The organism is Mesorhizobium sp. M0244 (genome assembly GCF_040321795.1).
Classification (GTDB): Bacteria; Pseudomonadota; Alphaproteobacteria; order Rhizobiales; family Rhizobiaceae; genus Mesorhizobium.
In genome coordinates, this window is record NZ_JAMYSE010000038.1 from 1 (window position 1) to 55,397 (window position 55,397).

Annotated in this window: 59 protein-coding genes and 1 tRNA gene (1 of these 60 running past the window's edge); 45 read left to right on the forward strand and 15 right to left on the reverse strand. The window is 61.9% G+C overall.

Features of this window, described 5'->3' with window-relative positions; all coding sequences use genetic code 11:
• Positions 1 to 359, forward strand: a 359-nt coding sequence (locus tag NKJ08_RS21270; protein ID WP_352783190.1) for a helix-turn-helix transcriptional regulator, incomplete at its 5' end; no start/stop codon positions are given.
• A 148-nt stretch (positions 360 to 507) separates the two neighbouring features.
• Entirely contained in the window at positions 508 to 3,321 is a 2,814-nt protein-coding gene (gene gyrA, locus NKJ08_RS21275; protein ID WP_352523477.1) for a DNA gyrase subunit A, read from the forward strand.
• A 62-nt stretch (positions 3,322 to 3,383) separates the two neighbouring features.
• Here the strand turns inward: gyrA and NKJ08_RS21280 are convergent, their stop codons facing one another.
• On the reverse strand, positions 3,384 to 3,536 hold the full coding sequence (locus NKJ08_RS21280; protein ID WP_352523479.1) for a hypothetical protein: 153 nt from the start codon (positions 3,534 to 3,536) through the stop codon (positions 3,384 to 3,386).
• A gap of 196 nt (positions 3,537 to 3,732) precedes the next feature.
• Here NKJ08_RS21280 and coaD point away from each other — a divergent pair, with 196 nt between their 5' ends.
• From coaD to NKJ08_RS21320, 8 genes are all read left to right on the forward strand, one after another.
• The gene (gene coaD, locus NKJ08_RS21285; RefSeq protein WP_352448768.1) at positions 3,733 to 4,233 is read left to right on the forward strand and encodes a pantetheine-phosphate adenylyltransferase; all 501 of its coding nucleotides are present in this window, start codon (positions 3,733 to 3,735) and stop codon (positions 4,231 to 4,233) included.
• Positions 4,234 to 4,341: 108 nt separating this feature from the next.
• Positions 4,342 to 4,899, forward strand: coding sequence for a peptidylprolyl isomerase (locus NKJ08_RS21290; RefSeq protein ID WP_502896089.1), 558 nt, complete (start codon positions 4,342 to 4,344; stop codon positions 4,897 to 4,899).
• 27 nt (positions 4,900 to 4,926) lie between these two features.
• The gene (locus tag NKJ08_RS21295; RefSeq protein ID WP_352523482.1) at positions 4,927 to 5,439 is read left to right on the forward strand and encodes a peptidylprolyl isomerase; all 513 of its coding nucleotides are present in this window, start codon (positions 4,927 to 4,929) and stop codon (positions 5,437 to 5,439) included.
• The gene (locus tag NKJ08_RS21300) at positions 5,436 to 5,834 is read left to right on the forward strand and encodes a hypothetical protein (RefSeq protein WP_352523483.1); all 399 of its coding nucleotides are present in this window, start codon (positions 5,436 to 5,438) and stop codon (positions 5,832 to 5,834) included. The genes NKJ08_RS21295 and NKJ08_RS21300 overlap by 4 nt, the downstream gene beginning before the upstream one ends.
• Positions 5,835 to 5,846: 12 nt before the next feature.
• Positions 5,847 to 6,932, forward strand: a complete 1,086-nt coding sequence (queA, locus tag NKJ08_RS21305; RefSeq protein WP_352523485.1) for a tRNA preQ1(34) S-adenosylmethionine ribosyltransferase-isomerase QueA — start codon at positions 5,847 to 5,849, stop codon at positions 6,930 to 6,932.
• Positions 6,922 to 7,191 (forward strand): hypothetical protein, encoded by a 270-nt coding sequence (locus NKJ08_RS21310; RefSeq protein ID WP_352523486.1) that lies wholly within the window; start codon positions 6,922 to 6,924, stop codon positions 7,189 to 7,191. Before queA ends, NKJ08_RS21310 begins: the two co-directional genes overlap by 11 nt.
• A gap of 24 nt (positions 7,192 to 7,215) precedes the next feature.
• Entirely contained in the window at positions 7,216 to 8,346 is a 1,131-nt protein-coding gene (gene tgt, locus NKJ08_RS21315) for a tRNA guanosine(34) transglycosylase Tgt (RefSeq protein ID WP_352523488.1), read from the forward strand.
• Positions 8,347 to 8,567: 221 nt separating this feature from the next.
• The gene (locus NKJ08_RS21320; RefSeq protein ID WP_352777699.1) at positions 8,568 to 9,947 is read left to right on the forward strand and encodes a glycosyltransferase family protein; all 1,380 of its coding nucleotides are present in this window, start codon (positions 8,568 to 8,570) and stop codon (positions 9,945 to 9,947) included.
• Between the two features lie 28 nt (positions 9,948 to 9,975).
• Here the strand turns inward: NKJ08_RS21320 and NKJ08_RS21325 are convergent, their stop codons facing one another.
• Positions 9,976 to 10,395 (reverse strand): DUF4864 domain-containing protein, encoded by a 420-nt coding sequence (locus tag NKJ08_RS21325; RefSeq protein WP_352523491.1) that lies wholly within the window; start codon positions 10,393 to 10,395, stop codon positions 9,976 to 9,978.
• Between the two features lie 244 nt (positions 10,396 to 10,639).
• On the opposite strand from NKJ08_RS21325, the gene NKJ08_RS21330 reads away from it, so the two are divergent.
• From NKJ08_RS21330 to NKJ08_RS21405, 16 genes are all read left to right on the forward strand, one after another.
• Positions 10,640 to 10,876, forward strand: coding sequence for an Lrp/AsnC ligand binding domain-containing protein (locus NKJ08_RS21330; RefSeq protein WP_352523492.1), 237 nt, complete (start codon positions 10,640 to 10,642; stop codon positions 10,874 to 10,876).
• Positions 10,877 to 11,048: 172 nt separating this feature from the next.
• Positions 11,049 to 12,461 carry a circularly permuted type 2 ATP-grasp protein gene (locus NKJ08_RS21335; RefSeq protein ID WP_352523494.1) on the forward strand — a complete coding sequence of 471 codons (1,413 nt, stop codon included), beginning with the start codon at positions 11,049 to 11,051 and terminating at the stop codon, positions 12,459 to 12,461.
• 181 nt (positions 12,462 to 12,642) lie between these two features.
• Positions 12,643 to 13,584, forward strand: coding sequence for an alpha-E domain-containing protein (locus tag NKJ08_RS21340; protein WP_352523496.1), 942 nt, complete (start codon positions 12,643 to 12,645; stop codon positions 13,582 to 13,584).
• A 55-nt stretch (positions 13,585 to 13,639) separates the two neighbouring features.
• Entirely contained in the window at positions 13,640 to 14,434 is a 795-nt protein-coding gene (locus tag NKJ08_RS21345; RefSeq protein ID WP_352523497.1) for a transglutaminase family protein, read from the forward strand.
• Positions 14,435 to 14,465: 31 nt separating this feature from the next.
• Positions 14,466 to 15,197: a proteasome-type protease gene (locus NKJ08_RS21350; RefSeq protein ID WP_352523498.1), complete on the forward strand. Its 732-nt coding sequence runs from the start codon at positions 14,466 to 14,468 to the stop codon at positions 15,195 to 15,197.
• 59 nt (positions 15,198 to 15,256) lie between these two features.
• Positions 15,257 to 16,669 carry a pyridoxal phosphate-dependent decarboxylase family protein gene (locus NKJ08_RS21355; protein WP_352783198.1) on the forward strand — a complete coding sequence of 471 codons (1,413 nt, stop codon included), beginning with the start codon at positions 15,257 to 15,259 and terminating at the stop codon, positions 16,667 to 16,669.
• Between the two features lie 127 nt (positions 16,670 to 16,796).
• On the forward strand, positions 16,797 to 17,564 hold the full coding sequence (locus NKJ08_RS21360) for a DeoR/GlpR family DNA-binding transcription regulator (RefSeq protein WP_254817352.1): 768 nt from the start codon (positions 16,797 to 16,799) through the stop codon (positions 17,562 to 17,564).
• Positions 17,565 to 17,690: 126 nt separating this feature from the next.
• Positions 17,691 to 19,217 (forward strand): glycerol-3-phosphate dehydrogenase, encoded by a 1,527-nt coding sequence (gene glpD / locus NKJ08_RS21365; RefSeq protein WP_352523500.1) that lies wholly within the window; start codon positions 17,691 to 17,693, stop codon positions 19,215 to 19,217.
• 39 nt (positions 19,218 to 19,256) lie between these two features.
• On the forward strand, positions 19,257 to 20,336 hold the full coding sequence (locus NKJ08_RS21370; protein ID WP_352523501.1) for an ABC transporter ATP-binding protein: 1,080 nt from the start codon (positions 19,257 to 19,259) through the stop codon (positions 20,334 to 20,336).
• Between the two features lie 9 nt (positions 20,337 to 20,345).
• Positions 20,346 to 21,413 (forward strand): ABC transporter ATP-binding protein, encoded by a 1,068-nt coding sequence (locus NKJ08_RS21375; RefSeq protein WP_352523502.1) that lies wholly within the window; start codon positions 20,346 to 20,348, stop codon positions 21,411 to 21,413.
• 1 nt (position 21,414) lies between these two features.
• Positions 21,415 to 22,281 carry a carbohydrate ABC transporter permease gene (locus NKJ08_RS21380; protein WP_352523504.1) on the forward strand — a complete coding sequence of 289 codons (867 nt, stop codon included), beginning with the start codon at positions 21,415 to 21,417 and terminating at the stop codon, positions 22,279 to 22,281.
• 1 nt (position 22,282) lies between these two features.
• Positions 22,283 to 23,197: a carbohydrate ABC transporter permease gene (locus NKJ08_RS21385; RefSeq protein WP_352523506.1), complete on the forward strand. Its 915-nt coding sequence runs from the start codon at positions 22,283 to 22,285 to the stop codon at positions 23,195 to 23,197.
• 95 nt (positions 23,198 to 23,292) lie between these two features.
• Positions 23,293 to 23,637 carry a DUF2160 domain-containing protein gene (locus NKJ08_RS21390; protein ID WP_352523851.1) on the forward strand — a complete coding sequence of 115 codons (345 nt, stop codon included), beginning with the start codon at positions 23,293 to 23,295 and terminating at the stop codon, positions 23,635 to 23,637.
• 77 nt (positions 23,638 to 23,714) lie between these two features.
• Positions 23,715 to 25,442 (forward strand): ABC transporter substrate-binding protein, encoded by a 1,728-nt coding sequence (locus tag NKJ08_RS21395; RefSeq protein ID WP_352523507.1) that lies wholly within the window; start codon positions 23,715 to 23,717, stop codon positions 25,440 to 25,442.
• 146 nt (positions 25,443 to 25,588) lie between these two features.
• Positions 25,589 to 27,082: a glycerol kinase GlpK gene (glpK, locus tag NKJ08_RS21400; protein ID WP_352523508.1), complete on the forward strand. Its 1,494-nt coding sequence runs from the start codon at positions 25,589 to 25,591 to the stop codon at positions 27,080 to 27,082.
• Positions 27,083 to 27,184: 102 nt separating this feature from the next.
• Positions 27,185 to 27,628, forward strand: a complete 444-nt coding sequence (locus tag NKJ08_RS21405; RefSeq protein WP_352523510.1) for a DUF6882 domain-containing protein — start codon at positions 27,185 to 27,187, stop codon at positions 27,626 to 27,628.
• A gap of 150 nt (positions 27,629 to 27,778) precedes the next feature.
• On the opposite strand, the gene NKJ08_RS21410 is transcribed toward NKJ08_RS21405, so the two are convergent.
• Entirely contained in the window at positions 27,779 to 28,258 is a 480-nt protein-coding gene (locus NKJ08_RS21410) for a BA14K family protein (RefSeq protein ID WP_352523512.1), read from the reverse strand.
• 308 nt (positions 28,259 to 28,566) lie between these two features.
• On the opposite strand from NKJ08_RS21410, the gene NKJ08_RS21415 reads away from it, so the two are divergent.
• Positions 28,567 to 28,642 (forward strand) — tRNA-Lys (locus NKJ08_RS21415).
• A gap of 103 nt (positions 28,643 to 28,745) precedes the next feature.
• Here the strand turns inward: NKJ08_RS21415 and NKJ08_RS21420 are convergent.
• From NKJ08_RS21420 to NKJ08_RS21440, 5 genes are read right to left on the reverse strand one after another with little or no spacing between them, the layout of a single operon-like run.
• Positions 28,746 to 29,099: a hypothetical protein gene (locus tag NKJ08_RS21420; protein WP_352523514.1), complete on the reverse strand. Its 354-nt coding sequence runs from the start codon at positions 29,097 to 29,099 to the stop codon at positions 28,746 to 28,748.
• Between the two features lie 45 nt (positions 29,100 to 29,144).
• Positions 29,145 to 30,269, reverse strand: a complete 1,125-nt coding sequence (dprA, locus tag NKJ08_RS21425) for a DNA-processing protein DprA (protein ID WP_352783205.1) — start codon at positions 30,267 to 30,269, stop codon at positions 29,145 to 29,147.
• Positions 30,266 to 30,853: a glycerol-3-phosphate 1-O-acyltransferase PlsY gene (gene plsY, locus NKJ08_RS21430; RefSeq protein WP_352523516.1), complete on the reverse strand. Its 588-nt coding sequence runs from the start codon at positions 30,851 to 30,853 to the stop codon at positions 30,266 to 30,268. Before plsY ends, dprA begins: the two co-directional genes overlap by 4 nt.
• A 58-nt stretch (positions 30,854 to 30,911) precedes the next feature.
• Positions 30,912 to 32,198 carry a dihydroorotase gene (locus NKJ08_RS21435; RefSeq protein WP_352783207.1) on the reverse strand — a complete coding sequence of 429 codons (1,287 nt, stop codon included), beginning with the start codon at positions 32,196 to 32,198 and terminating at the stop codon, positions 30,912 to 30,914.
• On the reverse strand, positions 32,195 to 33,160 hold the full coding sequence (locus NKJ08_RS21440; protein WP_352523520.1) for an aspartate carbamoyltransferase catalytic subunit: 966 nt from the start codon (positions 33,158 to 33,160) through the stop codon (positions 32,195 to 32,197). Before NKJ08_RS21440 ends, NKJ08_RS21435 begins: the two co-directional genes overlap by 4 nt.
• A gap of 155 nt (positions 33,161 to 33,315) precedes the next feature.
• On the opposite strand from NKJ08_RS21440, the gene NKJ08_RS21445 reads away from it, so the two are divergent.
• The 3 genes from NKJ08_RS21445 (at position 33,316) to NKJ08_RS21455 (ending at position 35,981) form a co-directional block, all read left to right on the forward strand.
• The gene (locus NKJ08_RS21445; protein WP_352783211.1) at positions 33,316 to 34,944 is read left to right on the forward strand and encodes a DNA alkylation response protein; all 1,629 of its coding nucleotides are present in this window, start codon (positions 33,316 to 33,318) and stop codon (positions 34,942 to 34,944) included.
• A gap of 171 nt (positions 34,945 to 35,115) precedes the next feature.
• A complete protein-coding gene (locus NKJ08_RS21450) occupies positions 35,116 to 35,670 on the forward strand; it encodes a hypothetical protein (RefSeq protein WP_352523523.1) in 555 nt (184 codons plus the stop codon).
• Entirely contained in the window at positions 35,670 to 35,981 is a 312-nt protein-coding gene (locus tag NKJ08_RS21455; protein WP_352523525.1) for a DUF6105 family protein, read from the forward strand. Before NKJ08_RS21450 ends, NKJ08_RS21455 begins: the two co-directional genes overlap by 1 nt.
• Here the strand turns inward: NKJ08_RS21455 and ruvX are convergent.
• Positions 35,948 to 36,433, reverse strand: coding sequence for a Holliday junction resolvase RuvX (gene ruvX, locus NKJ08_RS21460; RefSeq protein ID WP_352523527.1), 486 nt, complete (start codon positions 36,431 to 36,433; stop codon positions 35,948 to 35,950). The two genes, NKJ08_RS21455 and ruvX, sit on opposite strands and share 34 nt — an antisense overlap.
• 117 nt (positions 36,434 to 36,550) lie before the next feature.
• Here ruvX and NKJ08_RS21465 point away from each other — a divergent pair, with 117 nt between their 5' ends.
• From NKJ08_RS21465 to NKJ08_RS21490, 6 genes are all read left to right on the forward strand, one after another.
• Complete coding sequence (locus tag NKJ08_RS21465; RefSeq protein WP_352523529.1) at positions 36,551 to 37,258, forward strand: metal-dependent hydrolase; 708 nt, start codon at positions 36,551 to 36,553, stop codon at positions 37,256 to 37,258.
• A 23-nt stretch (positions 37,259 to 37,281) separates the two neighbouring features.
• Positions 37,282 to 37,698, forward strand: coding sequence for a hypothetical protein (locus tag NKJ08_RS21470; protein ID WP_352523531.1), 417 nt, complete (start codon positions 37,282 to 37,284; stop codon positions 37,696 to 37,698).
• Between the two features lie 79 nt (positions 37,699 to 37,777).
• On the forward strand, positions 37,778 to 38,065 hold the full coding sequence (gene gatC / locus NKJ08_RS21475) for an Asp-tRNA(Asn)/Glu-tRNA(Gln) amidotransferase subunit GatC (RefSeq protein WP_352523533.1): 288 nt from the start codon (positions 37,778 to 37,780) through the stop codon (positions 38,063 to 38,065).
• A 7-nt stretch (positions 38,066 to 38,072) separates the two neighbouring features.
• On the forward strand, positions 38,073 to 38,531 hold the full coding sequence (locus tag NKJ08_RS21480; RefSeq protein WP_352523534.1) for a GNAT family N-acetyltransferase: 459 nt from the start codon (positions 38,073 to 38,075) through the stop codon (positions 38,529 to 38,531).
• Positions 38,531 to 40,096, forward strand: a complete 1,566-nt coding sequence (locus NKJ08_RS21485) for an amidase (RefSeq protein ID WP_352777690.1) — start codon at positions 38,531 to 38,533, stop codon at positions 40,094 to 40,096. Before NKJ08_RS21480 ends, NKJ08_RS21485 begins: the two co-directional genes overlap by 1 nt.
• Before the next feature lie 30 nt (positions 40,097 to 40,126).
• Positions 40,127 to 40,936 (forward strand): YdcF family protein, encoded by an 810-nt coding sequence (locus NKJ08_RS21490; protein WP_352523853.1) that lies wholly within the window; start codon positions 40,127 to 40,129, stop codon positions 40,934 to 40,936.
• Here the strand turns inward: NKJ08_RS21490 and NKJ08_RS21495 are convergent.
• Positions 40,873 to 41,628, reverse strand: a complete 756-nt coding sequence (locus NKJ08_RS21495; RefSeq protein ID WP_352523538.1) for a DUF599 domain-containing protein — start codon at positions 41,626 to 41,628, stop codon at positions 40,873 to 40,875. The genes NKJ08_RS21490 and NKJ08_RS21495 overlap by 64 nt on opposite strands.
• 171 nt (positions 41,629 to 41,799) lie before the next feature.
• Between NKJ08_RS21495 and NKJ08_RS21500 the strand changes: the two genes are divergently transcribed.
• The 4 genes from NKJ08_RS21500 (at position 41,800) to NKJ08_RS21515 (ending at position 45,281) form a co-directional block, all read left to right on the forward strand.
• The gene (locus NKJ08_RS21500) at positions 41,800 to 43,203 is read left to right on the forward strand and encodes an L-serine ammonia-lyase (protein WP_352523539.1); all 1,404 of its coding nucleotides are present in this window, start codon (positions 41,800 to 41,802) and stop codon (positions 43,201 to 43,203) included.
• Between the two features lie 85 nt (positions 43,204 to 43,288).
• Positions 43,289 to 43,726, forward strand: coding sequence for a DUF1489 family protein (locus tag NKJ08_RS21505; RefSeq protein WP_352777686.1), 438 nt, complete (start codon positions 43,289 to 43,291; stop codon positions 43,724 to 43,726).
• 125 nt (positions 43,727 to 43,851) lie between these two features.
• A complete protein-coding gene (locus NKJ08_RS21510; RefSeq protein WP_352523543.1) occupies positions 43,852 to 44,583 on the forward strand; it encodes a vWA domain-containing protein in 732 nt (243 codons plus the stop codon).
• Positions 44,583 to 45,281: a DnaJ domain-containing protein gene (locus NKJ08_RS21515; RefSeq protein WP_352777684.1), complete on the forward strand. Its 699-nt coding sequence runs from the start codon at positions 44,583 to 44,585 to the stop codon at positions 45,279 to 45,281. The genes NKJ08_RS21510 and NKJ08_RS21515 overlap by 1 nt, the downstream gene beginning before the upstream one ends.
• A 43-nt stretch (positions 45,282 to 45,324) precedes the next feature.
• Here NKJ08_RS21515 and NKJ08_RS21520 read toward each other — a convergent pair whose 3' ends face one another.
• Entirely contained in the window at positions 45,325 to 46,710 is a 1,386-nt protein-coding gene (locus NKJ08_RS21520) for an SPOR domain-containing protein (protein ID WP_352777681.1), read from the reverse strand.
• Positions 46,711 to 47,008: 298 nt separating this feature from the next.
• Here NKJ08_RS21520 and NKJ08_RS21525 point away from each other — a divergent pair, with 298 nt between their 5' ends.
• From NKJ08_RS21525 to clpA, 3 genes are all read left to right on the forward strand, one after another.
• The gene (locus NKJ08_RS21525; RefSeq protein ID WP_352783218.1) at positions 47,009 to 47,338 is read left to right on the forward strand and encodes a phasin family protein; all 330 of its coding nucleotides are present in this window, start codon (positions 47,009 to 47,011) and stop codon (positions 47,336 to 47,338) included.
• Between the two features lie 274 nt (positions 47,339 to 47,612).
• Entirely contained in the window at positions 47,613 to 47,939 is a 327-nt protein-coding gene (clpS, locus tag NKJ08_RS21530; RefSeq protein ID WP_023717744.1) for an ATP-dependent Clp protease adapter ClpS, read from the forward strand.
• 6 nt (positions 47,940 to 47,945) lie between these two features.
• A complete protein-coding gene (clpA, locus tag NKJ08_RS21535) occupies positions 47,946 to 50,414 on the forward strand; it encodes an ATP-dependent Clp protease ATP-binding subunit ClpA (protein WP_352523548.1) in 2,469 nt (822 codons plus the stop codon).
• An 89-nt stretch (positions 50,415 to 50,503) separates the two neighbouring features.
• Here the strand turns inward: clpA and NKJ08_RS21540 are convergent, their stop codons facing one another.
• From NKJ08_RS21540 to NKJ08_RS21555, 4 genes are all read right to left on the reverse strand, one after another.
• A complete protein-coding gene (locus NKJ08_RS21540) occupies positions 50,504 to 50,935 on the reverse strand; it encodes an HIT family protein (protein ID WP_352523550.1) in 432 nt (143 codons plus the stop codon).
• A 118-nt stretch (positions 50,936 to 51,053) separates the two neighbouring features.
• A complete protein-coding gene (locus NKJ08_RS21545) occupies positions 51,054 to 52,268 on the reverse strand; it encodes a GNAT family N-acetyltransferase (protein WP_352777678.1) in 1,215 nt (404 codons plus the stop codon).
• 40 nt (positions 52,269 to 52,308) lie between these two features.
• Positions 52,309 to 53,037 carry a glycerophosphodiester phosphodiesterase gene (locus NKJ08_RS21550; protein WP_352523553.1) on the reverse strand — a complete coding sequence of 243 codons (729 nt, stop codon included), beginning with the start codon at positions 53,035 to 53,037 and terminating at the stop codon, positions 52,309 to 52,311.
• 14 nt (positions 53,038 to 53,051) lie between these two features.
• Positions 53,052 to 53,516 (reverse strand): RidA family protein, encoded by a 465-nt coding sequence (locus NKJ08_RS21555; protein ID WP_352523555.1) that lies wholly within the window; start codon positions 53,514 to 53,516, stop codon positions 53,052 to 53,054.
• 138 nt (positions 53,517 to 53,654) lie between these two features.
• Here NKJ08_RS21555 and NKJ08_RS21560 point away from each other — a divergent pair, with 138 nt between their 5' ends.
• Positions 53,655 to 54,482, forward strand: a complete 828-nt coding sequence (locus tag NKJ08_RS21560; RefSeq protein ID WP_352523557.1) for a cell envelope integrity EipB family protein — start codon at positions 53,655 to 53,657, stop codon at positions 54,480 to 54,482.
• 137 nt (positions 54,483 to 54,619) lie between these two features.
• A protein-coding gene (locus NKJ08_RS21565) for a lysophospholipid acyltransferase family protein (RefSeq protein ID WP_352783223.1) crosses the window boundary here: on the forward strand, positions 54,620 to 55,397 show its 5' portion. It continues 521 nt past the right edge of the window; 778 of the gene's 1,299 nt are visible here — the first part of the coding sequence; its start codon is at positions 54,620 to 54,622; its stop codon lies beyond the right edge, outside the window.

Sequence of the window (55,397 nt, forward strand, 5' to 3'; positions counted from 1 at the left end):
CTACGGAAGGGCAACGCGCGCCGAGCCGCCGCGACCAGAAACGCATCGCCGAAGCGGTGCTGCGCATCGAAGTCGATGCCGACCGACCGATCTCGCTTGCCGAACTCGCCGATCAGACCGCCACCAGTCCTTACCATTTCCTGCGCACCTTCCGGCACGTTGCCGGCATGACGCCCTACCAGTTCCTGCTGCGGACCCGGCTGCACAAGGCCGCCGTGCGGTTGCGGACGTCAGATCAGGCGATTTCGGCGATCGCCTTTGCGGCGGGATTCAACGATCTATCGACCTTCAACCGCCGTTTCCGGCGGCTGATGGGCGAGACGCCGGGTACTTATCGCGCCCGCCGGCGACGCTCGTGAAAGGGTGCCACGGCCATATCGTCGCAATTGGTGTATCCTTTTGAATTTGCCGCTAAAAACGACACTGGAAAACTGCCGCGATTGTTGGAGTTTCGGGCCGGCTTCCTATATAAGCACCAAGTGATTCCTGATTAGATTGTGATCCGATTTGACCGACCAAAAGACACCGCGCGGCGCCGACGGCGGCCCCACCGGCATCGAGCCGATATCCATCATCGAGGAGATGCAGCGCTCCTATCTCGATTACGCCATGAGCGTGATCGTCAGCCGTGCGCTGCCGGACGTGCGCGACGGCCTTAAGCCGGTGCATCGCCGCATCCTCTACGCCGCCTATGAGAGCGGCTATCACTGGAACCGCAAATATGTGAAATCGGCACGCCCGGTCGCCGACGTGATGGGTAAATACCATCCGCATGGCGACGCCTCGATTTATGACGCTTTGGTGCGCATGGCGCAGGATTGGTCGCTGCGCGTTCCGCTGATCGACGGGCAAGGCAATTTCGGCTCGATCGACGGCGATCCGCCGGCGGCGATGCGCTACACAGAATCGCGGCTGACCAAGGTCGCGCATGAGTTGCTGGAAGACATCGACAAGGACACCGTCGATTTCCAGGACACTTATGATGCGTCCGGCAGCGAACCGAAAGTCCTGCCGGCGCGCTTCCCGAACCTGCTGGTCAACGGCTCCGGCGGTATCGCCGTCGGCATGGCCACCAACATCCCGCCGCACAATCTGGGCGAGGTCTGCAACGGCGCCATTGCCCTCATCGACAATCCGGCGATCGATCTGCCGGCGCTGATGGAGATCATTCCTGGACCGGATTTCCCGACCGGCGGCATCGTGCTCGGCCGTTCCGGCATCTACAGTGCCTATTCGACCGGCCGCGGTTCGATCGTCATGCGCGGCCGTGTCAATATTGAGCAACGCGGCAACGACCGTGAATCGATCATCATCACCGAGGTTCCCTATCAGGTGAACAAGTCGTCGATGATCGAGAAGATGGCCGAGCTGGTGCGCGACAAGCGCATCGAGGGCATTTCCGACATCCGCGACGAGAGCGACCGCCAGGGCTACCGCGTCGTCATCGAACTGAAGCGCGACGCGGTCGCCGACGTCATCCTCAACCAGCTCTATCGCTTCACCCCGCTGCAGACGTCCTTCGGCGCCAATATGGTGGCGCTGAACGGCGGCAAGCCAGAATTGCTGACGCTGACCGACATGCTGAAGGCGTTCGTCGCCTTCCGTGAGGACGTGATCAGCCGGCGCACGAAATTCCTGCTGCGCAAGGCGCGCGACCGCGCCCATGTGCTGGTCGGCCTTGCCATCGCCGTCGCCAATATCGATGAAGTCATCAAGCTGATCCGCACCGCGCCGGATCCGCAGACGGCGCGCGAGCAGTTGATGGAGCGGCGCTGGCCTTCGGGCGACGTGGAATCGCTGATCCTTTTGATCGACGATCCGCGCCACCGCATCAACGAGGACGGCACCTACAATCTATCCGAGGAGCAGGCCCGCGCCATCCTCGAACTGCGTCTGCAGCGCCTGACCGCGCTCGGCCGCGACGAGATCGCCGACGAGTTGAACACGATCGGCGACGAGATCAAGGATTACCTGGACATCCTGTCGTCCCGCGCCCGCATCCAGCAGATCGTCAAGGACGAGCTCATCGCCGTGCGCGACGAGTTCGGCACGCCGCGCCGCACCGAGCTCGCCGAGGGCGGGGCGGACATGGAAGACGAGGACCTGATCCAGCGCGAAGACATGGTCGTCACCGTCAGCCATTCCGGCTATATCAAGCGCGTGCCGCTGTCGCTCTACCGGGCGCAGCGCCGCGGCGGCAAGGGCCGCTCCGGCATGTCGACCAAGGAAGAGGATTTCGTCACCCGGCTGTTCGTCGCCAACACACACACGCCGGTGCTGTTCTTCTCCTCGCGTGGCATCGTCTACAAGGAAAAGGTCTGGCGCCTGCCGATCGGCAACCCGCAGTCACGCGGCAAGGCGCTGATCAACATGCTGCCGCTCGAACAGGGCGAGCGCATCACCACCATCATGCCGCTGCCTGAGGATGAGACGAGCTGGGGCGAGCTCGACGTGATGTTCGCCACCACGCGCGGCACCGTGCGTCGCAACAAGCTTTCCGACTTCGTCCAGGTCAACCGCAACGGCAAGATCGCCATGAAGCTGGACGAGGAAGGCGACGAGATCCTCGGCGTCGAGACCTGCACCGACAACGATGACGTGCTTTTGACAGCAAGTTCCGGCCAGTGCATTCGCTTTCCGGTCAGCGACGTACGCGTCTTCCAAAGCCGCAATTCGGTCGGTGTGCGCGGCATCGTTATGGCCGATGGCGACCGGGTGATCTCGATGGCGGTGATCGAGCACGTCGATGCGCCGCCGGCCGAGCGCGCCGCCTATCTCAAGCGGGTGGTGGCTGAACGCCGGCTCGCCGCCGACATTGCGGCCAGCGAGGAGGAAGAGATTCAGCTTACCAATGAGGAGGTCGGCGAAGAGGCGGAGCTTTCCGACGAGCGCTACGAATTCCTCAAGGCGCATGAGCAGTTCGTGTTGACGGTGACGGAATATGGCTACGGCAAGCGTTCGTCGTCGTACGATTTCCGTCTGACCGGTCGCGGCGGCAAGGGTATCCGCGCCACCGACGTTTCGAAAACAGCCGAAATCGGCCGTCTGGTGGCGACCTTCCCGGTCGGCAATGACGATCAGATCATGCTGGTTTCGGATGGCGGCACCGTCATTCGCGTCCCGGTCAACGGCATTCGTTTCGCCAGCCGCGCCACCAAAGGCGTTACCATCTTCAATACCGCAGAGGGCGAGAAGGTCGTGTCGGTGGAGCGGATTTCGGAGCCGCAAGCGGACGAAGAGATCGAAGAGAGTGTCGAGGCTGAAGGTGGCGCTGCTACCGATGCGGAAGGTGGGGAGCCTGACAACAACAACGTCGAGTGAGTTGCCACGACAATGCCAGCCCGATAGGTCGGCCCGATAGGTCGGCGTTGTCAACAAACAATCTAGAAGTGGCGATAAGGCTTGCGGCTGCCGAAGCCTTCGAACCGTTTGGTATTGGCCTTGGCGCGGACGCGCTGTGCCTCCTGATGCAACCCGAATACGGTAGCGATCAGCATGGCGACGGTCATTGCGGTGGCAAGCATGTAGATCAGCATGTGCGTGTTCTCCTGCGCCTACCAACGATTAGATGGGTGTTTGGTTTCATCTTCTGCAGCTGTAACTTGGTGAACACTGCGTGAAGCCGTTGTGACCGGCACATTCATCTGTCGTTCACGTCGGCCAAAAGGTTCATGGGGCGGGCCTGCTGATCGGATTTGCCTTTAGGGGAGAGGCTCGCTAGAAGCACCTGCCATGACCGAACGCATCGCCCTTTATGCCGGCTCTTTCGACCCGCTGACCAACGGCCATCTCGACGTGCTGAAAGCGTCGCTGGCCGTGGCGGACACCATCTATGCGGCGATCGGCATCCATCCCGGCAAGAAGCCATTGTTTTCCTTCGAGGAACGGGTTGGCCTGATCGAAACGGCAGCCAAGGCGGAATTCGGCAGCGACGGTGCGCGCATCAAAGTGGTCGCCTTCGACGGTCTGGTCATCGATGCGGCCAGGAAGCATGGCGCCTCGATCATGATCCGCGGCCTGCGCGACGGCACCGATCTCGACTACGAGATGCAGATGGCCGGCATGAATGAGACCATGGCGCCGGAGCTGCAGACGGTTTTCCTGCCAGCCAGTCCCTCGGTGCGCACCATTACCGCCACACTTGTGCGCCAGATAGCTTCGATGGGAGGCGACATCCGCCCCTTCGTGCCGGCGGCGGTGGCTGGCGCGCTCACCGCCAAATTCGCGAAATAAATGCACGTCGCCCAAAAGTGGAACCCGGTTTTGGGTAACGACATGCATGAACGAAGATATTCGGAGAAAGATCCCATGCAGCTGAAAAAGCTTGCCTCGTTGCTTGTCATGCTTGCCGGTCTTGTGACCGCATCCGTGTCGGCCTTTGCTGCCGATTCGGAAAACACCATGATCATAACGCTGAAGGACGGCGACGTGACCATCGCGCTGAGGCCCGATCTTGCGCCGAAACACGTCGCGCAGATCAAAAAGCTGGTGCGCCAGGGCGCCTACGACAACGTCGCCTTCCACCGTGTCATCGACGGCTTCATGGCGCAGACCGGCGACGTCAAGTTCGGCAACATGAAGAGCGGCTTCAATGCCGACGCCGTCGGCACCGGCGGTTCCGATCTTCCCGACCTGCCGGCCGAATTCTCCAGCACCGAGCACTACCAGCGCGGCGTGGTCGGCATGGCCCGTTCCGACGATCCGAATTCCGCCAATTCGCAATTCTTCATCATGTTTGCGCCGGCACCGCCGCTCGATGGCCAGTACACCATCGTCGGCAACGTCGTCAGCGGCATGGAACTGGTGGACCACATCAAGAAAGGCGACGAGGCGCAGAACGGGACGGTGACCGAACCCGATCGCATGATCAAGGTGCGCATCGCCGCGGACGGCAAGTAAACCCAAGTTTCAAAAGGATATTCTGACATGGCCGAGATTAAGGACCGCGAGAACGCGCTCATCATGGACACGACCAAGGGCAAGGTCGTCATCGAACTGTTCCCAGACCTGGCGCCCGGCCATGTCGGCCGTATCAAGGAACTGGCGCGCGAAGGTGCCTATGACGGTGTAGTCTTCCACCGCGTCATCGACGGGTTCATGGCGCAGACCGGCGACGTGAAATTCGGCAATTCCAACAAGCCGTCTTTCGCGCCGTCCCGCGCCGGCACGGGCGGCTCCGACAGGCCCGACTTGAAGGCCGAGTTCTCCAATGCCAACCATGGCCGCGGCACCTGCTCGATGGCGCGCTCGCAGAACCCGAACTCGGCTAATTCGCAGTTCTTCATCTGCTTCGACGATGCCGCCTTCCTTAACCGCCAGTACACTGTATGGGGCCAGGTCATCGAAGGCATGGACAATGTCGACAAGATCAAGCGCGGCGAACCGGTGCAGGATCCCGACAAGATCGTATCGCTCAAGGTCGCGGCCGACGTGAAATGACCAGCCGGGCTGTCGCGGCCATCGCACTTGTGCTCGTCGCGGCGGCCACTCCGGCGCTGGCGACGGAATCGATCGTTTGCAGCGCCGACGGCGGCGCGGCATCGATCGACGTGCTGATGGGACACACAGCCGTCATTGCGGTGGCGCGCGTGTGGCTGGATGCCGGCGGCAAGACATGGACCACGGACGGCCAGCCTGGTTCGACGAAAGTCATCGTCGGACAGGCATTCGAAGACGACGAGCGTATGCTGATCGATCTCACTGATGAGGGCCTCAGCTCGATCGTCGCCAAATTGCGGCTGGTCAAGGCCAGCGAGCAGTCCGGTTCCGCAATGGGCGGTACGCTGAGCATAGACGGTGTCGGCGCCTGGGTGGTGACCTGCCCGGAACCTTGAGGCGGGGATTTCTTGCGCGTCGACCTTTTCGACTTCGATCTGCCGGAGGAGCGCATCGCGCTTCGCCCGGCCGAGCCGCGCGACAGGGCCCGGATGCTGGTGGTCAGGCCGGGTGAGGGGCTCGCGGACCGGACGGTGCGCGACCTGCCGTCCCTGCTCGAGACCGGAGATTTGCTGGTCTTCAACGACACCAAGGTCATTCCGGCGCAGCTGAAAGGCATCAGGCGGCGCGGGGAGGCAGCGGCGCAGGTCGAAGCCACGCTGCATATGCGGACGGCGCCCGACCGCTGGCTCGCCTTCATGCGGCCGGGCAAGCGCGTCGCCGCCGGCGATCGCATCCATTTCGGTCATGATGCCAATTCCTGCTTTCTCGGCCAGCTCGATGCGACCGTGATCGAGAAGGGGGAAGGTGGCGAGGTGCTGCTCGGCTTCGACCTGTCAGGTCCGTTCCTCGATGAGGCGCTGCACGCCGTCGGCCACATTCCGCTGCCGCCCTACATCGCCTCCAAGCGTGACGACGACGAGCGGGACCGCAGCGACTATCAGACCATCTATGCCAGGGAGGAGGGCGCCGTGGCCGCGCCGACGGCGGGTCTGCATTTCACGCCGGAGCTGTTTGCCGCGCTCGACGCCAAGGGTATCGAGCGCCGTTTCGTCACGCTGCATGTCGGCGCCGGCACGTTTTTGCCGGTGAAGGCGAACGACACCGCCGATCACAAGATGCACGCCGAAACCGGTTCGGTCAGCCAGGAAACCGCCGAGGCGCTGAATGCGGCGAAAGCAAGAGGAGGGCGCATTGTCGCCGTCGGCACGACATCGCTGCGCTTGCTAGAGAGCGCGGCTGGCGAGGACGGCAGGCTGGCCGCATGGTCGGGCCCGACCGACATCTTCATCACCCCCGGCTATCGCTTCAAGACCGCCGACATGCTGATGACCAATTTCCATCTACCGCGTTCGACGCTGTTCATGCTGGTTTCGGCCTTCTGCGGTTTGCAGACGATGCGCGCGGCCTATGCGCATGCCATCGAGAACCGCTACAGGTTCTATTCCTATGGAGACGCAAGTCTTCTGTTCAGGGAGGATAACGATGGACGATGACCTGGAAACCTTCGACCGCGAAGCCTTGTTCGCCGAGGTCAGGAAACTGCGCGCCGGCATCCGCCAACACCGCGACGCCACCGGCCATGATCTGTGCTGGCATCATCCCGACCTCTGGTCGCTTTTGCCTGAAAAGACCGAGCCGGCGATTGCCGTGCCGCCCTGGCCGAAATTCATGCGCGGCTGCATCCGCTACCGGCAGTCGCTCGATAAGCAGGCTCCGGACGCGCCGGTGTTCGACAAAGAGTTCGATGGCTAGGGAGTTCGATGGCTAGGGAGTTCAATGACTAACGCATTCACCTTCAAGGTGCTGGCGACCGACGGCAGGGCGCGGCGTGGTGTAATCACCATGCCGCGCGGGGAGATCCGCACGCCCGCCTTCATGCCGGTCGGCACCGGCGGCACGGTGAAGGCCATGTATATGCATCAGGTGCGCGGCGTCGGCTCGGACATCATTCTCGGCAACACCTATCACCTGATGCTGAGACCCGGCGCCGAGCGCGTGGCACGGCTCGGCGGCCTGCATGAATTCGCCCGCTGGCCGTATCCGATCCTGACCGACAGCGGCGGCTTCCAGGTGATGTCGCTGTCGAAGCTGAGGAAACTGACCGAGAACGGCGTGACCTTCCGCTCGCATATCGACGGCGCCGCCTACGAAATGTCGCCGGAGCGTTCGATCGAAATCCAGGGGCTGCTCGATTCCGACATCCAGATGCAGCTCGACGAATGCACTGCGCTGCCGGCCAAGGAGAAGGAGATCGAGCGCGCCATGGAGTTGTCGCTGCGCTGGGCCGAGCGTTGCAAAACGGCATTCGGCGAGCAGCCCGGCAAGGCGATGTTCGGCATCGTGCAAGGCGGCGACGTGCCGGACCTGCGGCTGCGCTCGGCGCAGGCGCTGAAGGCAATGGAGCTGAAGGGCTACGCGATCGGCGGGCTGGCCGTCGGCGAGCCGCAAGCGGTGATGCTGGAGATGCTCGACATCACTTGCCTGGAGCTGCCAGTTGACCGGCCGCGCTACCTGATGGGTGTCGGTACGCCGGACGACATCTTGAAGTCGGTGGCGCGCGGCATCGACATGTTCGATTGCGTGATGCCGACGCGGGCAGGGCGCCATGGCCTTGCCTACACACGGCGCGGCAAGGTCAATCTGCGCAACGCCCGCCATGCCGACGATCCGCGCCCGCTCGATGAGGAAAGCGACTGCCCGGCCGCACGCGACTATTCGCGCGCCTATTTGCACCATCTGGTGCGCTCGCAGGAGGCGCTTGGGGCGATGCTTCTGACCTGGAACAATCTGTCCTACTACCAGCAATTGATGCGCGACATTCGTGAAGCGGTCGAGGCTGGGAGGTTTGCCGAACAAGCTGAGATCATCACCCAACAATGGGCAAACGGTGACCTGCCCGTCCGCTAGGAACGGTCTTGATGGTCAGGCTCGAGGTGGGGAGCAGCACCTGCCATGAACTGTTTTGAAACGTCTGCCCAATAAGCATTGCCGGACTGCATTGGGCGAGGATCAAGAACCTGTTCGTTTCGGGACAAGTTTCAGTTCCCAGCACGACGGTGCGGACGAACGGCATCGCCGAGCCTTCGCCTTCGTCCTCCGTGGCGGTCCAGCGATGGACGGCTGGATCGTTGCTTGCCATTCTGGCGATCGCCATGATCGGGCTGGTCTTGCGCTTGCTGGGCGCGCGTGGCGACCTTTGGCTGGACGAGATCTGGAGCTTTGCGCTGATCGAGCCGCTGACCTCGATCGACCAGATATTCTGGCGCGTCAATCACGACAACAATCATTTCCTCAACTCGGTCTATCTCTATCTCATCGGCCCCGACGCCTCGCCGGGGATCCAGCGGGGCCTGTCGACAGCACTCGGTGTCGCCACGATCGTCGCGGCGGCGGCGACCGCCGCGCCGCGCGGACGACGGGCGATGATCGCCACAAGCCTGTTGTTTGCCGTGAGCTATCCAATGGTCCACTACGGCTCGGAGGCGCGTGGCTATGCCGGACTGGTACTGTTCACGCTGCTTTCGGTGGTTTTTCTGGAGCGCCGGCTCGACAACAAACGGTGGTCTGGCATGGCCTTGGCAGCGGCGATCCTTTTCGGGTTCCTATGCCACCTCACCATGATCGGAATGGTGGCAGTCCTCGCAATCTGGACCGCGTGGCTCGCTTGGCAGCGTACGGCGAAGATTGACCGTGTCGTTGCGGATCTGGCGTCAATCTTCCTGCCGGGCTTGCTTGCCGTGCTGCCGCTGGCTGCCTGCGTGTTTATCGGTGGCAGGCTGTTCGGCTTCAGTGTCGGTGGTGCTTCGCCGTTCTCGATTGCCGCCTTCGCGCAGGGCTATGGCGGGATGATCTGCTCTCTGTCCGGGCTGCCACCCTGGTTCGGCGACTGGCCCTGCATCGTTGCCGCCTGCGGCCTTGTCTGCCTATCCGCTGGTGTCTGGCGCGATCGCCGGGCCAGCCTCTATGCCGTCGGGATTATCGGACTGCCTTTGCTCATGGCGACGGCACATCTGCCCAACCTCGAGTTTCCGCGCTATTTCATCATCAACGGAACATTGCTGCTGCTTTGGGCCGGCGAGATGATTGGCCGCGGCTTGGATGCTCGCGGGACCGCCAGGCTACTTGCGATGGGAGCGCTGGCGCTCATGGTGAGCGGCAATATTTCGTCGCTGCTCCAGTTCTATCAGTATGGACGCGGCTCCTACGCCGCTATGGTCGATGAGATGACCAGGAACAGCGCTGCCGCCTATGCCAGCAACAGTGATTTCCGCACCGCCATGGTCGTCGATTATTTTGCGGCACGGATGGATCGTCGGGCTTTGCTGGTTCCAGACGATAGGATGTGCGCCGAACGGCCGGCGTGGCTGATCCTCGAGGGGGACGTGGACAAACAAGCTGAACATGTCGAACCGACGGCCGCATGCGCTCTGGCGTATGAACGGGCCGATCGGTCGAGACATTGGGGGTTTTCAGGCCTAAGCTGGACGCTCTACCGGCGACAGGATTGAAACAGCTCTGCCTCTCGTCAAGCGCCCCTCAGGTGCTGAGCGACGTGGACGCGCGCAGGCTGCAGCCGGTGATCCGAAAGCTGCCGTCAGGCTGTAGTTCGAGCGTGTAGACCGCCTCGTAGTCCTTGCCGTCCGGGCCGACGATCAGCACCTGCTGGACGATCGAGGTCGGGCTCGTCTCCCGAACCTTGCCGAAGGAGTAGATCTGCGGCTGGCGCACCGGCGGATAGCCGTTGGTCACCATGTTCATGAAGCTATCGACGGTCGGAAAGGTGCGTTTCACATTCGGTGCGGCAAAGCTGTAGGCCGTCGCTCCGTCATTGGCGATGAAGGCCCTCAACTGACCATCGATGACCGTCTGCGCCGCCTTGACTTCGGCGTCGCCAGCAAAGGCCCGGGATGCGAAAATGAGTGGAACGACTGCGAATGCGAAAAACGTACGGCGCATGGCCTGTCTCCGTTATTCCCCGAGAAGTCGCTGTCCGAAGATACATGATACCATACGCTTTGCAGGGGTTCAGGGTTTCAGCCGAGCACAAATATTCGGCGCGGCAGCCTGTGTCCAAACCGAGCATGCATTGTCGAGGCGAGAACCGCCTGAGCGATGGCCGATGCTTGAAAGGCGGGCGGCAGTCTGCCACAAGGGCCGCTCGATTATACCTAGAGCGTGCGATCTTGGGCAGGACCAGGCAATGAAGGCATTTTTCGTGCAGATAAAGTGCGATCTGGGCAAAGCCTATGACGTTGCCAGCGCTTTGGCCGATGCCGAGATCGCTTCGGAAATCTATTCGACAGCCGGAAATTACGATCTGCTCGCCAAATTCTATGTCGACGACGAGGAAGACATCGGCCACTTCGTCAACGAGAGAGTGCAGATTCTCCCCGGCATCAAGGATACGTTCACGGTCGTCACTTTTCGCGCGTTTTGATCTGCATCCGGCATTTGCCCGGACACGAGGCAAAGCCTGACCACGGCCCTATCGGTGCTGCCTTAATTTTAGGCAACCGCGATATACTGATCGCCGGCGCCTGCCAAATCACCGATTGCGCTTGATTTTCTCCAGCGACGCCAGTGAAATGGCGTCACAGGGGAGTATGCGATTGGCAGCGTTCGATGAAATGCTTCCGGAAGTTTCCGGGCTGAGAAAACCATATTCGGCTTACGATCGCTGGCTGAAGGAACAGGACCCGGCCAGGCTTACCGAGAAGATGCAGGACGCCGAACGCGTCTTCCGCAAGACCGGCATCACCTTCGCCGTTTATGGCGAGCAGGAAGCGTCGGAGCGGCTGATCCCCTTCGACATCGTTCCACGCATCATCTCAGGCAATGAATGGCGGCGGCTGACGCAAGGCATCGAGCAGCGCGTCCAGGCGCTGAACGCCTTTCTCGACGACATCTACCATCGCCAGGAGATCTTGCGCGCCGGCCGCGTGCCGAAGGAGTTGATCGCCAAGAACGAGGCGTTCCTGCCCGAGATGATCGGGGTGCGGCCGCCGGCCGGCGTCTATACCCATATCATCGGCGTCGACATCGTGCGCATCAGCGAGAACGAGTTCTACGTGCTGGAGGACAATGCGCGCACGCCGTCCGGCGTCTCCTACATGCTGGAGAACCGCGAGACGATGATGCAGCTCTTTCCCGAGCTGTTCCAGCAGATCAAGGTTCGGCCGGTGGAGAATTATCCGCAGCTCTTGCGCCAGTCGCTGGCGGCGGTGCGGCCGCAAAGCACCAAGGGCGCGCCGACCATTGCCGTGCTGACGCCGGGCAGCTTCAACTCAGCCTATTTCGAACATGCCTTCCTTGCCGACCAGATGGGCGTGCAGCTTGTCGAGGGGCAGGATCTGCGTGTCGTCGACGGCCATGTCGCGATGCGAACGACCGAGGGCTACAAGCAGATCGACGTGCTCTACCGGCGTGTCGACGACTCGTTCCTCGATCCGCTGACCTTCCGTCCGGATTCCGCCCTTGGCGTGCCGGGCATCATGGACGTCTACCGCGCCGGCAATATCACCATCGCCAATGCGCCGGGGACCGGCATAGCTGACGACAAGGCGATTTATTCCTACATGCCCGAGATCGTCGAATTCTACACGGGCCGCAAGGCGATGCTTGGCAACATCCCGACCTGGCGCTGCTCGGAACTGGACAGCTTGAAATATGTGCTCGAGCACATCGACGAACTGGTGATCAAGGAAGTCCACGGATCCGGCGGTTACGGCATGCTGGTCGGGCCGGCGGCGACCAAGAAGGAATGCGAGGAGTTTTCCAAGAAGCTCGCGGCAAAACCATCGAACTACATCGCCCAACCGACGCTGGCGCTGTCGACCTGCCCCATCCTGACGGACAAGGGGCTGGCGCCGCGCCATGTCGATCTGCGCCCCTATGTGCTGGTTTCCGACCGTATCCAGATCGTGCCCGGCGGGCTGACCCGAGTAGCGCTCAAGGAAGGCTCGCTGGTCGTCAATTCCTCGCAAGGCGGCGGCACGAAGGACACGTGGGTGTTGGATGATTAGCGCGAATACCGAGTGGTAAATAGTGAATAGTGAATAGTGAATTAGTGAATAGATAAGGATGACATGTCGTTGATGTTGGTGAAATGCCCTGAAGTGAAGCACGCGGCGCCGTGCCCTACAAAAATCTGGCCATTCACCCTTCACTATTCACCATTCACTATTCACCACAGGACTGCCTAATATGCTTCTCGGCCGCACCGCCAACGGGCTCTACTGGATGAACCGCTATATCGAGCGGGCGGAAAACATGGCACGGTTGGTGGATGCCGGGCTGCGCATGGCGCTGACTCGTACTCAGAACGCTTCGGAGGAGTGGAATTCGGTGCTGCTCAGCGCCGGCTCGGACGCCAGCTTCACTCAGAAATATTCGGACTACACCGCCGCCAAGGTCGCCGACTACCTGCTGCGCGACACCTCGAACCCGTCGAGCACGATGTCGTCGATCGAAACGGCCCGTAACAATGCCCGCATGGTGCGCACCGCATTGACGCGCGAAACCTGGGAAAGCATCAACGAAGCCTGGATGTCGCTGAAGCGGATGCTGGCCAAGCCGATCGACGAGCGCGACCTGCCCAGCGTGCTCGACGCAATCAAACGCGAGACGGCGCTGATCCGCGGCTCGTTCTACGGCACCATGCTGCGCAACGAGATCTTCGATTTCTCGCAGCTCGGCACTTACGTCGAACGCGCCGACAACACCGCGCGCATCCTGGACGTGAAGTACTACGTGCTGTTACCATCGATCTCCTGGGTCGGCTCGACGCTCGACAACTACCAGTGGGAATCGATCCTGCGCTCGGTGTCGGCGCACCGTTCCTACCGCTGGGTCTATGACGCCGATTACAAGCCGAGCAACATCGCCGATTATCTGATCCTCAACGTTCGCATGCCGCGCTCGCTGACCTTTTGCTATCGCTTCCTGACGGAGCATCTCAAATTCCTGGGTGACGACTATGGTGAGCGCCACGCCTGTCATGCGACGGCCGCCAAGACCCATTCCATGCTGACGGCCGGCTCGATCAAGGACATTTTCGACGCTGGCCTGCACGAATTCCTGGCCAATTTCATCCGCGACAACACCAGGCTCGGCGACGAGATCGCGCAGGATTACAGGTTCTATTGAGCATGATCCCAAAAAGCGGAGACCAGTTTTCGGAAAAGCTCCAAGGACGAGAGCGATGCGGCTGAAGATCACTCACCGGACCGAATACCGCTACGATGCGCCGGTGCATTATCTGTTGCAGCGGTTGCGGCTGCTTCCGGTGAACGGGCGCACGCAGACGGTGCTGTCCTGGGCGCTGAGGATCGAAGGCGCGCGCGAGGAAGTGCGCTTCACCGATCATTTCGGCAATGATACCCGGCTGTTGAGCGTGGAGGGCGAGCGCGACTTCATTACCGTCGAAGCTGCCGGCGAAGTGGTGACGCGCGACACCGCCGGCGTCAGCGGACCGCACCAGGGTTTCGCGCCGCTCTGGCTGTTCGGCCAGGAAACGCCGCTGACGACGATCGGCAGCGGTATTCGCGAGCTCGCTGCCTCCGTAGGCAAGGGCACCGACATCGAAAGGCTGCATCGGTTGATGGCGGTGATCGGCGAGCGCGTCGCTTATACGCCGGGCACCACCAACGCGACGACGCCGGCCGAAGAGGCCCTGGCGCTCAAGACCGGCGTTTGCCAGGACCACAGCCACATCTTCGTTGCCGCCGCGCGCGCCATGGATTTTCCGGCCCGCTATATCAGCGGCTATCTGATGATGGATGCAGCGATCGAGCAGGCAGCAAGCCACGCCTGGGCCGAGGCGCATGTCTCGGGCCTCGGCTGGGTCGCCTTCGATGTCGCCAACGGCATTTCTCCCGACGAGCGCTATGTAAAGGTGGCGACCGGCCGCGATTATCGCGACGCTACGCCGGTGTCGGGAATTCGGCTGGGACAGGCGGAAGAACAGCTTGCGGTCACCGTCACCGTGGAGCAGTAATCCCCGGCAAGATTGTTGCCAAAGAGATTCGATGACCTATTGCGTCGGCCTGAAGATCGATCGCGGGCTCGTGTTCATGTCGGACACGCGCACCAATGCCGGCATGGATTCGATCTCGACCTTCAGGAAGATGCATGTCTGGGAGGAGCCGGGCGAGCGCGTCATCGTTTTGATGTCGGCCGGCAATCTGGCGACGACCCAGGCCGTGGTCAGCCTCCTCGATGAACGCACCAAGGCAGTGGCGGAGCGCCACGCCACGCTGCTCGAAACCCCCTCCATGTACCAGACAGTCCGGTTGGTCGGAGACACCGTCAAGGAGGTCATCGCCAGTTCGTCGCCGGCAGGCGAAAAGGCGGATTCCTATTTCAATGCATCCTTCATCCTTGGTGGCCAGATCAAGGGCAGCGCGCCGCGTCTGTTCATGATCTATCCGGAAGGCAATTTCATCGAATCGACCGACGATACGCCGTTCTTCCAGATCGGTGAGACCAAATACGGCAAGCCTATCATCATCCGGGCTTACGAAAAGACGATGAGTTTCGCCGAGACAGTGAAGCTGCTGCTGGTGTCGTTCGACTCGACGCTGAAGTCGAACCTGTCGGTCGGCCTGCCGCTCGACCTGCTGTTCTATGAAAAGGACACCTTCAAGGTCGGCCTCAAAAAGCGAATAACCCAGGACGATCAATATTATCGCACGATCTCGGACAGCTGGTCGAACGCGCTGAAGACCGCCTTTGCCAGCCTGCCTGATTTTCCCGAATGAAAAACCTTCGTTTTTCGTGCTCTTTGATCGCGGCTCGATGAGGCGCTACGGAGGCGAAGATGAATAGCAACGAATTCCGCGAATGGTCGCTGCGAGCGGCTGAATGGGGCGCCGACTACAGAAACAGCCTTCGCGAAAGACCAGTGCGGCCGCTTGTCGAGCCGGGCGAAATCTTCAGAAGCATCGATGTCGCGCCGCCGGAAGACGGCGAAGCGATGCAGGCAATCTTCGCCGATTTCGAGCAAAAGATCCTGCCGGGCATGACGCACTGGCAGCATCCGCGTTTCTTCGCCTATTTTCCGGCCAATGCGGCACCGGTCTCCGTCGTGGCCGAGTATCTGGTTTCCGCGATGGCTGCGCAATGCATGCTCTGGCAGACCTCGCCGGCAGCAACCGAGCTCGAGACGCGCGTCATCGACTGGGCGCGGCAGGCGCTTGGTCTGCCGGAGGGATTTTCCGGCGTCATGCAGGATTCGGCCTCATCGGCAACGCTTGCCGCCGTGCTGACCATGCGCGAGCGCGCGCTCGACTGGCAAGGCAACAAGAGCGGCCTGCAAGGCCAGCCGGTAGTGCGGGTCTATTCTTCCGACCAAGTCCATACTTCCATCGATCGGGCGATCTGGGTGTCAGGCATCGGCGAGGCGAACCTCGTGCGCATTCCGGTCGCCGGACGCCTTCGCGCCATGCAGCCGGCGGCTCTGGAAGCGGGGATCGTCGCCGACCGGGAAGCGGGCATGCTGCCGGCCGGCATTATCGCTTGTGTCGGCGGCACCAGCACCGGCGGCACCGACGACGTCGCGGCTGTTGCCGCGGTGGCGAAGCGGCACGGGCTCTATCTGCATGTCGATGCCGCGTGGGCCGGCTCCGCGATGATCTGCCCCGAGTTCCGGCATTTCTGGGCCGGCGCCGAACATGCGGATTCGATCGTCTTCAATCCGCATAAATGGCTGGGCGCACAGTTCGACTGCTCGATGCAATTCATCCGCCAGCCGGAAGACCTCGTGCGCACGCTGGCGATCAAGCCCGAATTCCTGAAAACACATGGCCGCGACGGGGTCATCAACTACTCCGAATGGTCGGTGCCGCTCGGCCGGAGGTTTCGTGCGCTGAAACTTTGGTTCCTGCTGCGTGCGCATGGCTTGGAAAATCTGCGGACCATGATCCGCAACCATGTCGCCTGGAGCGAAGGTCTCGCCACGCGGCTGGCCCGGGAACCGGATTTCGAGATTGTCACGGAACCGATGCTGGCGCTGTTTTCGTTCCGGCACGTGGTGGCCGAAGGCGGGGATGCGGACGAACACAATCTGCGGCTGGTCAACGCGATCAACGATGACGGTCGCATCTACCTGACGCAGACTCGGGTGGACGGGCAGGTGGCGATTCGCTTTCAGGTCGGGCAGTTCGAAACGACTGCGGCGGATGTCGACACTGCGTTCGAGGTCATCACTGAGATTGCGCGTGGCCTGGGTTGACCGGCCTCATCGAGATTGCGCCGGAGCTCTTCTTTGTAGTCACCTGATTTTCATTAGCCAGCTCATGCCTGTTCATAGCTTTCGTTTTCAGTTATAGACAAGAAAAACGAAAACGCGAGGTTGCTAGATGTATCTGTCGCCGCGTCATTCCGAAATTATCCAGATGGCCAAGGATCATGGCCGCGTACTGGTCGAGGAGCTGGCGACGCATTTCAACGTGACGCCGCAGACGATCCGCAAGGATCTCAACGATCTGTGCGACCAGCGGCTTTTGTCCCGTATTCATGGCGGGGCATTGTTCCCGTCCGGCATCGAGAACATGGAATATGAAGCGCGGCGCAAGATCGCCGCCGAGGAGAAGGAGGCGATCGGCCGTGCGGCCGCCAGGCTGATCCCCGACAACGCGTCCCTGTTCATCAATATCGGGACCACGACGGAGGCGGTCAGCAAGTCGCTGCTCGACCACAGCGGTCTGATGGTCATCACCAATAACATCAATGTTGCCAACAGGATGCGTGTATATCCTTCGATCGAGGTGGTGATCGCCGGTGGCGTCGTGCGCGGTTCCGACGGCGGCGTTGTCGGCGAGGCAGCGGTCGATTTCATCAGGCAGTTCAAGGTCGATTTTGCGGTGATCGGCGCCTCGGCCATCGACCATGACGGCGCACTGCTCGACTTCGATTTTCGCGAGGTGAAGGTGGCTCAGGCGATCATCGCCAACGCCCGGCATGTGATCCTGGTGTCGGACCAGACCAAATTCGAGCGCACCGCGCCCGTCCGCATCGGCCATCTGTCGCAGGTCAACACCTTCATTACCGATCGTTGCGACATCCCGTCGGTGCGCAAGATCTGCCAGGAGGCAGAGGTTCAGCTGATTGAAACGTCGCTGTCCTAGAGGTGCCGTTGCGGCATCTGTCGCCAATCATATTTCGTTTGACATTCGTTATCATTTCGAAATAATTCCGCTACGGTTTCGTAAAACCCAAAAAATGTTGCAATGCGAAATCGGAGGAGGACCCTTTTGAGCGCATCACCGATCCATGACATTTTCGTCATCGGTGGCGGTATCAATGGCTGCGGGATCGCCCGCGACGCCGTTGGGCGTGGCTTTTCGGTCTTCCTTGCCGAGATGAACGACTTGGCCAGCGGGACCTCTTCCGGTTCGACCAAACTGATCCATGGCGGCTTGCGTTATCTCGAATTCTACGAATTCCGCCTGGTGCGCGAAGCGCTGATGGAACGCGAGATCCTGTGGAGGAACGCGCCGCATATCATCTGGCCGATGCGCTTCGTGCTGCCATACGCCAAGGGGCTGCGTCCGGCTTGGCTGATCAGGCTCGGGCTTTTCCTCTACGACCATATTGGGGGGCGCAAATTGCTGCCGCCGACGAAAACGCTGGACATGGCCAAGGATCCGGCCGGCAAGCCGCTGAAGCCGCTGTTTCGAAAAGCGTTCGAATATTCGGACGGTTGGGTCAACGATGCCCGGCTGGTTGTGTTGAACGCCCGTGACGCCACTGAGCGCGGCGCAACCATTCGAACTCGTACAAGGGTCGTTAGCGCACGACGTGAAGGCAATCTCTGGACGGTCAGGCTTGAAAACGTGCGGACCGGCGATACCGAAGAGGTCAAGGCGCGGCTGCTGGTCAATGCCGCCGGCCCGTGGGTCGACCAGGTGCTGTCGGCCACCGTCGGCCTGAACGACGTGCACAATGTCCGCCTCGTGCAAGGCAGCCATATCGTCGTCGGCAAGAAGTTCGACGACCCGCGCGCCTATTTCTTCCAGAACCAGGACGGCCGCATCATTTTCGCCATCCCTTACGAGGACGAGTTCACGCTCATCGGCACCACCGACCGGGACTATCCCGGCGATCCGCACGACGTCAGGATCAGTGACGCAGAGATCGACTATCTCTGCGCTGCGGCAAGCGAATATTTCGCGCAGCCGGTCAAACCGTCAGATATCGTCTGGACCTATTCCGCGGTGCGCCCGCTCTACGACGATGGCGCCTCAAAAGCACAGGAAGCCACCCGTGACTATGTGCTGAAGGCCGACGGAGGTGAGGGCGCCGCCCCGATCGTCAACGCCTTTGGCGGCAAGATCACCACCTACCGCCGATTGTCGGAATCGATGCTCGAGAAGATCGAGGGTTTTCTCGGCAAGCGCGGCAAGCCATGGACGGCAAACGCGCCGCTGCCCGGTGGGGACTTTCCCGTCACCGGCTTCGATGCCGAGGTGGCGAAACTGAAAACGGCATACCCGTTCCTCGATGCGCGGCTGGCCCGTCGGCTGACCCGCCTCTACGGCACCCGCGCAAGGAAGCTGCTGGGCCTCACCAAGTCGAACGCGGATCTTGGCCGCAACTTCGGCGCCGATCTCTACGAGGCCGAGGTGCGCTACCTCGTCGAAAACGAATGGGCGGTGACTGCCGAGGATGTATTGTGGCGCAGGACCAAGCGCGGCCTGCGTCTCAGCCGTGAGCAGGCGGCAGTGCTCGACGAGTTCATGCGCGGAATAAGCCGGCAGCACGTCGCTGCTGCCGAATAGGGACGGCCGACTGATGCAGAAAGCCTGGGAGGAGGCATCATGCTGGAACTGAGAAACGTGACGAAGACGGTGGGTGCGGCGGAACATATCCGCGACCTCTCGCTGACGCTTCAGCACGGCTCGCTCAACGTCCTGCTCGGGCCGACGCTCTCCGGCAAGACCAGCCTGATGCGACTGATGGCGGGCCTCGACGTGCCGACCTCCGGCTCGGTCTGGTTCGATGGCAAAGATGTCACCGGCATGCCGGTGCAAAAGCGCAACGTCGCCATGGTCTACCAGCAATTCATCAACTATCCGGCGATGACCGTCTACGAAAACATCGCCTCGCCGCTGCGGGTGGCCGGCACGGAGCAGGCAAAGATTGACAAGGAGGTGCGCAATGCCGCCGCCCTTCTCAAACTGACGCCCTATCTCGACCGCACGCCGCTCAGCCTGTCCGGCGGCCAGCAGCAGCGCACCGCACTGGCGCGCGCCATCGTCAAGAATGCCAGCCTCGTACTGCTCGACGAGCCGCTCGCCAATCTCGACTACAAGCTGCGCGAGGAGATGCGTGCGGAACTGCCGAAGATCTTCGCGGCGGCCGGCACCATCTTCGTCTATGCCACGACCGAGCCGCACGAAGCCCTGCTGCTCGGCGGCAACACGGCAACGCTTTCAGAAGGCCGTATCACGCAGTTCGGGCCGACCATCGAAGTGTTCCGCAAGCCGGTCGATCTGGTGACGGCGAGAACCTTCGCCGATCCGCCGCTCAACACCATCGTACTTGCCAAGAAGGGCCTGGATTTTCTGCTCGAGGGCGGGGTAAAATTACCGGTGCCGGCCGAGCTCTTCGGCATTGCCGATGCGATCTATACGATCGGCTTCCAGCCGCATCATCTTTCCCTCGATCGGCCCAACGCCGCCGCCGTGCCGGTGCGCGCAAAGGTGACGATCACCGAGATCACGGGATCGGAAAGCTTCATCCATCTCGATTTCGCCGATGCCCGCTGGGTCATGCTGACCCATGGCATTCGCGACTTCGAGCCGGACGAGGAGGTCGAGGTGTTCATCGATCCGCGCCACATCATGGTCTTCGACGAGCACGGCCGTGCCGTGGCCGCGCCGAAGCTGGCGGCTTAGGAGGAAGCGATGGCGCGCATCGACGTCAACCATATCCGCCACTCCTATCTGCAGAACCCGCGCACGGATGCCGATTTCGCGCTGAAGGAAGTGCACCACACTTTTGAGGACGGCGGCGCCTATGCGCTGCTCGGCCCATCCGGCTGCGGCAAGACCACGCTGCTCAACATCATTTCGGGGTTGCTGCATCCATCGCATGGCCAGCTGCTGTTCAACGGCAGGAACGTGACCAATTTGTCGACCCAAGAGCGCAACATCGCCCAGGTGTTCCAGTTCCCGGTGATCTACGACACGATGACGGTCTATGACAATCTGGCATTCCCGCTGCGCAATCGCGGCGTGCCGGAGGCCGACGTCGGCCGCAAGGTGCGCGAGACGCTGGAGATGATCGATCTCGCCTCATGGGCGAAGAAGAAGGCGCGCGGACTGACAGCCGACCAGAAGCAGAAGATCTCGCTCGGGCGCGGGCTGGTGCGCTCTGACGTCAACGCCATCCTGTTCGACGAGCCTTTGACCGTCATCGACCCGCATATGAAATGGGTGCTGCGCTCGCAATTGAAGCAGCTACACCGCCGCTTCGGCTACACCATGGTCTATGTGACGCACGACCAGACCGAGGCTCTCACCTTCGCCGACCGGGTGGTCGTCATGTATGACGGCGAAATCGTGCAGATCGGCACGCCGGCGGAGCTGTTCGAGCGTCCGCGCCATACCTTTGTCGGCTATTTCATCGGCTCGCCCGGCATGAACGTCATGCCGGTGGCGATCGACGGCAAGATGGCGCGGCTGGGCTCGCAGCAGATCGAACTGCCGGGCGTGCCCAAGGCGAGCGGCGGCGCCATCGAGCTCGGCATCCGTCCCGAATATGTGCGCCTAGGCAGCCAGGGCATGGCCGTCCGAATCAGCAAGGTCGAGGACGTCGGCCGCCACAAGGTGGTCCGTGCCAATCTCGAAGGGCGCGAGATCGCCGCCGTCATCGGCGAGGACGAGACAGTTCCGGCCGATCCGAAGGTGCGGTTCGATCCGGCCGGCATCAACATCTATGCCGATTCCTGGCGCGTCGAGATGGGAGCCTGAAGTGGAAAAGACCTGGAACAACAGAGCCTGGTTCCTCGTGCTGCCGGTGCTGCTGCTGGTGGCGTTCTCGGCGGTCATCCCGCTGATGACTGTCGTCAATTATTCGGTGCAGGACACTTTCGGCAACAACGTCTTCTTCTGGGCCGGCACGGAGTGGTTCGAGGAATTGCTTTCCTCCAGCCGCTTCTGGCAAGCAATGGTGCGCAACCTGATCTTCTCCTTCATCATCCTGGCAATCGAAGTGCCGCTCGGCATCTTCATCGCGCTCAACATGCCGAAGAAGGGCTGGGGGGTGCCGGTCTGCCTGGTGCTGATGGCGTTGCCGCTGCTGATCCCCTGGAACGTCGTTGGCACTATCTGGCAGGTGTTCGGGCGCAACGATATCGGCCTGTTCGGCTATTACGTCAATGCGATCGGCATAGACTACAACTATGTGCAGGATCCCTACGACGCCTGGGTCACCGTCATCATTATGGACGTCTGGCATTGGACCAGCCTTGTCGTGCTGCTCTGCTATGCCGGCCTGGTCTCGATCCCGGATGCCTTCTATCAGGCGGCCAAGATCGACGGCGCCTCGCGCTGGGCGGTGTTCCGCTATATCCAACTGCCAAAGATGAACCGGGTGCTGCTGATCGCAGTGCTGTTGCGCTTCATGGATAGCTTCATGATCTACACCGAGCCGTTCGTGGTGACCGGCGGCGGACCCGGCAACTCGACGACGTTCCTGTCCATCGACCTCGTCAAGACGGCGCTTGGTCAGTTCGATCTCGGCCCGGCGGCGGCGATGTCGCTGGTCTACTTCCTCATCGTCCTGTTGTTGTCATGGGTATTCTACACCGTGATGACCAATTACGACGCGGAGCGCTGAGATGAGCCGCGCCGACGAGAGGGCCGACAGAGTGAGCGAGACGACAGCTTCGGAAGGGCTCGCCAGCACGCTGCGGCAGGACGAGATCGCACGGCTGATGCGCCGCCGCGGCGAGGAGTCGCGCTGGTGGTGGATCGTGCCGACGCTCTACATCATCGTTCTGCTTTTGCCGATCTACTGGCTCATCAATATGAGCTTCAAGACCAATGGCGAGATCGTCTCGTCGCTGACGCTCTACCCGCACGCACCAACATTGGCGAATTACCGCACCATCTTCACCGACGCGTCCTGGTATTCGGGCTACATCAACTCGATCACCTATGTGGTTATGAACATGGTGATTTCGGTCGCTGCGGCACTGCCTGCTGCCTATGCCTTTTCGCGCTATCGCTTCCTCGGCGACAAGCATCTGTTCTTCTGGCTGCTGACCAACCGCATGGCGCCGCCGGCGGTGTTCGCGCTGCCGTTCTTCCAGCTTTATTCGGCCTTCGGCCTGATCGACACCCATATCGCCGTGGCTCTGGCGCATTGCCTGTTCAACGTGCCGCTGGCGGTGTGGATCCTCGAAGGCTTCATGTCGGGCGTGCCGAAGGAGATCGACGAGACCGCCTATATCGACGGCTATTCGTTCCCGCGCTTTTTCATAAAGATCTTCATGCCGCTGATTGCGAGCGGCATCGGCGTGGCGTGCTTCTTCTGCTTCATGTTCTCGTGGGTGGAACTCTTAATCGCCCGTACGCTGACGACGACCGATGCCAAGCCGATCGCCGCGACCATGACCCGCACCGTTTCGGCCGCCGGTATGGATTGGGGACTGCTCGCCGCAGCCGGCGTGCTGACGCTGATCCCAGGCGCGCTCGTCATCTGGTTTGTGCGCAACTACATCGCCAAGGGCTTTGCCCTGGGGAGGGTATAATGGAGCAGGTCGACAGGAACCCATGGTTATGGGCCGTGCTGTTTCTCGCCTTGGTCGTCGTGGCCTGGATGGCACTTCAAATCGATTTCGTGGCAATGACGGTAGGCTTCAGCGATCCGGCCAATATCCGCTTATGGGGATTTAACCTCTCGTCCAACCTCGACTTTTCCTGGATAGCCTGGACGTGGCCGACGGCGGCCTTCTTTGGGACCATCTTTCTGCTGCTTTGCGGCATGGCGGCGTGGGAATACGTCTCGCCGGGCGGCAATCCGCGCGTCGGCGTGCTGCGCTTCGAAACGACGCGCGGCGACCGCCTGTTCCTGTCGCTGCTTGGCAGCGCCTTTATCCATCTCGCTTGGCTGGGTCTCGTCGGACCCAATCTGTGGTGGGCTCTCGCTCTCTCCGTGGTCTACGCCATCGGCGTGTTCCGCTACGTATAGAGGGGGAATAGTTGGAGCGGCCGCGTGCCGGCGACCGCTTCAGATCGTACTTTAAACTTTAACAGTGGAGGAAATACATGCGACGGCAATTCTTGACATCAACGACTGCGCTTGTCCTGTTGCTTGGGGCAGGCAATGCCTATGCCGGAATGGACGAGGCAAAGGCCTTCCTCGACAAGGAAATCGGGCCCCTTTCGACGCTTTCGCGCGCCGACCAGGAAGCCGAGATGCAATGGTTCATCGATGCCGCGAAACCTTTCGCCGGCATGGACATCAAGGTGGTTTCCGAAACCATCGCCACGCATCAATATGAATCGCAGGTACTGGCGCCGGCCTTTACAGCCATCACCGGCATCAAGATCACGCATGACGTCATCCAGGAAGGCGACGTCGTCGAGAAGATCCAGACCCAGATGCAGACCGGCCAGAACCTCTATGACGGCTGGGTCAACGATTCCGATCTGATCGGTACGCACTGGCGCTACCAGCAGGTGCGCAACCTGACCGACTGGATGGCGGGCGACGGCAAGGATGTCACCAACCCGAACCTCGACCTGAAGGACTTTATCGGCACGTCGTTCACGACCGCGCCCGACAAGAAGCTCTATCAGCTTCCCGACCAGCAGTTCGCGAACCTCTATTGGTTCCGTTACGATTGGTTCAACGACGAGAAGAACAAGGCCGACTTCAAGGCCAAATACGGCTACGACCTCGGCGTGCCGGTCAACTGGTCGGCCTATGAGGACATTGCCGAGTTCTTCACCGGCCGCGAGATCGACGGCAAGAAGGTCTATGGCCACATGGACTATGGCAAGAAGGACCCGTCGCTCGGCTGGCGGTTCACCGACGCCTGGCTGTCGATGGCCGGCAATGGCGACAAGGGCATTCCGAACGGCCTGCCCGTCGACGAATGGGGCATCAAGGTCGACGAGAATTCGCGTCCGGTTGGTTCCTGCACGGCGCGCGGCGGCGACACCAATGGTCCGGCTTCCGTCTATGCCATCCAGAAGTACCTCGATTGGCTGAAGGCCTATGCACCGGCGGAAGCCCAGGGCATGACCTTCTCCGAATCAGGGCCGGTGCCGGCGCAGGGCGCGGTTGCCCAGCAGATCTTCTGGTATACCGCGTTCACCGCCAGCATGGTCGACGCCAGCGCCAAGGCAGTGCTGAACGACGACGGCACGCCGAAGTGGCGCATGGCGCCGTCGCCGCATGGCGTCTACTGGAAGGACGGAATGAAGCTCGGCTATCAGGACGTCGGTTCCTGGACGCTGATGAAGTCGACGCCGACCGACCGCGCCAAGGCCGCCTGGCTCTACGCGCAGTTCGTCACCTCGAAGACGGTCGACGTGAAGAAGAGCCATGTCGGCCTGACCTTCATCCGCGAGAGCACGATCCACGACAAAAGCTTCACCGAGCGTGCGCCGAAGCTCGGCGGCTTGATTGAGTTCTACCGCTCGCCGGCGCGCGTCCAGTGGTCGCCGACCGGCACCAACGTGCCGGACTATCCGAAGCTGGCGCAGCTCTGGTGGCAGGCGATCGGCGATGCTTCGTCGGGCGCCAAGAGTGCACAGGAAGCGATGGACTCGCTCTGCGGCGAGCAGGAGAAGGTGATGAGCCGCATCGAGAAGTCGGGCGTCCAGGGCGATATCGGCCCGAAGATGGCCGAAGAGCATGACCTCGCCTACTGGAACGCCGACGCGGTCAAGAAGGGCAATCTCGCTCCTCAGCTCAAGATCGAGAACGAGAAGGAAAAGCCGGTCACCATCAACTATGACGAGCTGGTTAAGAGCTGGCAGCAATAGGACTGTTTGATGTGGGCGTCAGCGCCCGCATCGCAACACTCAGGGGAGGCGGCATGTTGCCGTCTCCCCTGTTTGCGTGAACGACCGCGACACGTCACGCGTGGTGAAGCCGTAGCACTTTGAATTTGCGCCGACGGGGAGAGAGAATGACCGGGTACATCCTAGCAATCGACCAGGGGACGACATCGAGCCGGGCGATTCTGTTCGATGACAAGATGAAGGTCGTCGGCAGCGGACAGAAGGAATTCACTCAACATTATCCCGCCTCCGGTTGGGTCGAGCACGATCCCGAGGAGATCTGGTCGAGTGTCGTGGAAACGGTAGAGGCTGCGCTGAAGACAGCCGGCTGCGATGCAGCGGACGTCGGCGCGATCGGCATCACCAACCAGCGCGAAACCGTCGTCATCTGGGACAGGGCGACTGGCAAGCCGATCCACAACGCGATTGTCTGGCAGGACCGCCGCACCGCGCCGCTGTGCCAGAAATTGAAGAAGCAAGGGCTGGAGAAGAAGTTCGCGAAAAAGACCGGCCTGCTGCTCGATCCGTATTTCTCCGGTACCAAGATCGCCTGGATGCTGGACAAGGTAAAGGGTGCCAGAAAACGCGCCGAGAAGGGCGAACTGCTGGCCGGCACCATCGACAGTTTTTTGATCTGGCGCCTGACTGGCGGCAAGGTCCACGCCACGGACGCCACCAATGCCTCGCGCACACTGGTCTACAACATCGAACAAAACGCCTGGGACGACGAACTGCTTACCATCCTCGGCATACCGGCGAAAATGCTGCCGCAGGTGAAGGATTGTGCCGATGATTTTGGAATCACGGACAAAAGCCTGTTTGGCGCGGAGATCAGAATCCTCGGTGTGGCCGGCGACCAGCATGCGGCGGCGATCGGCCAGGCCTGTTTCGAGCCAGGCATGATGAAGTCGACCTACGGCACCGGTTGCTTTGCGCTGCTCAACACCGGCAGCGATCTGGTTCGTTCGAAGAACCGGCTTTTGACCACTATCGCCTACAGGCTGAACGGCAAGACCACCTACGCGCTGGAAGGCTCGATCTTTATCGCGGGCGCCGCCGTGCAATGGCTGCGCGACGGCATCAAGGTGATCGGCAAGGCTGAGCAGAGCGGCAAATTGGCAGCGGAAGCCGATCCGACGCAGAACGTCTATCTGGTGCCGGCTTTCGTCGGGCTCGGCGCGCCGCACTGGGATGCCGGGGCGCGCGGCGCCATCTTCGGGCTGACCCGCAATTCGGGGCCGGCGGAATTTGCCCGCGCGGCACTGGAATCCGTTGCGTTCCAAACGCGCGACCTGCTTGACGCCATGCGCAAGGACTGGAAGGGCGCCTCGGCCAAGACCGTGCTCAGGGTCGATGGCGGCATGGTGGCGTCGAACTGGACCATGCAGCGGCTGGCCGACATTCTCGATGCGCCGGTCGACCGGCCGACAATTCTCGAGACGACTGCGCTTGGTGCGGCATGGCTGGCCGGCTCGAAAGCGGGGGTCTGGCCGAAGGCCGCGGAATTCGCCAGGACTTGGGCGCTCGAGCGCCGGTTCAAGCCGGAGATGGATGCTTCGACACGTTCCGCCAAGCTGGCGGGTTGGCGCGATGCTGTGCGCAGGACGCTAAGCATGCAATAAGCACGTAGCCACCGAATTCCCAACCTTGTTTAATGAGGCTGGGCGGTGGCTGCTCGGATGCGTGGGTCGGCTCGGAGAGCGGGTCAGGCAGGGTGAGGGTCCATGAAACACCCAGATTGGTATCCTGCCTGGCGCCAAGAGGCTATCGAGCAACTGAACGCCAAGAATAGACGCTTGCAAGATGATTTCGGCGTCGGCAGTTGGCCTCGTTATGATTACGACCTCAAGACCGGAAAGCTTCTTTTCTCAGATCAAGGTGTCGTCAAGGTCGTCGCCGAGATCCAGGTTGCAGGCTCAACAAGTGGCAAGGGTGGCAATTGGCTTTGGGCCTGGGGAAATTCAAACCTGCCTAGCGACCTGATCACCGACGCCCAGTTGGTCCGATCCTTCGGGGAGAAGAACGGCGTTGACGAACTAACTCAGGTTTTTGTGACGGATAATGACCTGACCGTGCTCGGTTGGGAACTGACCGCCGTAATGGCTCGAATTTGCAACGCCCAAGGACCTACCGTTCTCCTCGTGGCGAAGGAGGAGGCCTCTATCTGATCATCAAGAGCATCAATTGGGCAAACTGACCCTGAGGTCTGCCTGCCGGCCATTCGAGACGCGATCACAGTGGCGGAGACCTCGAAATTTCGTCGCCCAACACAAACCCGCGCCGTTTCGGGCGCGGGCTTGCAGCTTCTAATCTACGACTCAGTAAGGCGACCGGCATTGCCGGCGCGGACCGTAATTGGGCTGGTACGTGTTGTCAGAGGCACGATAGCTCCGATAACGGTCATAGCACCACTGCACGTGGGCATCGCCGCGATACACGCGATTCTGATTGTTGATGATGGCGCCCGTAATCAGCGCGCCTGTAGCGAAGGCCGCCAGCGGGAACCAGTAATCGCCGTGACGGCGATAGCCGCGACGATATTCGCGATAACCGCGATGGCCACGCCAATACATGTCGTCGTTACGGGCAAAACTGCGCCGGGAGAAATCGCGACGCGAGAAGTCGCGGTTGAAATTCCGGTGCCTCCGCCACGGCTCGTACTGGACAGTCTGGACATTCGAGGTGAGCCCCTGGGCCGGGGGCGCATAGCTGGGCTGAGCGTTGACTGGCACGATCTCCGCGGCAGCGAATGAGATCGAAAGAGTGGTCGCCAGCAGGCCCGACATGATCCTGTTCATAGTCTTCTCCTTGAAACGCGTGTCCCTTATCGCGGGAAACGGGCAGGCTGCGCAAATTGTTCCGCTAAAAATCCCAAGTTGCTGATCCGCAAAGGTTCTCCCGATTTGCTGCTTGCCTTTACCCCCATAGAAGGTGAGCTTCGGCCTTGCGCGGGAGGGAGGCCGTTCCGTCGACGCCGAGGCGCTCCGCAAGGCATGACGACACTGCGGGAAAGCCCGGTTCGCGAGTCGTCTTTTTCCGGTTGACCGGCAGAGGCACTCTCCCTATGTTCCGCGCAATTTCGAGGGCGGCCTTTCTGAGCCCGCGGGAGCGCGTAGCTCAGCCGGTAGAGCAACTGACTTTTAATCAGTAGGTCATGGGTTCGAATCCCATCGCGCTCACCAAAATCCAGATAAGATTCAGCACCTTCTTGCAGGCGGGGAGGTGATCGCGGCCCGGTCGTATTAGCCGCTGGCGCCATCGTCCATCATCGTGCCTGTGAGTGCCTCATAGGCCCTGCTGCACAGCTGAGAACGCGGACAATCCTTCACAACAAGCACTGGCGCCACGGGTAAGAACCGCTGCGGCAAGGATTTGTACACCGAGACGGACAGCGCTTACCTTCCTGCCGAACACGCCGGCCAAGAAAAAGTAGAGACCCTGGGCCATGCAGGCTGCCGTCAGAATGCCCAGAAGCGTGCTGGTCGCTCTTGCGAAGGGCGTTATGTAGCCGTCGGGAAAACCCAGCATGCCGAGATCCGTCGACCATTTCAGCGCCAGCACGGCGCTCAACGCTGCCCAAACGAGGGCCGTCGTACGAGTGAACAGCGTCTGCCTTGGCTTCTCACCTAGATCGGCCATGGAATCACGTCGGAATTGCGTGCCGGGACATGCGCAAGCTCTCGGTCAAATCAGCGAGACATTGCCGCCAGCATGGCGCTCGAGCCGTCCGGCGAGGTCGAGCTCCAGCAGCACCATGAACACTTGGGCGGGATGCAGGCCGGTATGGCGGATGATCTCGTCGACTGCTACCGGCGTCGGGCCAAGCGCCTCGACGACGCGGTCGCGGTCGCCCTCGCGCGGCGGCGGAGTTGCCGAAAAGTCGGGCGGCTCTTCAAGCGGCGAAGTCCTTGGCGCCCACGCGCCGACCAGCGGCGCGCTCGCGCCGGTGATATCGGCGGCCTCGGTGACAAGAGTGGCGCCGTCCTTGCGCAGGCCATTGGCGCCGGCGGCGCGCGGATCGAGCGGCGAACCGGGAACGGCGAAGACCAGCCGGCCCATCTCGCCGGCCAGGCGGGCGCTGATCAGCGAGCCGGAGCGCTGTGCGGCCTCGACCACCACCAACCCCAATGCAGCACCCGCGACAAGCCGGTTGCGGCGCGGGAAATCCTGCGCGCGCGGCTGCCAGCCAAACGGCATTTCGGAGATGATGGCGCCGCCGCGCTCGGCAATCTCGTCGCATAGGCCGGCATTTTCGGGCGGATAGGGCAAATCGAGGCCGCCGGCGAGCACGCCGATTGTGCCGGTCGAAAGGCTGCCCTGGTGCGCGGCCGTATCGATGCCGCGCGCCAGGCCGGAGACAATGCCATAGCCGTCGCGGCCGAGGTCCGCCGCCAGCATTCGCGCCATCTTGATGCCGGCCAGCGAGGCGTTGCGAGCGCCAACGATGGCGACCGCTGGCAAGCGGAAAACCGCACTATTGCCCCTGACCGCGAGCAGCGGCGGCGGATGATCCATGCTTTTCATCAGCGGCGGATAATCCGCCTCGCCGATGCCGACGAAGCGGGCACCGGCCCGCCTGGCTGTCTCCAGCTCCGCCTCGGCCTCGGCAATGGACGGAATGCGGACGATTTTTTTGGCGCCGCCCGAAATCATCAGCTCGGGCAGCATCGCAAGTGCTGCTTCGGCCGAACCAAACCGGTTGATCAGGTCGCGAAAGGAAGCTGGGCCGACATTGGGCGTGCGGATCAGGCGAAGCCAGCTCAGCCGCTGCCGGTCGCTGAGGCGCGGACCGGCGGCGGGCTCGCTCATTCCTTGGCCCCGATCTTGCCCTCGGTGCCGGCAAGCAGCCGCGCAATGTTGGCCCGATGTTTCAGGATGACGATCAGGCTCATCACTGCGAAAAGCCCAGCAATCTGCGGTGTGCTGAGGAAATAGAGGGCGATTGGCACGACGACCGCTGTCGTCAGCGCCGCGAGCGAGGAGTAGCGGAACAGGAAAGCCACTGCGAGCCAGACGACGGCGAAGATCAGCGCCACCTGCCAGGCAAGGCCGATCAGCACGCCGAGATAGGTGGCGACACCCTTGCCGCCCTTGAAGCCGAGCCAGACCGGAAAAAGATGGCCCAGAAACGCGCCGAAACCAGCCCAGAGTCCGAGCTCAGGTGCAAAGCGGCCGGCGATCAGCACGGCCGCGGTGCCCTTCAGCGCATCGAGCAGCAGGGTGGCCGCGGCGAGGCCCTTGTTGCCGGTGCGCAGCACATTGGTGGCGCCGATGTTGCCGGAGCCGATGTTGCGCACGTCGCCGAGGCCTGCGGCACGGGTGATCAGCAGCCCGAAGGGGATCGAGCCGAGCAGATAGCCGAACACCAATGCCAAGACGGGACTGTAAGTCATTGTTCCCCCCGAACTTTCCTTGGCTGAGTGGATTTCAAGGCGCGATCCCTGTTCCGTCCTAGGCCGAAAACACTGTGCGGCCCGCCACCATGGTTTGCAAGACCTTGCCCTGTAGCCGCGCGCCTTCGAAACAGGTGTTTTTCGAGCGCGAGCGGATGCCGCTCTCGCTGACGATCCATGGCTCGTCCAGAGCGACGAGCGCAAGGTCGGCCAATGCTCCCGGTTTCAGCGTGCCGCCGGGCAGGCCGAACAATCTTGCCGGCGCGGTCGACAGCGTCTCGACCAACCTGAGCAGCGTCACGTCGCCATTGTGATAGAGCCGCAATGCCGCGCCCAACAAAGTTTCCAGCCCGATGGCGCCGGCCGCAGCATCGGCGAAGGGCAGGCGCTTGGTGTCGACGTCCTGCGGGTCATGCGAGGAGACGATGATGTCGATGGTACCGTCCTTGACCGCCTCGATCATCGCCAGCCGGTCTTCCTCGGCGCGCAGCGGCGGCGTCAACCGGAAGAAGGTGCGGTACTCGCCGACGTCGTTCTCGTTGAGCGACAGATTGTGGATCGACACGCCGGCGGAGACGTTGGCGCCATCGGCTTTTGCGCGCGCGACCGCGGTTGTCGCCATAGCCGTCGAGAGCTTGGCCGCGGGATAGGCGCCGCCGGTCAGCCGCGCCAGCGCGAGATCGCGCTCCAGGGGGATCGATTCGGCCTCGCGCGGAATGCCGGCAAGGCCAAGCCAGCTTGCGTAAAGGCCCTCGTTCATCACGCCGGCCGAGGCGAGATCGGAATCCTGGGTTTCATGCGCGATGACGCCGCCGAAATCGCGCGCATAGGTCAGCGCGCGGCGCATCACCAGCGCGCTGGCGATCGAATGCCGGCCGTCGGTGAAAGCGACCGCGCCGGCCTCGCGCAGCAAGCCGAACTCGGTCATCTCGCGGCCTTCCAGCCCCTTGGTGATCGCTGCCGCCGGAAAGATGTTGACGATGGCAGTGTCCTTGGCGGTGCGCAGCACAAACTCGACCAGTGCCACATTGTCGATCACCGGGTCGGTATCGGGCATCATGACGATTGAGGTGACGCCGCCGGCCGCCGCAGCAATGCTCGCCGAAGCGATGGTCTCGCGGTGTTCGCCGCCCGGTTCGCCGATGAAGACGCGGGCGTCGATCAGTCCGGGGATGATGACCTTGCCGGTGCAGTCAATGATCGCGGCGCCCTCGGGCGCGCCCTGGTTCAAGGCCGCCTTGCCGGCCGCAACGATTTTGCGGCCCTCAATGATGACGGCGCCGACCTCATCGATGCCGCGCGAGGGATCGACGATGCGGGCTCGGTTGAATACCGTAGTGCTCATGCGCCACGGCCCTCATGGTTTCGACGGGAGTCGAGCAGGGCTTCCATCACCGCCATGCGCACCGCGACGCCCATCTCTACCTGTTCCTGGATGACGCTTTGCGGGCCGTCGGCGATCTCGGAGGCGATCTCGACGCCGCGGTTCATCGGGCCGGGATGCATGACCAGCGCACCGTCCTTGGCCGCTTTCAGCTTCTCGGCGTCGAGGCCGAAATAGCGGAAATATTCGCGCACCGAAGGTACGAAAGCGCCCTCCATGCGTTCGCGCTGCAGGCGCAGCATCATCACCACATCGGCGTCCTTCAGGCCCTCGGCCATCGAGCGGGTAACGATGACGCCCATCTTCTCGATGCCGGCGGGCAAAAGCGTCGAAGGGGCTACGACCCGTACCTGGGCACCAAGCGCATTGAGCAGAATGATATTGGAGCGCGCCACGCGCGAATGCAGGATGTCGCCGCAGATCGCCACGATCAGCTTCGACAGCGGACCCTTGGCGCGGCGGATGGTCAGCGCGTCGAGCAGCGCCTGCGTCGGGTGCTCATGGGCGCCGTCGCCGGCATTGATCACCGAGCAGCCGACCTTTTGGGCAAGAAGTGCTGCCGCGCCCGCCGATTGGTGGCGGATAATCAATATGTCGGGGCGCATGGCGTTCAGCGTCATCGCCGTATCGATCAGCGTCTCGCCCTTCTTCACCGAAGAGCTCGCCACGGACATGTTCATGACGTCGGCGCCGAGCCGTTTGCCGGCCAGCTCGAACGACGATTGCGTGCGGGTCGAGGCTTCGTAGAAGAGATTGATCTGAGTGCGGCCGCGCAGCGTCGATGTCTTCTTGTCCGATTGCCGCGAGATGGCAACGGCCCGGTCCGCCCGGTCGAGCAGAAGCTCGATGTCGGCGGGGGAAAGATCGCGGATGCCTAGAAGATGGCGGTGGGGATAAAGTGGCAGGGACGATGCGTCGGTCATCTCAAGTCGCTGCTATAGGGGGGAGGCTCCGCGGCTGCAAGCACCGGCTTTGGATTGGATCGGTTCTCCCCGGTATTTTCGTCGCGCGCCGCCGGCCATAGGCTATAAACCGCCTTGGCTTTGGATTCGCAGACTTCAGGTGATAAGGACGAAGCGTGACCGACGACGTGACCAACCAGCCGCCGCCGCTGGCCGGCGGCAACGCCTGGCGGGGCGATCCGTTGCTGATCCAGCTTGCCGAGCGCTTTTCCGATCCGGTGCGCAAGGACGTCGATGGGCTTGGCCGTTTCGTTCTGACGCATGAGGCGCAGGAGTTGGCCCGTCTTGCCAATGTCGAGACGCCGAAGCTCAGGACCCATGACCGCCAGGGTCGGCGCATCGACCAAGTCGAGTTCCACCCAGCCTATCACGCGCTGATGCGTCGCTCGGTTGCCAACGGGCTGCATTCGTCGGTCTGGGAAAACGGTGACGCCGAGATCGGCCGCCGCCACCAGGTGCGCGCGGCGCGCTTTTACCTCACGGCCGAGCTTGAGACTGGGCACCTCTGCCCAATCACCATGACCAGCGCTTCGCTGGCAGCGCTGATGGCCAGCCCAAAGCTGTTTCGCGAATGGGCGCCCCGGGTGACGACGCGCAAATACGATCAAAGCCAAAAGCCGCCGGTCGAAAAGGCCGGGCTGACGCTCGGCATGGGCATGACCGAGAAGCAGGGCGGCACCGATGTCCGTGCCAACATCACCAGGGCGGAGCGCGCCGGCAGCGGTTTTTATCGCCTGACCGGCCACAAATGGTTCATGTCGGCGCCGATGTCGGATGCCTTCCTCGTGCTCGGACAGGCGCCGGAGGGATTGTCGTGCTTTCTCGTTCCCCGCTTGCTTGGCGACGGATCCGGCAACGGCTTCCGCTTTCAGCGTCTGAAGGACAAGCTCGGCAACCGCTCCAATGCGTCCTCCGAGGTAGAATTCGTCAATGCCATCGGCGAGATGGTCGGAGAGCCCGGCGCCGGCGTGAAGACGATCATGGACATGGTGACGCTGACGCGGCTCGATTGTGCCGTCGCCTCGTCGGCGATCATGCGGGCCGGACTGGCCGAGGCCGTCCACCACACGCGTCACCGCCAGGTGTTTGGAACCAATCTGATCGAGCAGCCGCTGATGCAGCGTGTGCTGGCCGACATGGCGCTCGATGTTGCCGCCGCTACCGCGCTGTCGTTCCGGCTGGCGCGCTCCTTCGACGAGGCAGCAGGCGACCGTGGCGAGGCGGCCTTCGCTCGCGCCATGACGCCCGTCGTCAAATACTGGGTCTGCAAGATCGCGCCGCCGCTGCTCTACGAAGCGATGGAGTGCCTCGGCGGCAATGGCTATGTCGAGGAGGGGCCACTCGCCCGCTACTATCGCGAAGCTCCGGTCAACGCGATCTGGGAAGGTTCAGGCAACGTCATGGCGCTCGACGTGCTGCGCGTGCTCGGCCGCGCGCCCGGCCTGTTCGATGATGTGCTGGCCGGCATCGACCGCGATCTCGGCGCAGGCGGACGCGGCACCGTCGGCGTGCGCAAGGCGGCAATGCAGGTCGCGGCAACGGACGAGGGCTCGGCCCGGCTGTTGACGGAGCAATTGGCGCTGTCGGCGGCGGCGGCGGAATTGCGCCGCCTGGGGGCAGGGCGGATCGCCGACGCCTTCGTGGAGACGCGCCTCGCCGGCCAGTGGCGCAACACCTATGGCATGCTCGATTCGCGCCATGACGCGCGGATGATCATCGATACGCTCTATCCGCCGATCAACTGATCAACCAAGGTCGAAGACGGGTTTTTCGCTGCCGCTTTTGCGCGCCCTGTGGATGATCGTTAACCTTAACGAATGGTTTCCATTGCGGCGGCCGGTGGCAAAGCCCAGTGTTATGGTTAAGGTAAGGACTGTTCGGCTTGACCGGCCTTTGCCCTGCGGAGCAGGAGCGTCATGCGGCATATTTTGAGCTCTTTTCTGGCATTGCATTGGGCGGCAGTTTTCGCCCTGCTGGCGTTCATCTGCATCGATGGGAATCGTGGCGTCGCGACGGCACTTGGCGTGCTCGGCGTTCCCGTCCAGGACACTCGGTTTTCCGATCTCGAAAACGCCGTCGTCGTGGCGCCGCTCGCCGTAGCGCTACTTGTCGTCGCGGTGCTGTTCTGCTGGGCCTTTGTTGAAGCACTGACGAGCGACGCGACCAACCCGGACCCCGCCGACAGCGTCGTGCGGATCGCCTTCATCTCCGCCTCGGGCGTGCTGTCGCTGATCGTCATCGGCGGCGCTGCGCAAGGCATCAATGGGCTGTTCATGGTTGTCGCGGTGCAATTAGCGGCCCTTCTGGCGTCCTACGTCGCGATGCTCGCCGAGCGGCGGTCAGCTGTTGCCGCGGCGGCTCCGGGCACCGGCGAAATCCGTGCGGCCGCGCATGTCATGGCCAAGGCAGCGGCGCACAATTCCTCGCTTGCCCGCATTTCCGGCCGGCTGGATTCGAGGGATGACCGCTGATGCGCACCTTGTTCGCACTGTGGGCGGCTCCGCTCCTCCTGTTCTGGGGCTGGTTCTTTCTGTCGCTCAACGACATCAATTTCGGCTACGTCATGCTGAGCCGTCAATTGCATGACCTGGTCTTCCAACTCTATGGGCAGATGCTCGGCGTCGATCCGGCGCTCATTCCTGGCATGGTGGCAAAAGCTTGCGTCTTCGACGGGCTGCTGCTGATGGCGTTCTGGGCATTTCGCCGCCGCAAGGCGATTGGCGGCTGGATCAAGGCAATGCGCAACCGCTATTTCGACCAGGCATCGACGCCGAGCGCCTGAAGCCGGTCGAGAACGCCCTGCAGGATAAAGGCCGCCGCAGCCGAATCGATCTTGCCGGCACGTTTCTTGCGGGAAAAATCCATCTCGATCAGTGTCCGCTCGGCCGCTACCGTCGACAGTCGTTCGTCCCAAAAGACGAAGGGCAGATCGGTCAATCCAGCCATGTTGCGGACGAAAGCGCGGGACTTCTGGGCGCGGGGGCCTTCAGAGCCGTCCATGTTGATGGGGAGGCCGATCACCACGGCGCCGGCATTTTCGTTCTGCAGCAGAGCGAGCAGCACTGCGGCATCGAGCGAGAATTTCCTGCGCATGATGACAGGGCGAGGATGCGCGAAGGACAAGCCGCGGTCGGAAACCGCCACGCCGATCGTCTTGTCGCCGAGATCGAGCCCGGCCAGGGTCTTGCCGCCGTCGAGGCGTGCCGGCAGCTCCTCGATGGTGATGATGCTCAACGGCTTTTCCTTTGCCCACGACGCGGCGCTTCCTATACGCGCAAAGCGTGCCGTGGCACTTTAATTTCGCCGTCGGCGTTCTATCCTCTACCGAGGCAAAAATCGAGGAAAGCATTGATGAAACTGACCTGGTACGGACATTCGGCATTCCGCATCGAAATCGAAGGCGCGAAAATCCTGATCGACCCCTATCTGGTCGGCAATCCGTCATGGACAGGCGGGTGGCAAGGGCCGGCCGAAGGGGTCACGCACGTGTTGCTTACCCACGGTCACAGCGACCACATCAGCGGCGCCGTAGAAGTGCTCAAGAAAAGCAGTGCGATGCTGGTCGCCAATTTCGAGATTTGCATGTACCTGGTCGGCAAAGGCGTCAGTGACAAGCAGATCAACCCCGGCAATATCGGCGGTACCGTCGATTGCGGCGGCTTCACCACCACTTTCGTTCAGGCTCTGCATTCGTCGTCCTTTCCGGGCGAGGGCGGCCAGAACACCTATCTCGGCAATCCGGGCGGGCTAGTCCTGCACTTCCCCGAGGACAAGACGCTCTACCACATGGGCGACACCGACATTTTTTCCGACATGGCACTGATCAACGAGCTGCATGAACCGAAGATCGGCATCGTGCCGATCGGCGACCGTTTCACCATGGGCGGCGCGGTGGCAGCGCTTGCCTGCCAGCGTTTCTTCAAGTTTGAGACGGTCATTCCCGCCCACTTCGGCACATTTCCGATGATCGACCAGACCGCCGACAAGTTCGTGGCCGGGCTGGACGGATCAGGTGTGAAAGTGGCGTTGCCGAAGATCGGCGAGACGATTACGCTGTAAAAACAGTGAGCCGGGATGAAGACATGGGTCTGAGGAATTCTCTTTGCATATCGATGCTGGTTGCCGCGTCGCCGGCGCTGGCCGCGGAGGATTTCATCAAGGGCGTCTATCTGCAATCGGAGGATCTCTGCGCGCAGGCCAAAAAGGATACGCTGCAGACGGTGATCGAGGGCGGCAATATCGTGCTGTCGGCAAACGGACTGGAAAGCATCGAATACAATTGTGAGTTCCTGCAGATCACCAAAGCCACACGCTCGCCAAGCTGGGCCGTGACTGCCATATGCCAGGAGCCGGGCTACGTCTTTCCCGATGTTCTCTCGCTGACACAGATGAGCCCGAAGCAGATCGATCTGGTTTCGGTTCGGCCTGCCGCGGACCAAAGCGAGCAGAGCGGCAACAGCGGCAGCTATTTCCTCTGCGACGGCGTGGCGATGCCATAGGGCAGTTGTCGGCACGATGCATGTTGCGCGGCACGCTCTGCGCCGCTATAGCGCGCACTGGTTTTCCCGAGGCAGAGCTATGTCCGTTGATCTTCAGACCGTGAAGCGCGTCGCGCATCTCGCCCGCATTGCGGTGAGCGAGGAGGACGCAGAACGCATGACCGGCGAATTGAACGCTATTCTGGGTTTTGTCGAGCAGTTGAACGAGGTCGATGTTTCCGGCGTCGAGCCGATGACCTCGGTCACGCCGATGGCAATGAAGAAGCGCCAGGACGTGGTCACCGACGGCGGCAAGGCAGCCGACATCGTCGCCAATGCACCGGCGACCGAAGAGAACTTCTTCCTCGTGCCAAAGGTCGTGGAGTAACAGGCCGATGGCAATCGAGATCGCCGCGGAGACGCCGCTGCAGGACGATGTGCTTGGGCTGGTCGAGGAGCTCAATGCCACGCTGCTGGAGCTGACGCCGCCGGAGCATTGCTACCATTTGACGGTCGAGCAAATGGCCGATCGGGACACGACCGTCTTCATCGCCCGCGATAATGGCCTTGCCATTGGCTGCGGCGCGCTGAAGCGCCATGATGCAGTCGTCGGCGAGCTCAAGCGCATGTATACGCGGCCCTCGCATCGCGGTCGCAAGATCGGCGCGAAGATCGTCGAGCGGATCGAGACGCTGGCACGCGAGGAAGGGCTGAAGCGACTGGTGCTGGAGACGGGCGACCGTCATCCCGCCGCCTGGACCGTCTACGAACGTGCCGGTTTTTCGCGCTGCGGCCCGGTGCTGGATTATCCCGATTCCGAGTGGTCGGTGTTTTACGAAAAGAGCCTTGCCTGATGAGCGACCTGACCCAGCTGACGATTTCGCAGGCCCGCGCCAAGTTGCGCTCCAGGGAGATCACCGCCACCGAAATCACCGAGGCCTATCTATCGGCGATCGAGCGAGCCAATCCGGCGCTCAATGCCTATGTCGTGGTCACCGACGACAAAGCGCGCGACATGGCCAAGGCCTCCGACGCGAAACTGGCCAAGGGCGAGGGCGGGTCGCTCGAGGGTATCCCGCTCGGCATCAAGGATCTGTTCGGCACCGAAGGCGTCCACACTCAGGCCTGCAGCCATGTGCTGGATGGCTTCAAACCGCACTATGAATCGACCGTCACCGCCAATCTGTGGGCGGATGGCGCCGTCATGCTCGGCAAACTCAACATGGACGAATTCGCGATGGGCTCGTCCAACGAGACTTCGTATTACGGGCCCGTCATCAACCCGTGGCGGCGTTCGCGCCTCGACACGGTGGTGATGCCGACGACGCACCAGGGCGAGGGCGGCTTCGTTTCGGCCGGCGGCACCAAGACCGCGCGCACATTGGACAATGCCCAGCTGGTGCCGGGCGGTTCGTCCGGTGGCTCGGCATCAGCCGTCTCTGCCTTCCTATGCGCCGGCGCCACCGCTACAGACACCGGCGGCTCGATCCGCCAGCCCGCTGCCTTCACTGGCACGGTCGGCATCAAGCCGACCTATGGCCGCTGCTCGCGCTGGGGCGTCGTCGCCTTCGCCTCGTCGCTCGACCAGGCCGGGCCGATCGCGCGCGACGTGCGCGATGCCGCGATCCTGTTGAGGTCGATGGCTTCGGTCGACCCGAAGGACACGACCTCCGTCGACCTGCCGGTGCCGGATTACGAGGCGGCGATCGGCCGCCCGATCAAGGGAATGAAGGTCGGCATCCCCAAGGAATATCGTGTCGACGGCATGCCCGAGGAGATCGAGGCGCTGTGGCAAAAAGGCATTGCCTGGCTGAGGGATGCCGGCGCCGAGATCGTCGATATCTCGCTGCCGCACACGAAATACGCGCTGCCAGCCTATTATATCGTAGCGCCCGCCGAAGCCTCGTCCAACCTCGCCCGCTATGACGGCGTCCGTTACGGGTTACGCGTGCCCGGCAAGGACATTGCCGACATGTATGAAAAGACCCGCGCCGCCGGCTTCGGCCGCGAGGTCAAGCGCCGCATCATGATCGGCACCTATGTGCTTTCCGCTGGCTACTACGATGCCTATTATCTGCAGGCGCAGAAGGTTCGCAATCTGATCAAGCGCGACTTCGAGAATGTGTTCGCGGCAGGCGTCGACGTCATCCTGACGCCGGCAACGCCGTCCGCCGCCTTCGGCATCGCCGACGAGGACATGGCCGCCGACCCGGTCAAAATGTATCTCAATGACATCTTTACGGTGACGGTGAACATGGCCGGCCTGCCCGGCATAGCGGTTCCGGCCGGGCTCGACGCCAAGGGGCTGCCGCTCGGCCTGCAGCTTATCGGCCGGCCCTTCGACGAGGAGATGCTGTTCCAGACCGCCCATGTCATCGAACAGGCGGCCGGTACGTTCCAGCCGGAGAAATGGTGGTAGGATCGTTCCTCATCTAGCGGGGTGAGGATGATGTTCTTCTATCTTTCCAAGGTTCTGTGGCTCTTCGTCCAGCCGTTGAATCTCGCGATCATCGTGCTGCTGGCTGGGTTGCTTGCGGCATTGGTCGGGCGCAAGAGGCTGTTTGCCACCGGCAGCGTGCTGGCATTCCTTGTCCTTGCACTCTCGGCGTGGACCTCGCTCGGCGTAGTGATGCTTAATCCGCTCGAGGAGCGTTTCCCCAAGCCACCCCTGCCGGAACGAGTTGACGGCATCATTGTGCTGGGCGGCGGTATGGAGAGCGCCATCAACTTCGTCCGCGGCGGCTATGAACTCAACGCCAGTGGCGATCGAATGGTCGAGGCAGCCGTGCTGGCACGGCGTTTTCCGACAGCGAAGGTCGTCATTTCAGGTGGCCCCATTGCACTGGTCCGCGAAGACGAGGGCGATGCGGCGACAGCTCCACGCCTGTTCACTGCGCTCGGCGTGACGGCCGATCGGCTGGTCCTTGAGGGCAAATCACGCAACACTTACGAGAATGCGGTCTTCACCAAGCAACTGATCACGCCAAAACCGGGCGAAACCTGGCTGCTGGTGACCTCGGCCTTCCACATGCCGCGCGCCAAGGCGCTGTTCGACAAAGCCGGCTTTCCGACGGTTCCGTGGCCGGTCGACTACCGCACCTCCGGCAAGGAAGGCATCGGCCTGTTCCGCACAGATGCCAACGAAGCGCTGCAGACCACAACCATCGCGACCCGTGAATGGATCGGGCTGATTGCCTACTGGCTGTCAGGCCGGATAGACCGGCCTTTTCCGGCGCCGGATGTTGGGCCGGGCGGCTGACCGAGCACTGCTTGTCGCGCCGCGGAGAAAAACTGCCGGCGCACCAGCACCGCCAGGAGCAGCAGCGTCGACAGGACGAACACTGCAGGATCGACGAACCAGCCGAGATAGCCGATCGAGAAGAACACGCCGCGCAGGCCGGAATTGAAATGCTTTCCGGCCAGCATGTTCATGCGCGCCGCACGCCAAACCGCGGTTTCGGTGACAGAGTTGCGAGCCGCTTCGCCATGTGGAATCGGCACCGCGCCGATCAGGATCGAGCAATAATTGAACAGCCGGTAAGCCCAGCCGAACTTGAAGAAGGAATAAGCAAGGATCAGCACCAATCCGAACACCTTCATCTGGAAGGCCGCGCGGGAAGAGGTCGCACCCAACGGCAGATCGCTTAGCACCGCGAGGACCTGGTCGGAGGCGCCAAGCAAGGCAAAACAGCCACCCAGCGCGATCAGCGAACTGGAGGCGAAGAAGGCAGTCCCCTGTTGAAGACCGGCCATGATAGCGGTGTCGACGATGCGGATTTCGCGCTCGGCCATGGTCCGCATCCAGGCTTCGCGTTGGACATTCATCGCCGTCGTCAGCGACATGCGGCTGATCAGCTTTCCGTCTGAGGCGAGCGTATGCAGCACCCACACGGCAAGGAAGAACGCAAGCGCCGCGAGGTCGGCCGTCGACAGATGGAAGGAATCGCCCATGCGTTTGCTTTTACCACAAGCGGAGGGGCCGCTTCGATGGCCGAAGCTGGAATGTCGCTGCCGGAGCAAACAAGGTCGGCAGGCGCAGCGCCGCAATCTTCAAAACAGCGGAAAACATCATGGGAATTCCTATATGTAGACCTCAACAGGGTCCCAGGAGAAAACGCTCACGTGTTCCTTTCGGTTTTCGACCTGTTCAAGATCGGCATCGGCCCATCGAGTTCGCACACGATGGGGCCGATGACGGCTGCGCGGCGGTTTCTCGACGAGATTGCGGGAGACGACTGGCCGCGCCCGGCTGGCGCCAAGGTAGACCGGATCGCGGCCAGCCTGCATGGCTCGCTCGCCTATACCGGCATCGGCCACGGCTCCGACCGTGCCGTGGTGCTCGGCCTTGCCGGCCAAACGCCGCAGACGGTGGATCCTGACCAGGCGGACGGCATCGTCGCTCGCATCACCGCCGAGAAGCGGATTTCGCCGCTCGGCCATCCGTCCTATCGTTTTGACCCGGCAACGGATCTGGTGCTGGATCGCAAGACGCCGCTGCCGGGTCACGCCAATGGGATGGCCTTCTCTGCCTATGATGCTGGCGACCGGTTGCTGCTCAAGCGCATCTATTATTCGATCGGCGGCGGCTTCGTGGTTTCGGAGGAAGAGCTGCAGCGGATGAAGGCAAGGGGCTCGGCGACAACCGAAGGCAAGAAGGTTCCATATCCGTTCAAGAACGCCGTCGAAATGCTGTCGATGGCGGCGAAAAGCGGCCTTTCCATTGCCGAGATGAAGCGCGTCAACGAGGAAACGCAGATGTCGCGCGAGGAGCTCGACGCTGGCCTCGACGACATCTGGAGCGCCATGAAGAGCTGCATCGAGCGCGGCCTGTCGAAAGACGGCATAATGCCGGGCGGACTGAAGGTTCGCCGTCGCGCGCGGATGCTGCACGACAAGCTGCAGGAGCAGTGGCAGCAGAACCGGCCCAACCCACTGCTCGCCAATGACTGGCTGTCGATCTATGCCATGGCGGTCAATGAGGAGAACGCTGCCGGCGGCCGCGTTGTCACCGCGCCGACCAATGGGGCGGCAGGCACATTGCCAGCGGTGCTGCGCTACTGGCTGCATTTCCATCCGGAAGCCGACCAGCCGAGCATCCGCGATTTCCTGCTGACCGCGGCGGCGGTCGGCGGCATCATCAAGACCAATGCCTCGATCTCGGGCGCCGAAGTCGGCTGCCAGGGCGAGGTCGGTTCGGCTTCGGCAATGGCTGCGGCGGGATTGTGCGCCGTCATGGGCGGTACGCCCGAGCAGGTCGAGAACGCCGCCGAGATCGCGCTGGAACATCATCTCGGCATGACCTGCGACCCTGTCGGCGGGCTGGTGCAGGTGCCGTGCATCGAGCGCAATGCGCTTGGCGCCGTCAAGGCGGTGACCGCCGCTTCGCTGGCCATCAAGGGCGATGGTGTTCATTTCGTGCCGCTCGATGCGGCGATCGAGACCATGCGCCAAACCGGCCTCGATATGAACGAAAAATACAAGGAAACCAGCCTTGGCGGATTGGCCGTCAATGTCGTGGAGTGCTGAGCGCCAATCTGGCGGCCATGACCACCACTGTGGAGAAGTCGATCAAGCCGTTGACGGGTTCGTGTGCTGGACTAAACCTTAGACGATGCCTCTCAATCTCATAAAGCTTTGCGTCGGCTGTGACAGCGTCGAGGATCTGGAAGAGTGGATCGCCTTCCGCCTCGACGAGCGGCGCCGCGCCGGCGAACCGGCCGAGCACTACCACACCACCCGCATGGTGCCGACGCGCGGTGCCGAGATTACCGACGGCGGCTCGCTCTACTGGGTGATCAAGGGCAATGTCCAATGCCGCCAGCTGATCACCGAAATCCGGCCCTTCACCGATGACGACGGCATCGGCCGTTGCCATCTGATCCTCGATCCCGAGGTCGTGCGCACCGACTGGCAACCGCGCCGTGCATTCCAAGGCTGGCGCTACCTGAAGCCGGCGGACGCGCCGGCCGATCTCGGCAAGGGCAAAGCCGGGCTGGTCGAGATGCCGCCGAAGCTCAGGCGTGAGCTTGCCGATCTCGGCCTGCTCTGACACCAAGAACCGCAACGCCAAGAGCACCGGCCGAAGCGTTTGTCCGCAGTTGCCATCATCACCGGTCCTCCAGGTCGCCTTATCTGGGCTTGCAAGCCGGGGAACAACGCCACATCTTGAATGTCATGAGCGACAAGAAGCAGCCCGTGCCTGCAAAGGCCAATCCTGCGCCGGTCGAGTCCCAATCGAGCACCAGCGAGATCGAGGCCTTTCTCCGTCAGGCAAGGACGCTCGCTGCATCGGCAACGGGTTCAGGCAGGCTGATCCTTTCCCTCGACGCGACGATGAGCCGCCAGCCGACTTGGGATCTCGCCTGTGCGCTGCAGGCCGAGATGTTCGACGCCGTCGGCAAGGCTGGGGCGCTCAAGGTTCAACTGGTCTATTTTCGCGGCCTTGGCGAGTGCCGCTCATCCGCATTCGTCACCGATACCGAAGCTCTGAAGCAGCTGATGACGCGGATCGACTGCCGCAGCGGCCACACCCAGATCGGCAAGGTGCTCGCCCATGCGCTGAAACAGACGGCGGCGGCGAAGGTCAACGCGCTGGTCTATATCGGCGATGCGATGGAAGAAAATATAGACGATCTGGCGGAAAAGGCCGGCAGCCTAGGCCTGCACGGCGTTCCTGTCTTCGTCTTTCAGGAAGGCCATGATGCCGATGCAGAAAAGGCGTTCAAGGAAATTGCGCGGCTGTCCAAAGGAGCCTGGTTCCGGTTTGATCGGCGGGCTGCCGCGACCTTGGCCGGCCTGCTTTCGTCCGTCGCCGTTTTTGCGACCGGCGGGCTGAAAGCATTGGAGGCCCGGGGCAGGCCGGAGGACCGGCTGATGATCGAGCATCTGCGGGGCGGCGGAAACTGATGGGCGCGATTATCGCTTTTGTAGCATTGCTCCTGGTGCTTCTCGGCATGCTCACCGTCTTCCTGCGCGCCGACCCGGCGAAGCTTGCAGGCGGCATGAGGACGCTTGGACCCGTGCTGCTCGGGCTGGTTGGCGTCGCCGTGCTGCTGGTCGGGCGCGAGGGCATCGGCGGCTTGATCCTGTCGGCCGCGCTCGCCTGGTACGGCTCCATGCGCATGAATCGGCCGGCGGCAAAACTGGCACCAGGCAAGCGTTCGACGGTGCGTACTGCGGCGCTTGAGATGGAACTCGATCACGATACCGGCGGCCTCGAAGGCCTCGTGTTGGCCGGGCGCCATGAAGGCAAGATGCTTGGCTCGATGGGGCTTGCCGAATTGCAGCAACTCTATCGCGAGCTCGCCGGCGATCCGGAGAGCCGCCAATTGCTAGAGACGTATCTTGACGGCAGATTTCCCATCTGGCGCAAAGACGCTGATGCGAATGGTGGCGAAGGGCTGGGTGTTGCGCCAAGTTCGGGCGCCATGACTAAGGAGGAGGCCTACAAGATCCTTGGTCTTGAAGCGGGGGCTGCCGCGGCGGATGTCCGCAAGGCGCACCGCCGCCTGATGCAGCGCCTGCACCCCGATATCGGTGGCACGTCTTTCCTGGCGGCGCGGATCAACGAAGCCAAGGACGTCTTGCTCTCCAATCACAACTAGTCTCCTTCGACGCAGAACTTTCGGGAAGGTATCTTTCGCGCCCTTACTGCCGGACGGCGTAGCACTCGATTTTCTTCTTTTTCAAAGCGTTACAGGCTTTCCAGGCGGCGGTCTTCGAACCGAAACCACCGAACCGGGCGCGGTAATAGGTGACGCCGTCCTTGTCGAAGGCGACGGTGAAACCAGCGGCATCAGCTAGAACGGAGGGCGCCTCCTTCGTCGTCTTGTCGAGGAAAGCCTTCGCTTCTGACTGTTTTGGAGAAGAGGCGACCTGTATTGCCCAGCCGGATGGCACCGACGCCGTATTGACGGGATCGACCGCCGCCGGTTCGGCATAGGCCGCGACGACCCGAGCCGTCGCGATATCGTCCGCTGTCGCCACGGTCGCTGTCTTGACCTTCTTGGTCTGAACGACGGGAGTGGTTTCTTCAACGCCGGGCGCATTTTCCTCGACAAGAGAGGCAACGGCATCGTCGTCCGGCTTACTGTCCGGCGTCGGCGCGTCATGCTTCGGCAGAAACACCTTGGCCAGGGCTGAAATCGGATTGCCGCCGCCGGCCTTGGCAATCAACATGCCGCCGCCGCGCGACGACGCCTTCGGCATGTAGGCATTGATCAATCCCGCCATCTGGCTGTCGCGGCTGCCGCCGGACCTGCCGCCCATGACCACCGCTACGATGCGCCGATCGCCATCCGAGACCGAGGAGACCAGATTGTAACCGGAGGCCCGGGTATAACCGGTCTTGATGCCGTCGACGCCCTTGATGCGTCCGAGCAGACGGTTATGGCCGTTGATGCGCTGCCGTCCGTAAAGAAACGAGCGCTGCGAGAAATAGCCGTAATATTGCGGAAAATGCTCTCTCAGGGCGATACCGAGCAGCGCCATGTCGCGCGCCGTCGTGAACTGGCCGGGATCAGGCAAGCCGTTGGCGTTGCGGAAAACGGTTCCCCTCATGCCGAGCGCCCGCGCCTTGGCCGTCATCATGCGGGCGAAATTAGCCTCATTGCCGCCGAGCATCTCGCCAAGCGCCGTTGCGGAATCGTTTGCCGATTTGGTCACCATCGACAGGATGGCGGTCTCGACCGTGACCGAGCCGCCCCGCTTGACGCCGAGCTTCGTCGGCGGTTCGGCAGCGGCATTGGCCGAGAACACGACCGGGGAATTCCTGCTGATCCTGCCGTTCGCCAATGCCTCGAAGGTCAGATAGAGCGTCATCATCTTGGTAAGCGAGGCCGGATAGCGCCGGCCATCGGCATCCGACGAATAAAGCACCTTGCCGGTCTTGGCATCGATGACGATGGCCGCCGACTTGGCCGCCATGGATGAGGCTGCGTCCGCGACGACGAAGGTCATCGCCATAGCGAGCATCATGATCGTTTTGAGGGGGGACGCGGATTTGGAAACGAAGCCCGACAACGCCTTACGCACTGATAGTTCCTTTGAATTTCCGTTGCCTTGGAGGCGGCAAAGGGTCCTGCCTCACCTCGGGCCACGCTAACGCGGGCAGCGTTACCAATCCGTTTATGGTAACCGCCGCGTTCACCATTTTCTGCGGGATTGAGCTTTTCTTTATTCGAATCTTAGCGATTGCCGGCAGCTCACGGTGCGCATTGCCGCGGAAATCTTGACTTTTGTGCATTGCACAATATAATTACATGCATTGCACAACGCGGCCCGGACAAGGCGCGTCCATCGTCCAAGGTAACCGTTCAAGGGAATGCGTGAAATGACCCAGACCTATGAAGATTTCAGCAAATACGGCAAGGAATTTGCCGACACCGGATTGAAGAGCTTCGCGTCGCTGTCCAAGGGTGCGCAGGCCATCGCCGCCGAGGCGGGCGAGTACACAAAGAAAAGCTTCGAGGCCGGCAGCGCCGCTGTCGAGAAGCTCTTTTCCGCCAAGTCGCTGGACAAGGCGATCGAAATCCAGTCCGACTACGCCAAGCAGTTCTATGAGAGTTTCGTCACCGAGGCCACCAAGCTCGGCGATCTCTATGCCGAGCTCGCCAAGGAAGCCTACAAGCCGTTCGAATCGATTGTCGCCAAGGCGAAGTAAATTCGACGAACGTTCCGAGCCGGCCCTTGGGCCTGCAAAGACAAACCCGGTCGCGAAGGCGCGGCCGGGTTTTTTCATGCCAACCCGAAATCGGGGGCCTTGCAGTCTTCACGATTTGAAAAATCGGTCAAGTTGGCCACCTAGCCATATTGTCAGCTAAACAGAAGGGCTTAAAATCATTCATCGAGCACCTACATGTCGAGCATGCATGAGGATTCGAAAGAGGCAGGACTACGTGACTACAGGTTTGACTGCCACGAGCTACGTGGTGCGAATGCAAAACGGCAGCAACGGCAATGAGGCCGGTCGCGGCACGGCCGTCATCACGCGTACAAAAACCAAGACCAAGAAGCCCAGTCTGTATCGGGTCCTCATCCTTAACGACGACTACACACCCATGGAGTTCGTGGTCCACGTGCTGGAGCGTTTTTTCCAGAAGGACCGCGAAGCCGCCACACGCATAATGCTTCATGTTCACAATCATGGGGTGGGCGAGTGCGGGGTCTATACATTCGAGGTGGCCGAGACCAAAGTGTCTCAGGTCATGGATTTCGCCCGACAGAATCAGCATCCGCTGCAATGCGTGATGGAGAAGAAGTGAGGTAACATGCCGGCTTTCTCCCAAGGCCTGGAAAAGGCGCTTCACCAAGCGCTGACGCTCGCCAATGAGCGGCACCATGAATATGCAACCCTTGAACATTTGCTGCTCGCCCTGATCGACGACACCGAGGCGGCCGCCGTCATGCGTGCCTGCAACGTCGATCTCGACGAGTTGAAGCATACGGTTCTCACCTATATCGATACCGAGCTCGACAATCTCGTCACCGGCTACGACGAGGACTCCAAGCCGACTGCCGGTTTCCAGCGCGTCATCCAGCGCGCGGTGATCCATGTGCAGTCGTCAGGCCGCGAGGAAGTGTCCGGCGCCAATGTGCTCGTTGCCATCTTCGCCGAGCGCGAGAGCCATGCCGCCTATTTCCTGCAGGAACAGCAGATGACCCGCTATGACGCGGTCAACTACATCTCGCATGGCATCGCCAAGCGCCCCGGCGCTTCCGAGACGCGGACGCCGCGCGGCGCCGACGACGAGCAAGGCAGCCAGAGCGGGGCCGAGCCGCAAGAAGAAGGCGGCAAGAAGAAGCAGCAACAGGATGCGCTGACCGCCTATTGCGTCAACCTGAACAACAAGGCCAAGGCCGGCAAGATCGATCCGCTGATCGGTCGCGAGAGCGAGATCAACCGAACCATCCAGGTGCTGTGCCGCCGCTCCAAGAACAACCCGCTCTATGTCGGCGATCCCGGCGTCGGCAAGACGGCGATCGCCGAAGGCCTCGCCAAGCGCATCGTCGAGGGCGACGTTCCCGAAGTGCTGCACAATGCCACCATCTTCGCGCTCGACATGGGCACGCTGCTGGCCGGCACCCGCTATCGCGGCGATTTCGAGGAGCGGCTGAAGCAGGTCGTCAAGGAGCTCGAGGACTATCCGGGCGCCGTGCTGTTCATCGATGAGATCCATACCGTGATCGGGGCAGGGGCAACCTCCGGCGGCGCCATGGATGCGTCGAACCTGTTGAAGCCCGCGCTGTCGTCCGGCGCCATCCGCTGCATCGGCTCGACCACCTACAAGGAGTTCCGGCAGTTCTTCGAGAAGGACCGCGCGCTGGTGCGGCGCTTCCAGAAGATCGACGTAAACGAGCCGACCGTCGAGGATGCCATCGAGATCATGAAGGGCCTCAAGCCCTATTTCGAGGAGTTCCACAAGGTTCGCTACACGAGCGAGGCGATCAAGGCTTCGGTCGAACTCTCGGCGCGCTACATCAACGACCGCAAGCTGCCGGACAAGGCGATCGACGTGATCGACGAGACCGGCGCCTCGCAGATGCTGGTGCCGGAAGCCAAGCGCAAGAAGACCATCGGCATCAAGGAGATCGAAGCCACGATCGCCACCATGGCGCGCATCCCGCCGAAGACGGTTTCCGCCGACGACGAGAAGGTGCTGCAAGGCCTCGACATCGAGCTGAAGCGCGTCGTCTACGGCCAGGACACCGCGATCACCGCGCTGACCTCGGCGATCAAGCTGGCGCGGGCCGGCCTGCGCGAACCGGAAAAGCCGATCGGCTCGTACCTGTTCTCGGGCCCGACTGGCGTCGGCAAGACCGAGGTCGCCAAGCAGCTTGCCGCCTCGCTCGGCGTGGAGCTGATCCGCTTCGATATGTCGGAATATATGGAACGCCACACCGTTTCGCGGCTGATCGGCGCGCCTCCCGGCTATGTCGGCTTCGACCAGGGCGGCCTTCTGACCGACGGCGTCGACCAGCATCCGCATTGCGTGCTGTTGCTGGACGAAGTCGAGAAGGCGCATCCGGATCTGTTCAACATCCTGTTGCAGGTCATGGACCACGGCAAGCTGACCGACCATAACGGCAAGCAGATCGACTTCCGCAACGTCATCCTGATCATGACCACCAATGCGGGCGCATCCGATGCGCAGCGCGCGGCGATCGGTTTCGGTTCGACCAAGCGTGAAGGCGACGATGTCGAAGCGATCAACCGGCTGTTCACGCCGGAGTTCCGCAACCGTCTCGATGCGATCATTCCGTTCGGCTCGTTGCCGATACCGGTCATCCATCAGGTGGTACAGAAGTTCGTCATGCAGCTGGAAGCGCAACTTTCCGAGCGCGGCGTGACGTTCGACCTGTCGCAGGAGGCAATCGCCTGGCTGGCCGACAAGGGCTATGACGAGCGCATGGGCGCCCGGCCACTTGGCCGTGTCATCCAGGAGCACATCAAGAAGCCGCTGGCCGACGAGGTGCTGTTCGGCAAGCTCAAGAAGGGCGGCACGGTGCGTGTCACCGTCGAGAAGAAGGAAACCGGCGAGACCGGCCTGAAGCTCGAATCGCTCGCCGACGAGGCGCCCGTCAAGCCGAAGAAAGAAGAACCGGACGACGCGCCGAAGAGCAAGAAGGCTGTGGCGAAAAAGCCCGCCGCGAAAAAGGCGGTGGCGCAGAAGCCGGAGCCTAAGGGCAAGGATGGCGGCAAGCGCAGCCTGGTGCCGCAACTGCCGCGTAAGAACTAACGAACCTGCAAGTCAAAAAAGCCCCGGAAACGGGGCTTTTTTCATGAAGCGATAGAGCGCCGGCAGCTGCCGAGCGGCTTCGCGCCAGCTCAGTCTGCCAGCGCCGTCCGTATCTTGCCGGCGTTCTCGGCCAGGACTTCAGGCTTTTCCATCTGTCCGCTGTGCGGCTTCAAGGCAATGCCCTCGAAGCGCGGAATGACGTGGACGTGGAGGTGGAAGACGGTCTGGCCCGAAGCTGGTTCGTTGAACTGCATGACTGTGACGCCATCGGCATCGAAGGCCTTCTTTACCGCCCGCGCAACTTTCTGGACGTGAGCGAAGAGCGGGCCAAGCACTGCCGGATCCGCGTCGAGCAGGTTGCGCGACGGCGCTTTCGGCACCACCAGCGTGTGACCCGGTCCTTGCGGCATCACATCCATGAAGACGATGACTGCATCATCCTCGTAGACCCGGTGCGAAGGGATTTCTCCGCGCAGAATTTTTGCGAAGATGTTGCTGCTGTCGTAGGTTGCTTCGGCCATGGCGCGCACTCCGGTTCTTGGCTCGCTATCTCGTGTAGCGAAGCCGTTCCGGGCGGGCAAGACGATCGGTTGAGATCGGCCATGCCGGCCCGCGGCTGAGCGATTGGGACTTGCTACTCTACTCAGCCAGGTCCTTGCGGAACGGGGTATGCTCTTCCAGATATTCGCTCATCCGCTCGACTTCGTGGCGCTCGCGTTTGAGGTAATCGGCCACTGCATTGCGCAGACCGGGATGGGCGATGTAGTGCGCTGAATGCATCGTCACCGGCCGGTAGCCGCGCGCCAGCTTGTGCTCGCCTTGCGCACCGGCTTCAACCACCCTCAGCTTGCGCGAGATGGCAAAATCGATCGCCTGATGATAGCAGACCTCGAAATGCAGGAAGGGGTGGTCCTCGATGCAGCCCCAATTGCGGCCGTAGAGCGCGTCGGAACCGATGAAGTTGATGGCGCCGGCAATGTAGCGTCCGTTACGCTTGGCCATTACCAGCAGGACATCGTCCGCCATGCGTTCGCCGATCATGGAGAAGAAATCGCGGTTGAGGTAGGGCCGGCCCCATTTCCTGCTGCCAGTATCCATGTAGAACGCGAAAAAGTCGTCCCAGGCCTTTTCAGTCAGATCCTTACCGGTCAGCCAGTCGATCGAGATGTCGTCGGCGAGCGCCTCGCGCCGCTCTTTTTTCATCGCCTTGCGCTTGCGCGAGGCCAATGTCCCGAGAAAATCGTCGTAGCTCGAAAAGCCTTCGTTGAAGAAGTGAAACTGCTGGTCGGTACGATGCAGGAAGCCGGCTGCCGCCAATATCTGGACATCATCCTCCGGCGCGAAGGTGACATGCGCGGAAGAAACGCCGCGCTTATCCGTCACCGCCTTCAGGCCGGCCGCAAGGCCGGCTTTGACGGTGTGGCTGTCCTCGCCCTTGCCGACCAGCAGGCGAGGGCCGGTGACGGGCGTGAACGGCACCGCGCATTGCAGTTTCGGGTAGTAGCGCCCGCCGGCGCGTTCGAACGCGTCCGACCAGCCATGGTCGAACACATATTCGCCCTGGCTGTGCGACTTCAGATAGCAGGGGACCGCACCGAGCAGCTTGCCTTGCGCGGTTTCCAGCCTGAGATGATGACCCTGCCAGCCGGTGCGTCGAACGGCGCAGCCGGAATCTTCCAGCGCGCTCAAAAAAGCGAATGAAACAAGCGGGTTGTAGGCGTTTTCTGCATCGCTCCGCGTAGTGCCACCGAGGCTGTCCCATTCGGTGCGAGTGAAGGCGCCGATGCCCGCGGCGATGCGGATCGACAGCTCCGCGTTCGCCGTTTGTCTTTCGCAGTCGTCCCCTTGATCCATGAGGCTTACTTAAGCTCGCTGCGGACCCATACAAGCCCGCTCAAGCGAGCCGTACAAGATCGGGCTCAAATCCTTCGAACGTCATCTGGTCGGCAAATCTGAAGGTCAGGTCGATGGCAGGTTGATCATGCACTGTCCAGGTGATCACCGGCATGCCGAGCCTTTCACGTACGAACGAGACGAACCGGTTCGGCAGGTCGCCGGCGGCGTAGGAGGTGAAGGCGATATCATGCGCCAGCATGGCGAAATGCGCCTCGATCAGCTGGTTGTCCTTGCCATAGGCGGTCAGCCCGCCAGGTATGCCGGGCGCATGTTTCGGGAAATCGCGGATCAGCCAATGGTCGAACGACATGATCGCGGTCTTGCCCTTGTAGCGCTTGAGCATCTTGCCGACGCTTTCGACCAGGCCTTCGTCGTGCCCGGCAGCGCCTTTCAGCTCAACAACCATCGACACACGGCCGTCGACCAGATCAAGCGCCTGCTGCAGCGTCGGCAAATGGTCGGCGGTGCCACCGACCTTCAGCGCCGTGATTTCGGCAGCCGTACGCTGCCAGACGAAGCCGTCCTCGCCGGTCAGCCGCCGCAGATCGCCATCGTGGATGATGACGGGGACGCCGTCGGATGACAGGTGGACGTCGCATTCGATCGCGTAGCCGCGCTCGGCTGCCGCGGCGAAGGCGGGAAGCGTGTTCTCCCACCGCGTCTTGTTCATGTCGTGCAGGCCGCGATGGGCGACGGGCCGGGCAGTCAGCCAGGAAAGATCGGTCATGGTCGCAGTCCCGGTCATTCGACTTCGAAGATCGCTTCGATTTCCACTGCGGCATTAAGCGGCAGGGAGGCGGTGCCGACGGCGGAGCGGGCGTGCTTGCCGCGATCGCCGAGCACTGCGACGAGAAAATCGGAGGCGCCGTTGGCAACCAGATGCTGCTCGACGAAGTCCGGCGCCGAGGCGACGAAGACGGTGATCTTCACCAGGCGCTGGATTTTCTCGAGATCGCCAAGTGCCGCCCTGGCCTGCGCCAATATGTTGATCGCACAGTATTTTGCGGCTTCCTTGCCGGTTGCGGTGTCGACATCGCGGCCAAGCAGTCCGCTCGTCTGGAGCTTGCCCTCCATGAGCGGCAATTGCCCCGCGGTGAACAGCAGATTGCCTGACCTGCAATAGGGCACGTAATTGGCGGCGGGCGCGGCGGCGGCCGGCAGCGTCACGCCGAGATCGCTTAGTCGCTTTTCGATTGTTTCGCTCATGCTATTTCCCTATTGCTTGAAGGCGCCGCGCAGGCCGGGCCGAAATTGCTATTTTTGCCTCGCTTCCGCCACGACTTTTTTTAAGCTGGACTATCTTTCCATGCGGCCTGCCATTAGCCGCGATGATCGGAGCACCCTATGCGCGCAACGCGCCTCGCATTCCACGCCGTTCTTCTGACAGCGGCTTCCTGGGCGGCTCCCGCTTTTGCGGTGCCGGCGCTGCAGGCGCATCGTGCCGTCTATGATATTACCCTGGACAAGGCGTCGGATCGCTCGGGGATCACCGGCATCACCGGCCGCATGGTCTACGAGTTCAACGGCTCGCCCTGCGAGGGCTATACGGTGAAGTTCCGTTTGGTCACCCAGATCGTCACCAGCGACAACACCAGGCTGACCGATCAGCAGATGACCACCTTCGAGGATGCCGAGGGCAAGACCTTCTCCTTCGTGAACAAGTCCTTTGTCGACCAGAACCTCGATAAGGAGGTCAAAGGTACCGCAACGAAGGAGGCCAATGGTCTCAAGGTCGAAATCGACAAGCCCGAGAAGAACAGCCTGGAACTCGCCGCGACCCAGTTCCCGACCCAGCAAATGGTTGAAATGATCGGCAAGGCGGAAAAGGGCGAACGTTTCTACGAAACCAACCTGTTCGACGGCTCGGAGGATGCCAACAAGGTGATGACCACCACCGTCGTCGTCGGCAAGCAAGCCGATGCCGACAAGACCGATCCGGAAGCGCCGGCGCTGGCCAAGCTCGCCACCGACAAATACTGGCCGGTCGACATCGCCTATTTCGACGATACCGACAAAGGCGGTGAAGAGGTGCCGGAATACCGGATCAGCTTCAAGCTGCACCAGAATGGCATCACGCGCGATCTCGTGATGGACTACAACGATTTTTCGATGACCGGCAAGCTGGTCAATCTGTCGCTGTTCGATCAGCCAAAGACCTGCCCGCCGAAATGAGCTCGAACCGACGGCAAGCTGCCGCCGGCTGCTCTCCGCGATAGTGGCGCTTGATCTTGCGGGGCATGTTGCACCGACTTGAGCATGCCGCAATTGCATATCAACGTTTTACGACGGTAGGCGCCGGGGGGAGCAGGTTGAGCAGGATCGATGTGTTCGTGGCGCCGCGACCCAATGCGGCGCTGATCAAGGCCATGACATTCGTCAACCGGATTGTCATGCTGCACGGCATTCCAGGGTTTCGCGACCTGTTGCCGTTTAACCGTCTGGCCGGCTTGCGCGGCGTCGCCAATATCCGCCACATCGATTTTCCGGAGGATGACCGGCAAAGGCTGAAGACTTGTTGCGGCGCGGGCAAGGCGACGTTCATCACGCCCAACCATCCGGAGTTCTTTACCGACTGGATGATCGACAAGGAGGTCGTCTCCCGGGTAAGCCCGCTGGCGGCATCCTGGGCCACGCATGGCGTCGTCAACGGGCTTGGCCGGCTGATGCAGAAATTCTGGCTGGCCAACAATCTGATCGCACAAATTCCGGGCAATAGCGGGGCGGCCAAGGAACATTCGGTGGCCTGGGCGCTGAAAGGGCAGGGCGTGCTCCTGCATCCCGAAGGCGGCGTCGGCTGGCATGCCAACATCGTTGCCCCGCTGCTGCCGGGCGCGGTCGAGATGGGGTTCGAAGCGCTGAAGCGCGGCCGGCTGACGGATCCGGATTTCAAGGTTTGGATCGCGCCCGTGATATGGAAGCTCGCTTTCACAGGGGATGTCGAGGCAGCGCTGGCAAAGGAATGCGGCTATATCGAGCGCAGCCTGAAGATCGAACGCCGTGCCGCCGATACGCTGCCGGAGCGCGTCCATCATATCTACGCGACGCTGCTGTCGCGCGATGAGGCTGCACATGGCCTGCGACAAGATG

What these genes read in the sequence shown, in the direction of transcription:
- NKJ08_RS21280 (WP_352523479.1), bottom strand. Translation starts at nt 3,536, where the DNA reads ATGCTGATCTACATGCTTGCCACCGCAATGACCGTCGCCATGCTGATC.
- coaD (WP_352448768.1), top strand. Translation starts at nt 3,733, where the DNA reads ATGACCGAACGCATCGCCCTTTATGCCGGCTCTTTCGACCCGCTGACC.
- NKJ08_RS21290 (WP_502896089.1), top strand. Translation starts at nt 4,342, where the DNA reads ATGCTTGCCGGTCTTGTGACCGCATCCGTGTCGGCCTTTGCTGCCGAT.
- NKJ08_RS21295 (WP_352523482.1), top strand. Translation starts at nt 4,927, where the DNA reads ATGGCCGAGATTAAGGACCGCGAGAACGCGCTCATCATGGACACGACC.
- NKJ08_RS21300 (WP_352523483.1), top strand. Translation starts at nt 5,436, where the DNA reads ATGACCAGCCGGGCTGTCGCGGCCATCGCACTTGTGCTCGTCGCGGCG.
- NKJ08_RS21310 (WP_352523486.1), top strand. Translation starts at nt 6,922, where the DNA reads ATGGACGATGACCTGGAAACCTTCGACCGCGAAGCCTTGTTCGCCGAG.
- tgt (WP_352523488.1), top strand. Translation starts at nt 7,216, where the DNA reads ATGACTAACGCATTCACCTTCAAGGTGCTGGCGACCGACGGCAGGGCG.
- NKJ08_RS21325 (WP_352523491.1), bottom strand. Translation starts at nt 10,395, where the DNA reads ATGCGCCGTACGTTTTTCGCATTCGCAGTCGTTCCACTCATTTTCGCA.
- NKJ08_RS21330 (WP_352523492.1), top strand. Translation starts at nt 10,640, where the DNA reads ATGAAGGCATTTTTCGTGCAGATAAAGTGCGATCTGGGCAAAGCCTAT.
- NKJ08_RS21340 (WP_352523496.1), top strand. Translation starts at nt 12,643, where the DNA reads ATGCTTCTCGGCCGCACCGCCAACGGGCTCTACTGGATGAACCGCTAT.
- NKJ08_RS21345 (WP_352523497.1), top strand. Translation starts at nt 13,640, where the DNA reads ATGCGGCTGAAGATCACTCACCGGACCGAATACCGCTACGATGCGCCG.
- NKJ08_RS21350 (WP_352523498.1), top strand. Translation starts at nt 14,466, where the DNA reads ATGACCTATTGCGTCGGCCTGAAGATCGATCGCGGGCTCGTGTTCATG.
- NKJ08_RS21355 (WP_352783198.1), top strand. Translation starts at nt 15,257, where the DNA reads ATGAATAGCAACGAATTCCGCGAATGGTCGCTGCGAGCGGCTGAATGG.
- NKJ08_RS21360 (WP_254817352.1), top strand. Translation starts at nt 16,797, where the DNA reads ATGTATCTGTCGCCGCGTCATTCCGAAATTATCCAGATGGCCAAGGAT.
- NKJ08_RS21370 (WP_352523501.1), top strand. Translation starts at nt 19,257, where the DNA reads ATGCTGGAACTGAGAAACGTGACGAAGACGGTGGGTGCGGCGGAACAT.
- NKJ08_RS21375 (WP_352523502.1), top strand. Translation starts at nt 20,346, where the DNA reads ATGGCGCGCATCGACGTCAACCATATCCGCCACTCCTATCTGCAGAAC.
- NKJ08_RS21385 (WP_352523506.1), top strand. Translation starts at nt 22,283, where the DNA reads ATGAGCCGCGCCGACGAGAGGGCCGACAGAGTGAGCGAGACGACAGCT.
- NKJ08_RS21390 (WP_352523851.1), top strand. Translation starts at nt 23,293, where the DNA reads ATGACGGTAGGCTTCAGCGATCCGGCCAATATCCGCTTATGGGGATTT.
- NKJ08_RS21395 (WP_352523507.1), top strand. Translation starts at nt 23,715, where the DNA reads ATGCGACGGCAATTCTTGACATCAACGACTGCGCTTGTCCTGTTGCTT.
- glpK (WP_352523508.1), top strand. Translation starts at nt 25,589, where the DNA reads ATGACCGGGTACATCCTAGCAATCGACCAGGGGACGACATCGAGCCGG.
- NKJ08_RS21405 (WP_352523510.1), top strand. Translation starts at nt 27,185, where the DNA reads ATGAAACACCCAGATTGGTATCCTGCCTGGCGCCAAGAGGCTATCGAG.
- NKJ08_RS21410 (WP_352523512.1), bottom strand. Translation starts at nt 28,258, where the DNA reads ATGAACAGGATCATGTCGGGCCTGCTGGCGACCACTCTTTCGATCTCA.
- NKJ08_RS21420 (WP_352523514.1), bottom strand. Translation starts at nt 29,099, where the DNA reads ATGGCCGATCTAGGTGAGAAGCCAAGGCAGACGCTGTTCACTCGTACG.
- dprA (WP_352783205.1), bottom strand. Translation starts at nt 30,269, where the DNA reads ATGAGCGAGCCCGCCGCCGGTCCGCGCCTCAGCGACCGGCAGCGGCTG.
- plsY (WP_352523516.1), bottom strand. Translation starts at nt 30,853, where the DNA reads ATGACTTACAGTCCCGTCTTGGCATTGGTGTTCGGCTATCTGCTCGGC.
- NKJ08_RS21435 (WP_352783207.1), bottom strand. Translation starts at nt 32,198, where the DNA reads ATGAGCACTACGGTATTCAACCGAGCCCGCATCGTCGATCCCTCGCGC.
- NKJ08_RS21440 (WP_352523520.1), bottom strand. Translation starts at nt 33,160, where the DNA reads ATGACCGACGCATCGTCCCTGCCACTTTATCCCCACCGCCATCTTCTA.
- NKJ08_RS21450 (WP_352523523.1), top strand. Translation starts at nt 35,116, where the DNA reads ATGCGGCATATTTTGAGCTCTTTTCTGGCATTGCATTGGGCGGCAGTT.
- NKJ08_RS21455 (WP_352523525.1), top strand. Translation starts at nt 35,670, where the DNA reads ATGCGCACCTTGTTCGCACTGTGGGCGGCTCCGCTCCTCCTGTTCTGG.
- NKJ08_RS21465 (WP_352523529.1), top strand. Translation starts at nt 36,551, where the DNA reads ATGAAACTGACCTGGTACGGACATTCGGCATTCCGCATCGAAATCGAA.
- NKJ08_RS21470 (WP_352523531.1), top strand. Translation starts at nt 37,282, where the DNA reads ATGGGTCTGAGGAATTCTCTTTGCATATCGATGCTGGTTGCCGCGTCG.
- gatC (WP_352523533.1), top strand. Translation starts at nt 37,778, where the DNA reads ATGTCCGTTGATCTTCAGACCGTGAAGCGCGTCGCGCATCTCGCCCGC.
- NKJ08_RS21480 (WP_352523534.1), top strand. Translation starts at nt 38,073, where the DNA reads ATGGCAATCGAGATCGCCGCGGAGACGCCGCTGCAGGACGATGTGCTT.
- NKJ08_RS21485 (WP_352777690.1), top strand. Translation starts at nt 38,531, where the DNA reads ATGAGCGACCTGACCCAGCTGACGATTTCGCAGGCCCGCGCCAAGTTG.
- NKJ08_RS21490 (WP_352523853.1), top strand. Translation starts at nt 40,127, where the DNA reads ATGTTCTTCTATCTTTCCAAGGTTCTGTGGCTCTTCGTCCAGCCGTTG.
- NKJ08_RS21495 (WP_352523538.1), bottom strand. Translation starts at nt 41,628, where the DNA reads ATGGGCGATTCCTTCCATCTGTCGACGGCCGACCTCGCGGCGCTTGCG.
- NKJ08_RS21505 (WP_352777686.1), top strand. Translation starts at nt 43,289, where the DNA reads ATGCCTCTCAATCTCATAAAGCTTTGCGTCGGCTGTGACAGCGTCGAG.
- NKJ08_RS21510 (WP_352523543.1), top strand. Translation starts at nt 43,852, where the DNA reads ATGAGCGACAAGAAGCAGCCCGTGCCTGCAAAGGCCAATCCTGCGCCG.
- NKJ08_RS21515 (WP_352777684.1), top strand. Translation starts at nt 44,583, where the DNA reads ATGGGCGCGATTATCGCTTTTGTAGCATTGCTCCTGGTGCTTCTCGGC.
- NKJ08_RS21525 (WP_352783218.1), top strand. Translation starts at nt 47,009, where the DNA reads ATGACCCAGACCTATGAAGATTTCAGCAAATACGGCAAGGAATTTGCC.
- clpS (WP_023717744.1), top strand. Translation starts at nt 47,613, where the DNA reads ATGCAAAACGGCAGCAACGGCAATGAGGCCGGTCGCGGCACGGCCGTC.
- clpA (WP_352523548.1), top strand. Translation starts at nt 47,946, where the DNA reads ATGCCGGCTTTCTCCCAAGGCCTGGAAAAGGCGCTTCACCAAGCGCTG.
- NKJ08_RS21540 (WP_352523550.1), bottom strand. Translation starts at nt 50,935, where the DNA reads ATGGCCGAAGCAACCTACGACAGCAGCAACATCTTCGCAAAAATTCTG.
- NKJ08_RS21545 (WP_352777678.1), bottom strand. Translation starts at nt 52,268, where the DNA reads ATGGATCAAGGGGACGACTGCGAAAGACAAACGGCGAACGCGGAGCTG.
- NKJ08_RS21550 (WP_352523553.1), bottom strand. Translation starts at nt 53,037, where the DNA reads ATGACCGATCTTTCCTGGCTGACTGCCCGGCCCGTCGCCCATCGCGGC.
- NKJ08_RS21555 (WP_352523555.1), bottom strand. Translation starts at nt 53,516, where the DNA reads ATGAGCGAAACAATCGAAAAGCGACTAAGCGATCTCGGCGTGACGCTG.
- NKJ08_RS21560 (WP_352523557.1), top strand. Translation starts at nt 53,655, where the DNA reads ATGCGCGCAACGCGCCTCGCATTCCACGCCGTTCTTCTGACAGCGGCT.